The sequence below is a fragment of the Paenibacillus sp. N22P23 genome (assembly GCF_059383735.1).
The window spans coordinates 1-54401 of record NZ_JBXENT010000018.1; the positions used below are offsets into that span (position 1 = coordinate 1).

A 54401-nucleotide genomic window follows, 5' to 3' on the forward strand; every position below is an offset into this window, starting at 1 on the left:
AGCGTTCGTCCTGAGCCAGGATCAAACTCTCCATAAAAGTGGTAAGCCCGAAGGCTTGGCCATTTTAAGAAATCGCTTGTTAGCTCATTCAAAAAACTAGCTTTGCAGAATGTTACTTCTGCGATTTATGACCATTTGACTGGTCGCTCATTGTTCAGTTTTCAAAGAACAAATTCCGTCGTTCATCGCCCGTGTCTCAGCGGCGACTTGATTAATATATCACACGCTTTATAAACAATGCAAGGGTTTTTTTGATTTTTTTATCCACATGTTCATAACCCCTTGTAAAACCCTTGATATCAGCGGTATGTACGCATATTCAGTGCATAACGGGAGAGCTCTTTCGGGGAGGCAATCCGAGCATACATGCGGAAAATAACTTTGTAACGTCTGGCAATCGCGGTTTTGATATCGCCATCTAGCCGGGAATCGTTCAAATCGAGCAGCATTTCGTCAAGTTCTTTGCGTAGGACGTAGTCGAGTTCTTTACATTCTTTGTCGTTGAACAGAATTCCGAGCATACCCGCTGGTGGCCCCCTTTAGTTAATCAGCCAAAAAAACATCGGCCAACAAGAAGAAACTGCTATTACCGCCAGAAAGCGGCACAATTTACTTCATATTATCCAAATTTCAGTAAAACGAAACGGTACCTACATGTTCTGAAATTTAGAAAAAGCGGCGCTTATCGCATGACACGATAAACGCCGCTTTATTGTTATGCTCAAATAATTGGAAATTTATTACTAACCAAGCAACCAAACTGTTACTGTACTTTCTATTACAGCCGCAACAATCAACATAAACACAATTAAAACCATCACTGGCAGTGTCCGTAGGACATATTGTTCAAGCTCCTGCCCCCAGCCTTTACGCTTCGTAAAGATGGTACCGAGCCCCTGAAGCATCATTCTGCCGAACCGTAATCCATACGCGCATGCAATTATAATAGCCGCGATCTCGATAATGCCATGCGGGAGCAGCCCCTTAAACACAATCGTAAATACAGCCTCATTGCCCTGTTCCGCTGTCTTGTGAACCAAGTAACCGAGCAGCATGCCATTAATGGCTAAGAACGCAATGGGGACGATCCCGAACAGCGAACCTACATACATGACCAGAATGGCTTTAATGGCATTATTGAAGAAAATAAACAACATTAAGAACAAGGTCGGGTGCGAGCTCGAGTTAATATTTTCAGCGACACCCTTCAGTCCACTGAGCTGGCTGTTGATAAAGGAGTCTAATGCCGGATTAGTTGCACCTACCACGATGCCGGCTAACAGAAAAATAGTGCTGAACGCGATGTAATGGCGCATCGTCTGCAAATGTCGAAGGATTTCTCTTGGCGAAAACATATGTGGGCGTCACCTCTTTGGGCTGTTTTTGGGATAACAAGAATAAGTTGTTGGTACGAGCATAGATTGTACTAGAACAAGCCCTTATTGGAGAGGAGTGCAATTGTAATGAATATGTTTTATGTAATGAACGGACGGAAACTGAAGCGTTACTTTCTAGTCACCGTAGGTATTTTGTTTGCTGCGGGCGTTATTTACGCGGAGAAAGACAATATTACTGTGTTTGCTCCCAATCAGCCTGCGGCCATCTACAGCGTTCCAACAGATAAGAAGGTGATTGCCCTAACGTTTGACATCAGCTGGGGAGAGAAACGAACGGAGCCGATCCTAGAGGTTTTGAAAGAGAAAGGCGTGAAGAACGTCACCTTCTTCCTCTCTTCGCCTTGGAGTCAGACCCATCCCGATATCGTGAAGAAGATCGTCGATGGCGGTTATGAAATTGGCAGTCACGGTCACAAGCATGATAACTACAGTACGTTCAGTGATGAAGAAATTCGCAGCCAGATCGAAACTGCTCAAACGATTTTGACCCAAGTTACCGGTAAAACACCAAGCTTGATCCGTATGCCTAATGGGGATTTTGACAAACGCGTTCTTCGTATTGCCGAGCAAATGAACTACAAAGTCATTCAATGGGACACCGATTCACTCGACTGGATGAATATTGGCACGGATAAAATCATCAATCGCGTAGTCGGTAAAGCCCATCCCGGTGATATCATTCTGATGCATGCCAGCGATTCCGTGAAGCAAACCCATGAAGCACTGCCGGCCATTATCGATCAGCTGCGCTCCAAGGGCTATGAATTTGTGACGGTATCGGAATTAATCGCCCAAACCGAGCTTCAAGGTAAAACGGTTCAGGATAAAACAGCGATGTTCGAGCAGCTGGATGCTTCAGCCGAACAATAATAGCAGCTACGGCTTATATGACCGGTTTCGCATCTGATGCGGAGCCGGTTCTTTGTTCTTTGCGCACAAGTTTGTGCAGCCACAAAATTTGGTAGGCATTACACACGAACATTGGGATGATCATAAATATCATTGCTGTTACGTTGCTTTCCTCGCCTCTAAGGCTTGGCCATGCTTCGAGCAGTGTAACTACAACTTGTAGGAACAACGTCGGAATGAATGCATTATTGTTCGTTAACTTGGCTTTGTAGTAGGCAACTGCCCATGATGCAAGTCCGAGACCCAGCGGCAACACCCAGAAAATCCAATTGTTATCCAACTTCATGCGATCCTGGTACAGCAAGTAGCCGATACCGCCTAGTGCAAACAACGTCGTATACGCTTGTAGTGCATTCCACATGTAGTTTCTGCGGATGACGCTAAGAGCGATGTAATTTAAGGTCATGTAAGCGAAGAAGCCCATTTGACTGAATGCGCCGAAAAGAAGTCCGACAAGCGCCATCATGGCGGCATTAAAGCCAGCTGCCTCCAATCCCATAAAGCCAAACGAAGCATCTGTCCATTGCATGATACTTCCGACGACGATTGTTACAACGCCGCCAACGGCCATCGTACTCCAAAATAAGAAAAACAATTTACGCAAGTTCACTATTTTCCACTCCTACAGGTTTGTTGAGATTGATGAATCCCGTATGTTTCAAGCGATTATCGCCAGCGTTTCCGAATATCCTGAAACTACCCTTCATTTTACCATGTCCCATACAAAAAGCCATGCTGCTTCCATGATAATACGATGAACATTGTCGCATACTACACACAGCAATAGTCGCTTTTCAGAAGGGAGACACTGACAGCATGGTTAAACGAATTACATGGCTTGGTGCCCTCATTGTCCTGACATTCAGCCTGACAAGCTGTGGTACGCAGCAATCCAGCGCATCGAGCGAGCCCATCAGCTATAAAGACATGAAGACAATGGTTATTGACATACTCAAAACCGAGGACGCGCAAAAAGCGCTTCAGGAATCGGCATCTGCCACAAGCGGTAACAACGGCTCCAGCATCCGGTCGCTATCCGTGCAGGATCAAGAGCAAGTTCGGCTAGCAGTCAAAGAAACGCTGGTGGCGCCGGAGTACAGCAAGGTTATTGAGAAGTTGATGACTGATCCTCGCTTTGCAGGAGAGTTTGCGAAAGCCGTAAATAAGCAAAATAAACAGATCCATAAGGATTTGCTGAAGGATCCTAGTTACCAAAAGGATCTCATTCAAGCGATGAAGACTCCGGAAATGGACAAAATGATCCTTGAAGTGCTGCAGAGCACCCAATACCGGAAACAAACCATGACGCTCATGCAGGAATCCATGCAAAATCCTCTATTCCGTCTTGAAATTCTGGATCTTCTCAAGAAAGCCGTTCAAGAAGAGCTTAAACCTAAGCCGGACGAGAAGGTTACGAAGGAAAAAGAAGGCGGCGATAAAGGCGGCGGCGAAGGAGAAGGAGAAGGCGGCGGTGAAGGTGGTGGCGAAGGAGAAGGCGGTGGCGAAGGTGACAGCGGCATGAGTGATCAAGGAGGTTGAAGAATAAAAAGCCAGTATTCTCACACGATTGTTGTGTGGAATACTGGCTTTTTAGCGTTCTATGCGATGCGTACGGAGCTGATTATTATGCTTCGCATTTCGCGATGACTCGATCGGCGATATCCAGGTAAATGCGGCCATTGTCGGTATCGGCTTTATACACCGAAGGTGCAAAATCGGGCTCTGACGGATGGTTGTCCGGTGCGCCCAGCGGAATTTGAGCAAGCAGCTCTGCATTCAGCGATTCAGCCAGCCTTGCACCGCCTCCGCGTCCGAATACATATTCAAGCTCACCGCTCTTGCTTACAAAGTAGGACATGTTCTCGACGATACCGATGATTTCATGTTCGGTCTTAATCGCCATCGCCCCTGCACGAGCAGCCACGAATGCTGCCGTTGCATGCGGCGTTGTGACGATGATTTCTTTGCTTTGCGGGAGCATCTGATGCACATCAAGCGCTACATCGCCTGTTCCCGGCGGCAGATCGAGCAACAAATAATCCAGCTCGCCCCACTCGATTTCAGCAAAGAAATTGCGGAGCATCTTCCCTAGCATTGGGCCGCGCCAGACGATTGGCGCATTGTCCTCTACGAAGAAGCCCATCGACATGACGCGTACGCCGAACTTCTCGATCGGAATGACGCGCTCATTCACGATCTGAGGACGTTCTTCGATGCCCATCATATCGGGCACGCTAAAGCCGTAAATGTCCGCGTCGATGATACCGACGCGTTTGCCCTTGCGGGCTAAGGCGACCGCGAGATTGACGGTCACCGTGGATTTGCCGACGCCGCCTTTGCCGCTGGCGACGGCGATGAACTGCACCCCGCTGCTGCTATTCAGCAGCGGATGTGCCTCTAGCCCGGCCCCGTGGCCACGTACGGGGCCATTGGCCGCGGCCTGCGGCTGCGCTGCCGCGGGCTGCTGCGCCGCAGGCGCGCCTTCGCCGGCACGAAACCGGAAGTGCGCGGTTTCGGCCCCGGCGGCGGCAAGCGCTGCTCGCAGCGCAGCCTCGAGCGCGGGCTCAGCGCTCGCGCTTGCCCCAAGGACCGTCATGGAAACGTGACGGTCTTCCTTAACCATCACATCGCGGAAGGTTATCGCACCTTCCGCCATATATGGGGCCGCCGCAGACTCGGCGACCGCTAAAGCTTCTATGCGGGTCAACATGTTCAACCGTCTCCTCTTGTCCTTGAATGAATGCTTATAACAACGTGTGTGTATGTACTTGTTCCATTATAACAAGACCAAGACCCTGTTCCAAGCCGTGGTTATTTAGGATCGGTCGGTTCCGTGCCGGAAGCTGATCCCCATTTCTCACCGGCAGTAAAGCGTAGAACACCTTGATAGATCGAAGCCGCAACCTTTTTCTGATACTCTGCATCAGCCAGCTTCGCCGCCTCACCTGGATTGGATAAGAATCCAACTTCCACAAGGGCACTCGGAACTTCATCCATTGCTTTGAGCAGATATACTGTATTCACAGTTGCAGCTACCCGCTCGGTATTTGCCAGATTGCGCCGAATTTCATCTTGAATCAAAGAGGCAAGAACCGCATTCTCCGGTAAGTTCGGATAGAAGAACGTCTGTGCACCTGACCAACGCGGGGAAGGGATGCTGTTCATATGAATGCTGAGTAACAAAGAGGCGTTTTTATCCTTTACAAACTTAGCACGATTAACTAAATCCTGCGTCTTACGTTTGCTAATCTTCGATGTACCTTCCTCGGCCAGGTCGTAATCCCCTTCTCGTGTCATAACAACAATCGCTCCGGACTGCTGCAAATAATCTCTAAGCTGCAAGGCGATGGCTAAATTCAAATCCTTCTCCACCATTCCTTGCTTGCTGACCGCACCGCCATCAACTCCGCCGTGTCCGGCATCAATAGCGATCACTTTACCGGATAATGGCAGCGTCCAATACGTCCAGGTGCGTGTAGCGGGCACTTCCTGCGTGAGCAGGATCACAGTCAGTATAACCGCCACCACGCCAAGGGAAATGCGTACAGCACCGCGATACGTAATCCAGATGACGAAACGTTTCCGAACTCCGCGCATACAAAAAGCCACCCCAATCTCCATCCGATGATCGTTCACAGGAGTCTGTCCTGTGCTCTTTATCATCTTATGGGACGAGGTGGCCTGTTATGCGCAACCTGTCCTTAATTCACAGGTTGTTCAGACATGCCTTCAATAAGAATTTTTGCTACTTCCGGACGTGAGAATTCCGGTGGCGGGCAAACACCATCGCGAAGCAGCGCGCGAACTTTTGTACCTGACAACGTGAGATGACTCTCTTTGTCATGCGGGCAAGTTTTGCTCGATGCCATATTTCCGCATTTCGTGCAGAAGAAGCTGTGTTCGAAATAAAGTGGAATAATGCCAAGTTCATCCGCTGTAAACGAACGAAGCAGATCTTGTGCTTCATATGTGCCGTAGTAGTCGCCTACACCGGCGTGGTCACGACCTACGATGAAGTGTGTACAGCCGTAGTTTTTGCGAACCATCGCATGGAAGATCGCTTCACGAGGGCCAGCATAACGCATAGCCGCCGGGAACACGCCTAGGAAAGTCCGATCAGCAGGGTAATAGTTCTCTAACAGCGCGATGTAACTCTTCATCCGTACGTTTGCAGGCACATCATCCGATTTGGTTTCGCCTACCAGCGGATTCAAGAACAACGCATCTACGATTTCCATAGCACACTTCTGAATATATTCATGTGCACGGTGAACCGGGTTACGCGTTTGGAAGCCAACGATCGTGCGCCAGCCTTTATCCGCGAAAATCTGTCTTGTTTGAGAAGGATCAAAGTAGAACTCATTGAACTTCTCAGGAACCGGACGGTTAAGAACCGTAATCGGTCCTCCAACATACGTATTAGGGCGGCTGAAGGTTTTCGCTACACCTGGGTGCTCCATATCATCTGTCTTATAGACATTAACTGCTTCATGCTTCAGATCAACGCTGTAGATGCTTTCAATATCGATAAGGCCATAAACAATACCATCTTCGCCTACAAGCGCAGCACGCTGCCCTGTGGACAGTTCAGAAGCCTTCACTTCTTCTACAGCGAGCGTAATTGGAATACTCCATACTGTGCCGTCAGCAAGACGCATACGTTCAACGACAGAACGATAGTCGGCTTCATTCAAGAAACCGGTAAGCGGCGAAAAAGCACCTACTCCGATGAGGTCTAAGTCTGAAACTGCCCATGTGTTTACGATGATAACCGGTAATGCTGCCGCTTCTGCCAGCAGCGCATCGCGCTCAGCTCCGCTTGCGATTCGGTTGATGAGTACGCCGCCATGTGGCTTAATGCTGCTCATGATCTGAAATCCCCCTCTTATTTATGCAATCCGCATTCTGTTTTCTCTTGACCTGACCAACGACCAGCACGCGGATCTTCTCCAGGCATAACCTGACGTGTGCAATGTTCACAGCCGATGCTCGGATAATGGTTGTCGTGGAGCGGATTGTAGTACACATTGTTCGTGCGAATGTAATCCCATACATCCTCACTAGTCCAGTTCGCTATTGGATTGAATTTCACCAATCCGAACTTTGTATCGTATTCAATCTTTTTCGCGTTCGCACGTGTAGGAGCTTGGTCACGGCGAATGCCTGTAATCCAAGCCTCATATTTGGAAAGAATTTGCGTCAAAGGCTGTACTTTACGGATATCACAGCATTGATTCGCAGCGCTCTTCCAAAGCTCCTCACCGTATTGAGCAGCTTGCTCTTCAGGCGTAATCAAAGGCTTCACTTCTACAAAGTTAAGGCTGTAGATATCCGCCATTTTGTCGCGTGTCTCATACGTTTCTTTAAAGTGGAAATCTGTATCCAGATAGAAGATATCTGTTTTAGGGCTAATTTTTTGCAGCATATCGACAAGTACGACATCTTCCGCACCAAAGCTGCATGCAAAGGTAATGTTCGGGAATGTTTCCACAGCGAATTTAATAATCTCCTGGGGAGTAGCGGTTTCCAATTCTTCCGCTTTTTGCTTGATGAGTGCCTCTTTTTCAAACAAGTTCATGTTGATGCCCCTCCATATCCAAATTCCTAGTAAACTAATCTACATTAAATTATACGTCGATTGCTTCATTTGTTCAATATTTTTAAATAATTGAAAACATGAAAAAAATGCCTTTCCTGTAAACAGGAAAGGCATTTTCGTAAGTCGATATTAACGTTTCGAGAATTGTGGCGCGCGACGTGCTGCTTTAAGACCGTATTTTTTACGCTCTTTCATACGTGGGTCACGAGTCAAGAATCCTGCGCGTTTCAAAGCTGGACGGAATTCCGGATCTGCTTTAAGCAGAGCACGGGAGATACCGTGACGGATAGCGCCGGCTTGACCGGAGATACCGCCGCCGTGTGCGATAACCAAGATATCGTATTTGCTTCCAGTCTCAGTAAGAGCAAGCGGTTGTTTAACGATTAGCTTCAGTGTTTCCAGACCGAAGTAATCATTCAAGTCACGCTTGTTAATAATGATTCGTCCTTCACCCGGCACGAGACGTACACGTGCTACAGAGTGTTTACGACGACCGGTTCCATAGTATTGAACTTGTGCCATGAAACTGTCCTCCCTCTATTTACCCGCGAAGTTCGTAAACTTCTGGATTTTGTGCTTGATGTGGATGTTCTGGTCCGGCATAAACTTTGAGCTTCATCTTCATTTTATCGCCAAGACGATTCTTTGGAAGCATGCCGTAGATAGCTTGCTCCAATACTAGCTCTGGTTTGTTCTTGATCATGTCCTGAGCCGGAGTTACTTTAAGTCCGCCTTGGTACATGGAGTGACGGTAGTACATTTTGTTTTGAAGTTTCTTACCAGTAAGGTGAATTTTCTCCGCGTTGATGACAACTACAAAGTCACCAGTATCAACGTGTGGAGTAAATGTTGGTTTGTGCTTGCCGCGGATCAGGCTAGCAGCTTCGCTCGCTAAGCGACCAAGCGTTTTGCCTTCTGCGTCAATGACAAACCATTTGCGATCAACTTCACTGGACTTTGCCATATAGGTAATGCGCATGGATGTTCCTCCTTGTTCATTCAAACATTGGTTCTAATTTATAATGTTACGGTACCGTTATAGTGAATGGCGAATCGACTATAAGTCTCCTCAAGCCTTCAGCTTTAACCGGCTCGATTCCATTCAAAAGTGTTACTGTTGGTTGGCAATCTCAGTCGGGGCTGTGGGAGAGCCACTAAGAAAGCACAAGTTATATTCTACAACATAGGATTAACAAGTGCAAGCTATTTGTTTAGGCTTTATGCCTTTTGAGCACTGGTAATACTCGTCAATCGTCGTAGGAAACTTCCCAAAGCATCAGACCGTGAGCCATCGCTGTCGGTCCGGCCACAGTACGGTCCTTGGCCTCCAGAATATGCTCAAAATCAGACACGGTTAGCTTCCCTTCCCCTACCCATAGTAAGGTGCCCACAATGATTCTCACCATGTTATAGAGAAAGCCATCACCAGTCACAAATAGATCCAATTTCCCTTCGCCTTGTTCGATTCTCGCCTCTAGGATCGTTCGCACATGTGTACGCTTCGTAGAACGCTGCGAAGCAAAGGAAGTGAAATCATGCTTGCCTACCACTTTGGACAACGCTTCCCTCATCTCAGGCAAGCGAAGAGGCATGGGATAATGGAACCGGTAATCCCGTTCGAAGACATCTGCAAACTTATTGGTATCGATGGAGTAGCGATACGTCTTCCGTTTCGCACTGTAGCTTGAATGAAAATCAAGCGGCACTTCATCGGCCTTTAAGATGGCGATGTCACCCGGCAATCGAGAGTTCAAGGCGAGCGCCCAGCGTCCAATCGGTATTGGCGAGGAGGTGACGAAATTAAACACCTGCCCCCTCGCGTGAACACCTGCATCCGTTCTTCCGGATGCCACGATATGCACTTTCTCACCGGTCAACACATGAATCGCTTGCACAAGCACATCCTGCACCGTATTTCCGATGGGCTGCGTTTGAAAGCCATGATAATGCGTTCCTACATAGCTGACAACCATCCGTATGTTCTTCATCCCATATGGTCCCCCTTATGCATGGTATCAAGGGCAACAAAAAAAGGTGGCCGCAAGGTCCACCCTTTCCGAAAGAAACTTTCGCGGGCGCCAGTTATGTCGCCAGCCGTTTCTTCTTGCTACGCGCGATCCACCAGTTCCAAGTAAACCATAGGTGCCGCGTCACCGCGACGTGGTCCTAGTTTCAAAATACGCGTATATCCGCCCGGACGTTCCGAGTAACGGGTAGCCAGTTCGGAGAACAATTTTTGAATTGCATCTTGCTCACCAGCAACCAGTGACTCACGGCGAACGAAAGCTGCAACTTGACGACGAGCGTGCAGATCACCACGTTTTGCAAGTGTGATCAGCTTCTCAGCGATTGGACGAAGCTCTTTCGCTTTTGCCTCAGTCGTTTGAATGCGCTCATACAAGAACAAGTCAGTAACGAGGTCACGGAACAATGCTTTCCGGGAGCTAGCGTCACGGCTCAATTTTGAATATGCCATCGATTTTCCCCTCCTTAAAACAGTCTATCGACCTTTAGTCTACGCTGCTTTTTATTCTTCCATGCGGAGGCCAAGACCCAATTCTTCGAGCTTTTCTTGAACTTCTTCCAAAGACTTGCGTCCGAGGTTACGGACTTTCATCATGTCTTCTTCTGTTTTCGTGATCAGCTCTTGGACGGTGTTGATACCTGCACGTTTCAGACAGTTATAAGAACGAACCGAGAGATCGAGTTCTTCGATCGTCATCTCAAGTACTTTCTCTTTCTTGTCTTCTTCTTTTTCAACCATGATCTCAGCATCTTTCGCTTCGTCAGTCAAACCAACGAACAGATCCAGATGCTCAGTCAAAATTTTGGCACCGAGGCTTACAGCCTCTTCCGGACGAATGCTTCCGTCGGTCCAAACTTCAAGTGTGAGTTTATCGTAGTTAGTCACTTGACCAACACGAGTGTTCTCAACCGAGTAGTTTACACGAGTAATCGGTGTGTAGATCGAATCTACAGGAATGACGCCAATTGGTTGGTCTTCCCGTTTATTACGATCTGCTTGCACATAACCGCGTCCGCGATTAGCAAATACCCGCATGTGGAGCCGTGCACCGGAGGCCAGCGTCGCGATATGAAGATCAGGGCTTAAAATCTCGACATCGCTGTCTGCGCGAATATCGCCAGCCGTAACGTTGCCATCGCCTTCTGCGTCAATTTCCAATACCTTCTCTTCGTCGGAATGGATTTTCAGCGAGAGGCCTTTGAGATTCAGGATGATTTCGGTAACGTCCTCCATCACACCTGGAACCGTAGAGAACTCGTGAAGTACACCATCGATTTGAACAGAGGTTACCGCTGCACCAGGCAGCGATGACAACAGGATCCGGCGCAGGGAATTCCCGAGCGTTGCTCCGTATCCACGTTCAAGCGGTTCAACTACGAACCTTCCGTACGTGCCATCCTCGTTTAGTTCTACGGTTTCGATTTTCGGCTTTTCGATCTCAATCACAAATAGTACCCTCCCTCAAAACGTCGCTCCGTTACCATTATCGCATAAGTAGTCTAATCATGTAGTATGGCAAACCTTCACAACCATTATTCACAAGTTGTAGTCATTTGATACCACAAATATTGACTATACGCGACGACGTTTTGGCGGGCGGCATCCGTTGTGCGGAACTGGAGTAACGTCTTTAATAAGGTTAACTTCCAGACCTGCTGCTTGAAGCGAACGGATTGCTGCTTCACGGCCTGCGCCAGGACCTTTAACCATTACTTCGACAGTTTTCATGCCGTGTTCCATTGCCGCTTTTGCTGCGGATTCAGCAGCCATTTGAGCTGCGAACGGCGTGCTCTTACGGGAACCTTTAAAGCCGAGGTTACCCGAGCTTGCCCAAGAAATCGCGTTTCCGTGCGGATCAGTAATCGTAACGATCGTATTATTGAATGTCGAGCGGATATGCGCTACGCCAGTATCAATATTTTTACGGTCACGACGTTTCGTACGAACCACTTTTTTTGGTTTAGCCATTTCGGTTATCCCTCCTTCTTATTTCTTCTTGTTCGCTACAGTCCGGCGAGGACCTTTACGCGTACGAGCATTTGTTTTCGTCCGTTGACCACGAACCGGAAGACCACGACGGTGACGAACACCGCGATAGCAGCCGATCTCGATCAGACGTTTGATGTTAAGCGAAATTTCGCGGCGAAGGTCGCCTTCTACTTTAACCGTTTTGTCGATAGTTTCGCGAAGTTGGCTGACTTCATCTTCTGTCAGATCACGAACGCGAGTATTTTCGCTAATACCGGTTGTGCTAAGAATTTTATTAGCAGTCGTTCTGCCAATACCGAAGATGTATGTCAGAGCGATGACAACGCGCTTATCACGCGGTAAGTCTACACCAGCAATACGTGCCATGTATCGTTATCCCTCCTTATCCTTGTTTTTGTTTGTGTTTCGGATTTTCACAAATCACCATAACATTGCCTTTGCGGCGAATGACTTTACATTTCTCGCAAATCGGCTTGACCGATGGTCTAACCTTCATTGTGATTACCTCCCGAATTCTTTCGTCGGCAGACCTTTAAGGCCTACTTCCGATAGGTAATGCGTCCTCTAGATAAATCATAAGGCGACAATTGAATGACTACTTTATCTCCCGTCAGAATGCGGATAAAATGCATTCTGAGCTTGCCCGATACATGGGCGAGAATCTGGTGTCCATTCTCAAGTTCAACCTTGAACATGGCGTTAGGTAGTGGTTCGATGACCGTACCTTCGACTTCAATGACGTCTTCTTTGGCCATAGTCATTCTCCTTTCCCTTGCACAGCCTTCTGAATAACATAACGCAGTTTAGCGTTAGTAACACGGCCGGTTTCCCGCATGCTGTCAGCCACTTCATGACTGACGACCGGTTGCATCAGAAGATGCAGTACGTTCTTCTTCTTCGATTGATCGAAGCGCCGCTTGTCTCCGTCAGCTACAAGGACGAAACGTTCATCCAGAACCTGAATGATGACGGCGTATGAGCCTCCGTCTTTTCCTTTAAGGACCTTAACTATACGGCCGATCTCCGGCATGTGTTCCAATGCACTCAACCTGCCTGCTCCCTGGATAGGGTTAAGATTTCGCAGCCATCCTCTGTGACGGCAACCGTGTGCTCGAAATGAGCGCACCAGCTGTTATCCTGTGTAACGACTGTCCAATTGTCCTCCAGCGTACGCACATATCGCTCACCGATGTTGACCATCGGTTCTATCGCCAGCACCATTCCTGGTTTTAGACGAGGTCCGCGATCGGGTAATCCGAAATTCGGGATTTGCGGTTCTTCGTGCAGATCTGCACCAATGCCATGCCCCACAAAGTCTCGAACAACAGAAAAACCAGCAGCTTCAATCACTTGTTGAATCGCATGCGAGATGGTAAACAAACGAACATCCGGTTTCACGAGCGTGAGCCCTGCATATAGCGATTGTTCTGTAATGTCGAGCAGTCGCTGGGACTCTTCACTAATATTGCCTACAGCGTAGGTCCAAGCGGAATCGCCATGAAACCCTTTATACTGTGCGCCAATATCTATGCTGATGATGTCACCATCATTCAGCTTGCGTGATCCTGGAATACCGTGTACCAGCTCATTGTTTACAGAAGCGCAGATACTGGCAGGAAATTGATTGTACCCTTTAAAAGAAGGTATTGCGTCCTGACTGCGAATGTACGATTCAGCAATATCGTCCAATTCTTTGGTCGTAATGCCGGGATGAATAGCTTGTTTGAGCAAGCGATGCGTCTCCGATACAATTCGGCCAGCTATTCTCATTACTTGCAATTCCGATTCGGATTTGCAAATGATCATTCTGCTGTTCCCCGCAGGCAGCCTACGATGTCAGCTGTCACTTCGTCGATTTCTTTCTCGCCGTCTACTTCGCACAAAACGGCTTTACTTGTGTAGTACTCAAGTAATGGAGCTGTTTTGGAGATATATTCGTCGAGACGCGTGCCTACTTTTGCTTCCGTATCGTCTGACCGCTGATATAGCTCACCGCCGCATTTATCACAAACGCCTTCTTGCTTCGGCGGGTTGAACATAACATGGTAAGTGGAGCCGCATGCTTTACAAATGCGACGACCGGTCAGACGCGCAAGCAGTAGACCGCGGTCAACCTTCAAGTTAACAACATGATCGATACTGCGTCCCATTTCAGCCAACATCCCGTCCAGCGCCTCAGCTTGTTGCAGTGTGCGAGGAAATCCATCCAGCAGGAAGCCGCTATTACAATCCTCAACTTGGAGACGTTCACGAACGATGCCGTTCGTAATTTCATCCGGGACAAGAAGTCCTTGATCCACGAATTCTTTAGCCTTCAGACCAAGAGGTGTGCCTTGCTTCATTGCTAAACGGAAAGCATCGCCAGTAGAAATGTGCGGGACACTGAAAGTGTCCACGATACGTTCCGCCTGTGTGCCTTTGCCGGCGCCCGGAGGGCCCATGAATAAGATGTTCATTAGCGTGTTCCTCGCTTTAAACATAATAGGCTCGGCCGGGTCCCGCCACACAAGTTAGATGCGCGGAAGCCCGCTTGCGAACCTATTGTTATTTATTGATAAACCCTTTGTAGTGGCGCTTGATCAATTGCGTCTCGATTTGCTTCATCGTATCCAGTGCAACACCGATTACGATTAGCAGCGAGGTTCCGCCGAGCTTCACATCACGAGGCAAATCAGCGAGCGTGCCGAAGAGTACCGGCAAGATCGAGATGAGCGATAGGAAAATCGCTCCGCTGAGTGTGATCCGCGACATGACGCGCGTAATGTAGGAAGATGTCGGTTTACCAGGACGAATCCCAGGAATGTAACCACCATTTTTCTTCATTTGATCGGCCATCTGCACCGGATTGATTTGCACAAACGTGTAGAAGAACGTGAAAGCGATAATCAGAATTACGTACAACACCATGCCAAGCGGCTTGTCGTAGTACATATGAGTTTGAACCCAAGATGCCCATGCATGTGTCGACCAGAAGTTCGCGATCGTAACCGGGAACATAAGGAGCGATACCGCAAAGATAACTGGGATAACACCTGCACCGTTAACTTTCAGCGGAATGTGAGTGGATTGCCCACCATACATTTTCCGTCCAACGACGCGTTTAGCGTATTGAACCGGAATCTTACGAATACCTTGTTGTACAAAGATAACGCCGACGATAATTGCGACGATCGCAATTAGAATCACCACTACCTTAATAATGCTAAGGAAGATGTTGCTTGCATCAACAAACTCCGCTGTGTAGATCGAACGCGCATGTGAAGGTATTGCTGCTACGATACCGGCAAAGATGAGGACCGAGATCCCATTGCCGATGCCTCTCTCTGTAATCTGCTCACCGAGCCACATGAGGAAGGCTGTTCCTGCCGTTAGAATTATCGCAATCATAATATAATCCGTAACCGTTGCACCAGGAATCATATCGTACTGATATTGTCTGTTAAAACCAATTGCAGTACCAAAACCTTGGACTAGACCAAGGACGATCGTACCGTAACGAGTAATCTGAGCAAGTTTACGTTTACCGTTCTCGCCTTCCTTCGCCCATTCGGCGAATTTAGGGATAACGTCCATCGACAGAAGCTGTACGATGATCGATGAGGTAATGTAAGGCATGATCCCGATCGCAAAGATCGAGAACTGGAACAGTGCCCCACCGGAAAACGTATTAAGCAAACCAAACAATTCAGAACCGGCCTGATCCGTTTGTGTAAATACATCTTTGTTGACACCAGGAACCGGAATAAAGGAACCGATACGGTAAATCAACAGGATGAACAGCGTGAACAGGATCCGCTTGCGAAGGTCTTCCACTTTCCAAATGTTGGACACGGTCTTGAACAATTAGATCACCTCGGTTTTACCGCCGGCAGCCTGGATTTTCTCTACCGCAGATTGAGAGAACTTGCTTGCTTTTACCGTAAGTTGAACAGTGATTTCGCCGTTACCCAAGATCTTGATTCCGCTCTGTGGGTTTTTAACGATACCTTGCTCAAGCAGAAGCTCAGGTGTTACCTCTGTGCCAGCTGCAAAGCTGTTCAACTCATCGATGTTCACAATCGCATACTCTTTACGGAATGGGTTGTTGAAGCCGCGTTTAGGCAAGCGACGGTACAATGGGTTTTGTCCGCCCTCGAACCCTGGGCGAACGCCACCACCGGAACGAGCATTTTGACCTTTGTGACCACGACCGGCTGTTTTACCGTTGCCGCTACCAATACCACGGCCTTTACGGAAACCTTCTTTACGAGAACCCGGTGCTGGTGAAAGTTCATGCAATTTCATCGTACGTTGCACCTCCTTAATGTTTTACGCTGCTTTCTGTACGAGTTTGCTTCATCAGCAAAACTCGTCTTTGAAAGCATACAGTTGAAGCGGTATATCATTTACGCCATTAATGACGATTTATGCTTGTACTTCTTCCACTTTGATCAAGTGGCTGACATGAGTGATCATGCCACGAATAGCCGGGCTGTCACTGTGGACAACCGATTGACGAATTTTGCGAAGACCAAGCGTTGCAACAGTCGCACGCTGCTTCTCGTTACGACCGATCAGGCTGCGTACGAGAGTGATTTGCAATTTTGCCATCGTATTCTCCTCCTTAGCCCAAAAGCTCTTTCACGGTTTTGCCACGAAGTTTAGCAACGTCCTCGGCACGTTTCAGACGGGAAAGTCCTTCTAGTGTCGCGTTAACCATATTCATGGAGTTTGAAGAACCAAGCGATTTGGTTAGAATATCGCCAACACCTGCAAGCTCAAGAACGGCACGAACCGGTCCGCCTGCAATTACTCCAGTACCTTCTGATGCTGGTTTAAGCAATACACGGCCAGCGCCGAAGTGTCCGAGCACTTGATGTGGGATTGTTGTTCTCACAAGTGGTACATGGATCAGGTTTTTCTTAGCATCTTCGATACCTTTGCGGATTGCATCCGGTACCTCGCCAGCTTTACCGATCCCTGCGCCAACATATCCTTTACCGTCACCTACAACTACCAGCGCGCTGAAGCTGAAACGGCGTCCGCCTTTTACTACTTTCGCTACACGGTTGATTTGAACTACTTTTTCAGTTAGTTCCAACGTATTTGGATCGATACGCAAGTCGACTTACCTCCTTCATAAGTATTATCGATTAAAACTCAAGTCCTGCTTCGCGAGCTGCATCAGCCAGTGCTTGAATTCTTCCATGGTACAAGTAACCGCCGCGGTCGAAAACCACTTTGTCTACGCCTTTCGCTTTAGCGCGAGAAGCGATAACTTCGCCGATTTTACGAGCAGCCTCGATGTTACCACCATTGGTGAATTGTTCTGCAATTTCTTTATCTAGCGTGGACGCTGAAGCGACCGTTACGCCTAGAACATCATCAATCAGTTGTGCATAGATGTGTTTGGAGGAACGGAATACAGAGAGACGCGGACGCTGCGTAGTTCCGTTGATTTTCTTACGCACACGCAGGTGACGTTTGAGACGTGCTTTGTTTTTATCGCCTTTTGTAATCATTCGTTGTACACTCCTTTCCTTGTGCTTATGAAGCTATCCGATTAAGCAGCGCTAGGCAGCTGCTTACTTCTTCTTACCAGCTTTACCTTCTTTACGAAGGATACGCTCGCCTTCATACTTGATACCTTTACCTTTATACGGCTCAGGCTCACGTACGGAGCGAATTTTCGCAGCAGTTGCACCAACGAGTTCTTTATCGATGCCTCTAACAGTGATTTTCGTGTTCGATGGAACATCGAACTCGATTCCGCTCTCAGGAGTAATTTCTACTGGATGCGAGTAACCAACGTTAAGAACGATTTTCTCGCCAGTTTTGTTTGCACGGTAACCAACGCCTACTAGCTCAAGGTTTTTTGCAAAACCTTCAGTTACACCACTAACCATGTTAGCGATGACGCTGCGAGTTGTACCGTGCAGGGAACGATGCAATTTATTGTCAGAAGGACGCTCTACTGTAATTACACTGTCAGCAACAACCACTTTCATATCCTTGTGGAGTTCGCGGCTCAGTGTACCTTTAGGTCCTTTAACAGTGATCAAGCTGTTGTCCAAGTCGATGTTTACGCCACCTGGAACTTGGATCGGTTTACGGCCAATACGAGACATTGTTACACCTCCAATCGTTGTGACAGTTAATTACCAAACGTAGCAGACGACTTCGCCGCCGGATTTAACTTGGCGTGCTTCTTTATCAGTCATAATTCCTTGGGACGTGGAAATGATAGCCATTCCCAGGCCGCCCAATACGCGAGGCACTTCAGTGCTTTTCGTGTAAACGCGTAGACCCGGCTTGCTGATACGTTTCAGCCCCGTAATTACACGCTCTTGGTTCGGGCCGTATTTAAGGAAAATACGGATCATCCCTTGTTTGTTATCTTCAATATACTCGGCATCGCGGATAAAGCCCTCGCGTTTCAAAATTTCAGCGATTTGCTTCTTTACTTTCGAAGCAGGCATTTCTACGGTCTCATGACGCACAACGTTTGCGTTGCGAATGCGTGTAAGCATATCTGCGATCGGATCAGACATAACCATTGTGTAAACCTCCTTCCCGAACTAGGCTGATTACCAGCTTGCTTTTTTAACGCCAGGAATCTGGCCTTTGTATGCTAATTCACGGAAACAAATCCGGCAAATTTTAAACTTTTGCAAAACGGAATGCGGACGGCCGCAACGTTCGCAGCGTGTGTAAGCCTGCACTTTGAATTTAGGAGCACGTTGCTGCTTAACCTTCATCGAAGTTTTTGCCACTTGGTATTACACCTCCTGTGGATTACTTCGTAAACGGCATGCCCATTTGGGTCAGCAGTTCACGAGCTTCTTCGTCCGATTTTGCCGTCGTGACGATGACGACGTCCATACCGCGTACTTTGTCAACTTTATCATACTCGATCTCTGGGAAGATCAATTGCTCTTTCAGACCCAGAGTATAGTTACCACGGCCATCAAACGCTTTGTTTGATACGCCGCGGAAATCGCGTACGCGTGGAAGTGTGACATTGAACAGTTTATCGAGGAAGTAGTACATGCGCTCACCGCGCAATGTTACTTTAACCCCGATCGGCATGTTCTCGCGAAGTTTGAAACCAGCGATCGATTTCTTGGAGCGAGTTACTACAGGCTTTTGACCAGAGATCAAACGCATGTCTTCAACAGCAACATCGAGAACTTTGGAGTTGGAAACAGCTTCACCAACACCCATGTTGATTACAACTTTCTCGATCTTAGGCACTTGCATTACTGTTGTATAGTTGAACTTCTGCATAAGAGCAGGAGTGATTTCATTCAGGAAACGATCTTTCATTCTTGCTGCCATGTAACGTGGACCTCCTTTCCGTATAGGTCAATTAATCAATTACCTCGCCGGATTTCTTAGCGATCCGGACTTTTTTGCCGTTATCAAGCACTTTATATCCGATCCGAGTTACTTTACCGCTCTTAGGATCGATGTGCATAACATTGGAAACGTGAATCGCCGCTTCTTGCTCGATAATGCCGCCTTGCGGATTAGCTTGCGAAGGGCGAGCATGTTTCTTCACCATATTGACGCCTTCGACGAGTACGCGGTTTTGGCGCGGATACGCTGCAATAACGCGGCCTTTTTTGCCTTTGTCTTTGCCCGTAATGACCATTACCGTATCGTCTTTCTTCACGTGCAATTTATTGTTATGAGATTCCAACACTTTCTTCAACCGTGGCATGAGTTACACCTCCTGCGTGCTTGCGCGGATGCGCAAAGTACTTTTTAGATAACTTCCGGAGCAAGCGATACGATTTTCATGAAGTCGCGGTCGCGAAGTTCGCGAGCAACTGGTCCAAAAATACGTGTGCCGCGCGGGCTTTTGTCTTCTTTTACGATAACCGCTGCGTTCTCATCAAATGCGATGTATGAACCGTCTTTACGGCGAACTGCGCGTTTCGTACGCACGATAACCGCTTTAACTACATCACCCTTTTTGACAACGCCACCGGGTGTTGCTTGTTTGACGGAGCAGACGATCAAATCGCCGATATGGCCAACACGACGTCCAGTACCACCGAGCACACGGATGCACATCAGTTCTTTCGCGCCAGAGTTGTCAGCGACAGCCAAACGTGTAAATGGTTGAATCATTTCAACGTCCTCCTTTCGGGAAAATGCTTACTAGGAAGCATTTCTTACAAAATAACAGCAGCTTCAACGATTTCGACTAAACGGAACCGTTTGTCTTTGGATAGCGGGCGAGTTTCCATGACTTTAACGATATCACCAATCTTAGCTTGGTTGTTCTCGTCGTGCGCCTTGAATTTTCTCGTGTACTTAATACGTTTGTGGTACAGATCGTGTTTTTTGTAAGTTTCAATGGCAACAACGATTGTTTTGTCCATTTTATCACTCACGACTTTACCTACTTGAACTTTGCGGGCATTACGTTCGCTCATGTTCATCCTCCTTCCATACATTCGTTATCGCTCACGGACAATCGCAGTTTAGCTGCTGATTCCGAGTTCTCTTTCACGAAGAACGGTTTTGGCACGAGCTATATCCTTACGTACGTCGCGGATGCGAGTTGGGTTTTCCAGTTGGCCGGTAGCCAATTGAAAACGAAGGTTGAATAGCTCTTCTTTGAATCCAGCGACTTTTTGTTCGAGTTCAACAGAGGTTAGGTTGCGGAAATCATTAGCTTTCATTTGCTTCACCACCCACTTCTTCGCGTTTCACGAACTTCGTTTTGACTGGGAGTTTATGTGCTGCAAGACGCATTGCTTCACGTGCGATCTCTTCAGATACGCCAGCAAGCTCGAACATTATTTTGCCCGGTTTTACGACAGCAACCCATTTTTCTACGTTACCTTTACCGCTACCCATCCGGACTTCAAGAGGCTTTTGCGTAATTGGTTTCGCAGGGAAAATCTTGATCCATACTTTACCGCCACGTTTGATGTAACGAGTCATCGCAATACGCGCTGCTTCGATTTGACGGTTAGTGATCCATGAAGGCTCAAGTGCTTGCAGACCGTATTCGCCGAAGGCTACTTCAGTACCGCCTTTTGCGCGACCTTTCATATGACCACGTTGTTGTTTACGATGTTTGACACGTTTTGGGACCAACATGATTAGTTGCCTCCTTCCTGTGGAGCTTTCTTCTTAGTTGGAAGGATTTCACCGCGATAGATCCATACTTTAACGCCGATACGGCCGTATGTTGTCGCAGCTTCTGCTGTTCCATAATCAATGTCTGCACGCAGCGTATGAAGTGGAACTGTACCTTCGCTATAACCTTCTTGACGAGCAATCTCAGCGCCGCCCAAACGACCGCTAACGGAAGTTTTGATACCTTTCGCGCCCGAACGGATTGTACGTTGGATGGATTGTTTCATTGCACGGCGGAACGAGATCCGACGCTCAAGTTGTTGTGCAATGCTCTCAGCTACGAGAATCGCATCAAGTTCTGGATGTTTGATCTCAGAGATGTTGATGTGCACTTTTTTGCCTTTAGCGATTCTCGACAGTTCGGAACGAAGGTTTTCAACTTCAGATCCGCCTTTACCGATAACCATACCAGGCTTAGCTGTATGAATTGTAACGTTAACGCGGTTAGCTGCACGCTCGATTTCGAACTTGGAGACAGCCGCATCTTTCAATTTGTTTTTGAGGTACTCACGGATTTTAACATCTTCCATGAGCAATTCGCCGAAGTCTTTGCCTGCGTACCATTTGGATTCCCAATCACGGATAATACCAACACGTAGACCGACCGGGTTTACTTTTTGTCCCACACGTTTTCCCTCCTTATTTTTCGGATACCACCAAAGTAATGTGGCTGGTTCTTTTGTTAATCCGGCTAGCACGACCCATTGCGCGCGGGCGGAAACGTTTCATTGTTGGCCCTTGGTTTACAAAGACTTGTGTAATCACAAGTTTGTTCACGTCCAACTGGTAGTTGTGCTCCGCATTAGCAATTGCGGAATTCAGCAGCTTCTCAACGATTGGGGAAGCCGATTTTGGTGTGTGGCGCAGAATCGCGATTGCTTCGCCGACTTGCTTTCCACGGATCAAATCAACAACCAGCTGAGCTTTACGAGGTGCAATGCGGACGTGGTTAGCGAACGCTTTAGCTTGTTGCATGGATGAACCTCCTCTCGACCTTTATTACCTAACTATTCAACCGATTAACGGCGACCTGTTTTCTTGTCGTCGTTACCGTGTCCTTTGTACGTACGAGTTGGTGCGAACTCACCGAGTTTGTGGCCAACCATATCTTCCGTCACATATACCGGCACGTGCTTCTTACCGTCATAAACAGCAAAAGTGTGACCGATGAATTGCGGGAAAATTGTAGAACGACGCGACCAAGTTTTGACAACTGTCTTCTTCTCAGTCTCGTTCAGCACTTCAACCTTTTTCAGCAAGTAACCGTCAATAAACGGTCCTTTCTTCAAACTGCGACCCATGGATGATCCTCCCTTCACGCTAGCGTTACGCGACGCAGCGCGTCACGCTCATGACGCCGAGGCGCCTATTACTTCGTACGACGACGAATAATGTATTGGCTCGATGCTTTTTTCTTCTTGCGTGTTTTGAAACCGAGTGTCGGTTTGCCCCATGGAGACATTGGAGATTTACGTCCGATTGGCGCACGGCCTTCACCACCACCGTGTGGGTGATCGTTCGGGTTCATTACAACACCACGTACTTCAGGGCGCTTGCCCATCCAACGGGAACGGCCGGCTTTACCGATTTTCACGAGTTCGTGATCTTCGTTACCAACAGAACCGATTGTAGCACGGCATTTTTTCAGAATACGACGTACTTCGCCAGACGTCAAGCGAATTGTGACGTATTGCTCTTCTTTACCAAGAAGTTGAGCAGTTGTTCCAGCAGCACGAACCAATTGTCCGCCTTTACCTGGTTTTAGCTCGATGTTGTGGATAACTGTACCTACCGGGATGTTCTCAAGTGGCAACGCATTACCGATCTTGATGTCTGCATCCGGTCCGGAAACGATTTTATCCCCAACTTTAAGGCCTTTAGGTGCGATGATGTAGGCTTTCGCGCCATCCACATAGTGGATAAGTGCGATGTTGGACGTACGGTTCGGATCGTATTCGATCGTCGCTACGTTACCTACGATACCGTCCTTGTTACGTTTGAAGTCGATGATCCGGTATTTACGTTTATGGCCGCCACCGTGATGACGAACCGTAATTTTACCTTGGTTGTTACGACCAGCTTTTTTGAAAAGCGGCGCAAGAAGCGATTTCTCCGGTGTGCTTGTGGTGATCTCTTCGAATGTCGAGACGGACATACCACGTCGCGCTGGAGATGTCGGTTTATACTTCTTAACTGGCACTTCGATTCCCTCCTTAACCGATATCTAACGTTCTTTCACGAGAAGCCGGGGGCTTCTTCGCTACTTAAACTGTTTCGAAAAATTCTAGCTCGTTGCTATCTGCGCTCAATTGAACGATCGCTTTTTTCCACTCGGATGTATATCCGCTGTGTTTACCGTAGCGTTTAGGCTTAGCCGGCATGCGAAGCGTGTTCACGCTCGATACTTTTACTTTGAAGATCGATTGAATCGCAAGTTTGATCTCAGTTTTGTTTGCACGAAGATCAACTTCGAATACATACTTTTTATTCGCCATGAAATCACTTGTTTGTTCAGTAATGATTGGGCGCTTGATAATATCGCGAGGATTTTTCATTACGCAAGCACCTCCTGTACTTTTTCAACCGCTTCTTTAGTGATAATCAGCTTGTCGTATTTCATAACGTCTAGAACATTGATGCCATCGGCTGCAACGAACTTCACGTTAGGAATGTTACGAGCTGCAAGTGCTACATTATCTTCGTAACTAGCTGTTACAACCAGTGCTTTACGAGCCACTTTCAGGTTGTTCAGAATCGCTACGAATTCTTTAGTCTTCGGTTGCGCGAACGCCAGTTGATCCAGAACGATAATTTCGTTGTCGATCACTTTGGAAGACAAAGCAGATTTGATTGCTAAGCGACGAACTTTCTTAGGAAGTTTGAAGCTGTAGCTGCGTGGAGTTGGTCCGAATACTGTACCACCGCCAACCCATTGTGGGGAGCGAATGCTACCTTGACGTGCACGGCCTGTACCTTTTTGTTTCCAAGGTTTACGACCGCCACCGCGTACTTCGGAGCGACCTTTTGTTTTGTGCGTACCTCTACGTTCAGAAGCTTGCTGCAAAAGAACTGCGCTATGCAATACGTGAACGTTTGGTTCAATTCCGAATACCGCTTCGGACAATTCAACCTCGCCAACTTGCGAGCCATTCACGCTATAAAGTGCTACTTTCGGCATTTCATGTTCCTCCTTTCTTAGGTGATTATTTCTTCACCGTAGATTTAACTTTTACAAAGCTATTTTTAGGACCCGGAATGGAACCCTTAACGAGCAATACATTACGTTCTGCATCGACGCGCACGATTTCAAGGTTTTGGATTGTAACGGTTTCGTTACCCATGTGACCTGGAAGGTGTTTGCCTTTTGGAACGCGGTTCGCTTGGATAGAACCCATCGAACCTGGACCACGGTGGTAACGCGAGCCGTGCGCCATAGGGCCGCGGCTTTGGTTCCAACGTTTGATGTTACCTTGGAAACCTTTACCTTTGGAAGTAGCTGTAACGTCAACGAACTCTCCAGCTGTGAATAGGTCAGCCTTCAATTCCTGGCCAACTTCATATTCAGCGATGTTAATGCTGCGGAATTCACGAACGTAGCGCTTAGGAGCCGTATCCGCTTTTTTAGCGTGGCCGATTTCTGGCTTAGTAGCTCGCGATTCTTTCTTGTCGGAGAAACCAAGTTGTACGGAAACATAACCGTCGTTGTCTTGGTCCTTCTTCTGCAAAACAACACAAGGGCCTGCTTCGATAACCGTAACCGGAATTACGTTACCTTCAGGAGTAAACACTTGCGTCATTCCAAGTTTTTTACCTAAGATACCTTTCATGTTGACACCTCATTTCCTTTCCATTTTCAAATATGCATAACTTACAGTTTGATTTCGATATCTACACCGGATGGCAGATCTAAGCGCATCAATGCATCAACCGTTTGCGGCGTTGGGTTAACAATGTCGATCAAACGCTTATGAGTGCGCATTTCGAATTGCTCCCTAGAATCCTTGTACTTGTGTACCGCACGCAGAATGGTGATGATTTGCTTCTCAGTAGGAAGCGGAATCGGCCCAGACACGCCTGCACCGGAACGTTTCGCAGTTTCAACAATCTTCTCTGCGGATTGATCCAGAATTCTATGATCGTATGCTTTCAAGCGAATACGAATCTTTTGCTTAGCCATATAAGTCCCTCCTTCTATCGCCCAATTTAGTATCGGACATACTCCGCAAGAAAACCCGACACGCCCCTCATGGCAAAGGAGCCGTGTGTGTCGGCAACCTCTCGCATCATCGCAACGTCACAGACCAACGCTCACTATTATATCTGAAACGGTGGGCGAATGCAACAAAAATGTTGGCTTTGTAAAAATGAATCTTTTAGGAGGCAAATTCCGTTGCACTGCATGAAATATGGCCTTCGGCTGCTGTTGAAATTAAGTTTCTTCATTAATAATTAATTCAGCTGTGGAAACTTAATTTCAAAGGCAGCACGTAAACTCTCCGGCTCATATTTCACTCCGTTACACTTCCTGCTTCCCCGAGATGCATTTCTAAAACCCATGGTAAAGGCATAATAAAAATGGCTTGAATACTCCGAGCCATTTACGATTAACTGCATTCACTTTGTTATCTTTGTTTCTGCGCGTCTTTGTCTCCACTTATATTAATGAAATTGCGACATTTACGCAAACATCAAAATTTAGTAATAAAAAAGCCCCCACCGAAGTGAGGGCTTTCTTGAGCTGCAGCTTACGCTGCAGGTTCATTATTTTTGGATGGAAGCTACAGCGCCGGCGCCTACAGTACGGCCACCTTCACGGATTGCGAAGCGAGTACCATCTTCCAGAGCGATTGGAGCGATAAGCTCAACCGTTACTGTGATGTTGTCGCCTGGCATAACCATCTCAGTACCTTCAGGCAAGCTGATGATACCAGTTACGTCAGTTGTACGGAAGTAGAACTGTGGACGGTAACCTGTGAAAAAAGGTTTGTGACGTCCGCCCTCTTCTTTAGTCAGAACGTAGATTTGAGCTGTAAAGTTCGTGTGTGGTTTAACGGAACCTGGCTTAGCAAGTACTTGACCACGCTCGATGTCTTTACGGTCTACACCACGAAGCAATGCGCCGATGTTGTCACCAGCTTGTGCGGAATCAAGCAATTTGCGGAACATCTCTACGCCTGTTACAACGCATTTGCGAGTTTCTTCAGCAATACCGATGATTTCAACTTCGTCAGATACTTTAACTACGCCACGCTCAACGCGTCCTGTAGCAACTGTACCACGACCTGTGATTGTGAACACGTCCTCAACTGGCATAAGGAACGGCTTCTCAGTATCACGTTGTGGAGTTGGGATGTAAGTGTCAACTTGCTCGAACAACTCGATGATTTTGTCAGCCCATGGGCCGTCTGGGTTTTGAAGAGCTTCACGAGCAGCGCCGCGGATGATTGGAGTATCATCGCCTGGGAACTCGTATTCGCTAAGAAGGTCGCGAACTTCCATCTCAACTAGTTCAAGCAACTCTTCGTCTTCAACCATGTCGCATTTGTTCAGGAATACGACGATGTAAGGTACGCCTACTTGGCGGGAAAGAAGGATGTGCTCACGCGTTTGCGGCATTGGGCCGTCAGCTGCGGATACAACCAGGATTGCTCCGTCCATTTGTGCAGCACCAGTGATCATGTTTTTAACATAGTCGGCGTGACCTGGGCAGTCAACGTGTGCATAGTGACGGTTAGGAGTTTCATACTCAACGTGAGCTGTGGAGATTGTGATACCGCGCTCGCGCTCTTCTGGAGCTTTGTCGATTTGGTCGAATGCTACAGCAGCACCACCGTATCTTTTCGAAAGAACTGTAGTGATTGCAGCCGTCAAAGTTGTTTTACCATGATCGACGTGACCGATTGTACCAATGTTAACATGCGGTTTATTACGTTCAAATTTAGCCTTAGCCATTGAACTATTCCTCCTTAATAGATAGAAGATTATGTGATCGGCTGTGCGGGAGCTTATAGCCCCCGGCATTCAGCCAAAGTACAACTTATGAGATGCAAGTTGTTAAAGGGTAAGGGCTACTATTGAGCAGCGCCTTTGGATTTGGAGATAATCTCTTCCGAGATCGAACGTGGTACTTCTTCATAGTGCGAAAGCTCCATGGAGAACACGCCGCGTCCTTGTGTACCGGAACGAAGTGTAGTGGAATAACCGAACATCTCAGCCAGAGGCACCTTAGCACGAACGATCAACGCACCATGGCGTGTGTCCGAACCTTCGATACGACCGCGGCGGGAGCTCAACATCCCCATTACGTCGCCCATGTACTCTTCAGGAACGCTAACCTCTACTTTCATGATAGGCTCAAGCAGAATTGGAGAACATTTCTCTTTCGCTGCTTTAAGCGCCATCGATCCAGCAATTTTGAACGCCATCTCCGAGGAGTCAACGTCATGGTAGGAACCGTCGACAACGACTGCTTTGATATCAACAACCGGGAAGCCGGCAATGACACCATTTTTCATCGATTCTTCGATACCTGCTTGAATTGGAGCAATGAACTCACGCGGAATGGATCCGCCCACAGTTTTGTTTTCAAACACAAAACCTGTTCCTGGCTCTTGTGGGGAGAATTCAACCCAACAATGTCCGAATTGACCGCGTCCGCCGGACTGACGAACGAATTTACCTTCGACCTTCGCAGCCGTTTTGAACGTCTCACGGTAAGCTACTTGAGGCTTACCAACGTTTGTTTCGACTTTGAATTCACGAAGCATACGGTCAACTAGAATTTCAAGGTGAAGCTCACCCATACCAGCGATAATCGTTTGGCCGGTCTCTTCGTCCGTGTGAGCACGGAACGTAGGATCTTCCTCAGACAGCTTTTGAAGAGCGATACCCATTTTGTCTTGGTCAGCTTTAGTCTTAGGCTCAACCGCAAGCTGGATAACCGGCTCTGGGAAGTTCATCGACTCAAGGATAACCGGGTGCTTCTCATCACAAAGCGTATCACCAGTAGTTGTATCTTTCAGACCTACAGCAGCTGCGATATCACCGGAGTAAACTTCGCTGATTTCTTGACGGCTGTTAGCGTGCATCTGAAGGATACGACCGATCCGCTCACGTTTGCCTTTCGTTGCATTCACAACGTATGAACCGGAGCTAAGTACGCCGGAGTATACGCGGAAGAACGTCAGTTTACCTACGTAAGGGTCAGTCATGATTTTGAACGCCAACGCTGCGAAAGGCTGGTCATCAGCAGACTTACGAATCGTCTCAGTACCATCTTCAAGGGTACCCTTGATATCCGGAACATCGATTGGCGATGGCAAGTAGTCAACAACAGCATCAAGCATCAATTGAACGCCTTTGTTACGGTACGAAGAACCTACGATTACTGGGAAGATCTTAACATCACAAACACCTTTGCGAAGTACAGATTTGATCTCAGCAACTGTGATTTCTTCGCCTTCGAGATATTTCATTGTGAGCTCTTCATCAAGCTCAGCAACTTTCTCGATCAGCTCCAAGCGAAGTTCTTCAACTTGGTCCTTGTATTCTGCAGGGATTTCAATTTTTTCCGGATCTTTACCAAGATCGTCTTTGTATTTGTAAGCAACTCGTTCAACCAAGTCAATTACACCTACGAAGTCGTTCTCTGCACCGATCGGCAATTGAATAGCCACAGCATTTGCGTTAAGACGCAAGCGCATATCTCTAACTACGTTAAGGAAGTCTGCGCCGATAATATCCATTTTGTTGACGTAAGCGATCCGCGGTACGCCGTAACGGTCAGCTTGACGCCAAACTGTTTCGGATTGCGGCTCTACGCCTTCTTTCGCACTGAAAACACCAACGGCCCCGTCCAATACACGCAGGGAACGTTCAACTTCAACAGTGAAGTCAACGTGCCCCGGGGTGTCGATAATATTAATGCGGTGACCATGCCATTGAGCAGTAGTAGCAGCGGAAGTAATCGTGATTCCGCGCTCTTGTTCCTGCTCCATCCAGTCCATCGTTGCTGCACCTTCGTGCACCTCGCCGATTTTGTGGGTACGGCCTGTGTAGAACAGGATCCGCTCTGTCGTGGTAGTTTTACCTGCATCAATATGCGCCATAATCCCGATATTACGCGTATTATTCAAGGAGAACTCTCTTGCCATAATTCAGTCTCCTTTCGATTAAGCGAATTCTACCAACGATAGTGAGCGAACGCTTTATTCGCTTCAGCCATTTTGTGTGTATCTTCGCGTTTTTTCACGGATGAACCAGTGTTGTTGGAAGCATCGATGATCTCAGCTGCCAAACGCTCTTCCATCGTTTTCTCACCGCGGTTACGTGAATAGTTCACGAGCCAACGGAGACCAAGCGATGTACGGCGCTCCGGTTTAACTTCAATTGGTACCTGGTAGTTCGAACCGCCTACACGGCGTGCCTTAACTTCAAGTACTGGCATGATGTTCTTAATTGCTGCTTCAAAAACTTCCATCGGTTCTTTACCCGTACGCTCGTTGATAAGTGTGAACGCATCATACAAAATTGTTTGAGCGACACCGCGCTTACCATCGATCATGATACGGTTGATCAAGCGAGTTACAAGCTTGCTGCTGTACAACGGATCTGGCAATACATCACGTTTTGCTACTGGACCTTTGCGTGGCATGTGGAAGTCCCCCTTTCTTCTAGTTTTTCATTTTAGGATGAGGCTAACCGTCACCGGCTATGCCTTATTTTTTAACTTTAGGACGTTTAGTTCCGTATTTGGAACGAGCTTGTTTACGGTTGTTTACACCCGCTGTATCAAGCGCACCGCGAACGATATGGTAACGAACACCCGGAAGATCTTTTACCCGGCCGCCGCGTACCAATACTACGCTATGCTCTTGTAGGTTGTGTCCAATACCGCCGATGTAAGCTGTAACCTCAACGCGGTTTGTCAAACGTACACGCGCATATTTCCGCAAAGCGGAGTTCGGTTTTTTCGGAGTCATCGTACCTACACGTGTACAAACCCCACGTTTTTGTGGTGAACTAAGGTTTGTCTCTTCACGTTTCAATGCGTTGAAACCTCTTTGCAGGGCTGGCGATTTCGATTTAACGACTTTCGCTTCACGGCCTTTGCGAACGAGTTGGTTAATTGTTGGCATGTTGCATCCCCCTTCCTCACTTAGTAAAGCTTTTCAAGACATATTGGCTATTTAAGCCCACAGATCCAGGCGGTTCATAAAGAAACAAACGAAAGTTTCTACCTTGTTCTTCAACTCGGTAAAAACGATACTTCTTTATTCGATTTCCGGTATAACCGCTGCCATCGCTGCGCCAACTTCAATCCCGCAGGTTTCCCCAAGGCTCTTCATTGATTCAGACCAGATGATTGGCACTCCCGATGTTTCGCAAAGCCGAACAATACTGTTCTTCAGCCGCGGATCTGTATCTTGTGCTACATAGACTTGGGTGGCTAAGCCTTGCTCAACCATCTTCGTCGTTTGCTTGCTACCTATTACAAATCGCATCTCAACCGTCCTTCCAAGTCAGCCAAAACTAGAACATTCAAGTTTCGTTAATGACATGCGTAGAGGTTGTGCGATTTGGCACACTACGACATATTAGCATCTAGGCTTAGTGAATGTCAAGCATGACTCTTCAAGAATTACAGGAGAAAATGGATTTTCATGACAAGGCATGACGGCGCAAAGAGCGGCTGGCTTACTTCCGTTTGCAACGGCTGCAGCCCGCTCGCTCTTTGTCCTCATGCTGCCTTATATCACTTACCGATTAAGATTCAACCGGTACGCTCTCTGCTTCAACTTGCAGTTCTTCCATGCCTGGTTCATCATCCATACCAGCTACATGTACGCTGCGATAACGCTGCATACCTGTACCCGCCGGGATGAGCTTACCAATAATAACATTCTCTTTCAAACCAAGCAACTGGTCGACTTTACCTTTGATAGCGGCATCGGTCAAGACACGAGTTGTCTCTTGGAACGAAGCGGCAGACAAGAAGGAGTCTGTTTCCAGTGATGCTTTTGTAATACCCAGCAATACTGGTTTTGCAACCGCCGGCTCTTTACCGGAGAGAATTGCATCACGGTTTGCTGCTTCGTACTCATGAATATCAACAAAAGCGCCCGGCAACAATGTTGTGTCGCCTGCTTCTACGATACGGATTTTGCGAAGCATTTGCTTCACCATAACCTCGATATGCTTATCGTTGATTTCTACCCCTTGGTTCCGGTATACGCGTTGAACTTCCTGAAGGATATAGTTCTGAACGCCACGGATACCTTTGATGCGGAGCATATCCTTCGGATCGATCGAACCATCTGTGAGTTCATCGCCAGCTTCAATCTGTTTGCCTTTAGCTACGCGGATACGCGAGCCGTAGGTAACAGCATACACTTTCGATTCTGCTTCACCTTGGACTTCGATTTCACGGCGATCTTTCGTCTCGCGGATGTCTTTAATAACACCATCGATTTCGGAAATAATCGCTTGACCTTTCGGGTTACGTGCTTCGAAAAGCTCTTGGATACGCGGCAAACCTTGCGTAATATCGTCTCCGGCAACACCGCCGGTATGGAAGGTACGCATTGTGAGCTGTGTTCCTGGTTCCCCGATGGATTGTGCAGCGATAATACCGACCGCTTCACCGATCTCAACGAACTTGCCTGTTGCCAAGTTACGTCCGTAGCAAATTTTACATACGCCATGACGAGCACGGCAGCTAAGAACGGAACGGATTTGCAGGCTTTCTACTCCAGCTGCGATGAGTTCCTCAGCTTTATTGGAATCGATTAGTTGGCTGCGGTGTAAAATGATTTCGCCGTTTTGTGGATTACGGACAGTTTCAAAGGAGTAACGACCTTCAATACGGTCATAGAGATCTTCAATAACCTCTTTACCGTCTTGAATTTTGCTTACTCTAAAGCCTTTGTCTGTTCCGCAATCGTCCTCACGAACGATTACATCTTGCGCAACGTCAACTAGACGACGAGTCAGGTAACCTGAGTCAGCTGTACGCAAAGCGGTATCGGCAAGACCTTTACGCGCACCATGCGTCGAGATGAAGTACTCGAGTACGGTTAGGCCTTCACGGAAGTTGGACTTGATTGGCAACTCGATAATCCGACCGGATGGATTCGCCATCAAACCACGCATACCGCCAAGCTGTGTAATTTGCGATTTGTTACCCCGTGCTTTGGAATCCACCATGAGCATGATGGAGTTGTAACGATCCATCGATTTCATGAGAATTTCAGTAATTTGATCTTTGGTTTTGCTCCAAATTTCAATAACACGGTCATAACGCTCTTCGTTTGTAATCAAACCACGACGGTATTGATTCGAAACGACTTTAACTTTCTCTTCGGACTCTCTCAAGATCTCTACCTTCTCAGGTGGGACAATAACGTCAGAAACCGCAACTGTAATACCCGCACGAGTCGAGTACGTAAAGCCCAGCTCCTTGATCTTATCGAGCATGATCGAAGTTCTAGTTGTATGGTATTGACGGAAGCACTCCGCAATAATCAAGCCGAGATACTCTTTACCTACACCACCAATTTGAGCCAATCCATCCATAAACTTCAGCAAGTCTGCGCCCTTATCATGGACAAAATATTTATCCGGAGTACCTTGCAGCAAGTTCACCTTGGTCGGTTCATTGATGTAAGGGAAATCCGGCGGGTAAATTTCGTTGAAGATTACTTTACCAACCGTGGTGCAAATCAGCGTTTTCTGCTGTGCATCCGTGAAGGAAGTTTTCTTCAGAACTTTAACCGGGATAAATATACGTGCATGCAGCGATACGATACCGCGTTGGTACGCCGAGATCGCTTCGTTAACAGTTGCAAATACGGAACCGCTGCCTTTACCTTCTTTGTTATCCATTGTCAGGTAGAAGCTTCCGAGAACCATATCCTGTGAAGGCGTTACGACCGGTTTGCCGTCTTTCGGGTTCAAGATGTTACCCGAAGCAAGCATCAGCAAACGTGCTTCAGCTTGCGCCTCAGCGGAGAGCGGTACGTGAACAGCCATTTGGTCACCGTCAAAGTCCGCATTATAAGCGGTACAAACGAGCGGGTGAAGTTTAATCGCACGGCCTTCAACCAAAATCGGTTCGAACGCTTGGATACCCAAACGGTGAAGGGTCGGGGCACGGTTTAGAAGAACCGGGTGCTCCTTGATTACTTCTTCAAGCACATCCCAAACTTCTGGGCTAACACGTTCAACTTTACGTTTTGCACTCTTAATGTTATGTGCAAGACCTTTGTTAACGAGTTCCTTCATAACGAACGGCTTGAAGAGCTCAAGCGCCATTTCTTTTGGCAATCCGCATTGGAACATTTTCAAGCTAGGACCTACGACGATAACGGAACGACCGGAATAGTCAACCCGTTTACCGAGCAAGTTCTGACGGAAACGCCCTTGCTTACCTTTAAGCATATGGCTGAGCGATTTAAGCGGACGGTTACCTGGACCCGTTACCGGGCGACCACGGCGGCCGTTATCGATCAAAGCATCAACCGCTTCTTGAAGCATACGCTTCTCATTCTGCACGATAATATCCGGCGCACCGAGATCGAGCAGACGTTTCAGACGGTTGTTGCGGTTAATTACACGACGGTACAAGTCGTTAAGGTCAGACGTTGCAAAACGTCCACCATCAAGCTGTACCATTGGACGAAGTTCCGGTGGAATTACCGGCAGCACATCAAGAATCATCCACTCCGGCATATTGCCAGAGTTACGGAATGCTTCGATAACTTCAAGACGTTTGATCGCACGGTTACGACGTTGGCCTTGAGCGGTACGAAGATCTTCTTTCAATGTTTCAAGCTCACGCTCAACATCGATGTCTTGAAGCAGCTTCTTCACTGCTTCTGCACCCATGCCGGCATGGAAGCCATAGCCGTATTTCTCACGGTAGCTGCGGTATTCTTTCTCGGACAACAGCTGCTTTTTCTCAAGCGGCGTATCGCCTGGATCCGTTACCACATATGATGCAAAATAGATGATCTCTTCAAGCGAACGAGGCGACATATCAAGTGCCAGCCCCATACGGCTTGGAATGCCTTTGAAGTACCAGATATGGGATACAGGAGCTGCAAGCTCGATATGCCCCATACGCTCACGACGTACTTTCGCACGCGTTACTTCAACACCACAGCGGTCACAAACGACGCCTTTATAACGAACGCGCTTGTATTTACCGCAATGACATTCCCAGTCTTTCGTCGGTCCGAAAATCTTTTCGCAGAAAAGACCTTCTTTCTCCGGTTTTAAAGTCCTGTAGTTGATCGTTTCCGGTTTCTTTACTTCTCCGCGGGACCACGATCGGATTTTATCCGGAGATGCCAATCCAATCTTCATATACTCGAAGTTGTTCACGTCCAACAAGGAGCAACCCTCCTTCGTCATGGTTCACTAATATGCTGTATTTAACGCCGTTAACGGCTAAAGGAGCACAGCGCAAGCGGCTCCTTCAACCTTACATCCGCCCGTGAAGTTGGACTTCGGCATGCTTATGACTTCCGGCAGGAAAGCAACGATTACTCGACGCCTACTTCTGCACCTTCCAAATTGAGGTTGAGCTTGTCATTCGCTGCATCATCCTCATCATCCATCTCTTTCATTTCGATCTCTTCTTCATTCTCAGAGAGGATTTTAACGTCCATACCTAAGCTCTGAAGCTCTTTGATCAAAACTTTGAAGGATTCAGGTACGCCCGGTTCCGGTACGTTCTCACCCTTCACGATGGATTCGTACGTTTTGACACGGCCGACGACATCATCGGATTTCACGGTCAAAATCTCTTGCAATGTATAGGCGGCGCCATAGGCTTCAAGCGCCCAAACTTCCATCTCCCCGAAACGCTGACCACCGAACTGTGCTTTACCACCCAACGGCTGCTGAGTAACAAGCGAGTAAGGACCAGTTGAACGGGCATGGATTTTATCATCAACCATGTGCGCCAGTTTAATCATGTACATGACGCCGACTGTTACTTCACGCTCGAACGGCTCACCGGAGCGTCCGTCATAAAGAACGGTTTTACCATTACGCTGCATACCTGCTTCTTCCATGGAGTCAAACACGTCATACTCACGCGCTCCATCGAATACCGGTGTTGCAGCATGGATGCCAAGATGCTTACAAGCCATACCAAGATGGACTTCCAGTACTTGACCGATGTTCATACGCGAAGGTACACCCAGCGGGTTAAGAACAACCTCTACTGGCGTACCGTCCGGCAGGAACGGCATATCTTCTTCTGGGAGGATACGGGCGATAACCCCTTTGTTACCATGGCGTCCTGCCATCTTATCCCCTTCAGAGATCTTACGTTTCTGTGCGATGTAGGCACGAACCAATTGGTTAACGCCTGGCGGCAATTCGTCACCGTTCTCACGCGTAAACACTTTAACGTCGACAACAATACCGTCCGTTCCGTGAGGCACACGCAAGCTAGTGTCGCGAACTTCACGCGCTTTCTCACCGAAAATCGCATGCAGCAAACGTTCTTCAGCCGTCAGCTCTGTAACCCCTTTAGGCGTTACTTTACCAACGAGAATGTCTCCTGCGCTAATTTCAGCACCGACACGGATAATTCCACGCTCATCCAAGTTGCGGAGCGCTTCTTCACCGACGTTCGGAATGTCGCGTGTAATTTCTTCTGGTCCGAGTTTCGTGTCACGAGCTTCCGACTCATATTCTTCGATATGAATGGACGTGTACACATCCTCTTTAACCAGTTTCTCGCTTAGTAGGATCGCATCCTCATAGTTGTAGCCTTCCCACGTCATAAACGCAACGACAACGTTACGTCCGAGCGCCAATTCGCCCATTTCAGTGGAAGGACCATCTGCAAGGATATCACCTTTCTTCACGATGTCGCCTTTACGGCAGATCGGACGCTGGTTGATACAAGTACCTTGGTTAGAGCGCATAAATTTATGCAGCTTCATCTTCACCAAATCGCCTGTTACCGGCTTTCCTTCAATCATCTCAACGCGGCGAAGCCAAATTTCATTGGCTGACACGCGTTCGATAACGCCATCGTATCTTGCAACGATACATACACCTGAGTCTTTAGCAGACTTATGCTCCATACCTGTTCCGACAAGTGGAGACTTCGGAATTAGAAGTGGAACAGCCTGCCGCTGCATGTTGGATCCCATGAGCGCACGGTTGGAGTCATCGTTCTCAAGGAACGGAATGAGCGCCGTAGCGACGGATACAACCTGTTTAGGCGATACATCCATATAGTCAACACGTTCAGTAGGCATAGTCAAAATATTGTCAGCCTGCTTGTTGTAACGAACGATAACCGCATCTTCGAGGAACTTACCTTCGCCGGTAAGCTTCGCATTCGCTTGCGCGATAACGTAGTTATCTTCTTCATCAGCAGTCAGGTAGGCAATTTGCTCCGTAACAATAGCCGTCTTAGGATCTACCCAACGGTAAGGAGCTTCGATAAAGCCATATTCATTAATACGCGCGAATGTCGACAAGGAGTTGATCAGACCGATGTTCGGTCCCTCCGGTGTCTCAATCGGACACATACGGCCATAGTGAGAGTTATGAACGTCACGAACCTCAAAGCCCGCGCGCTCACGCGTCAAACCGCCGGGTCCAAGTGCAGACAGACGACGTTTGTGCGTCAGCTCAGCAAGCGGATTGGTTTGGTCCATAAACTGCGAGAGTTGGGATGAACCAAAGAACTCTTTAATCGACGCAATAACAGGACGGATATTGATAAGCGCTTGCGGTGTAATCGCATTTGCGTCCTGGATGGACATACGTTCACGAACAACACGCTCCATACGGGACAAACCGATACGGAACTGGTTCTGAAGCAGTTCACCAACCGAACGAAGACGACGGTTACCTAAGTGGTCAATATCATCCGTGCTTCCTACGCCGTGCAGCAAATCTATGAAATAATTGATGGAAGCGATTATATCAGCAGGTGTAATATGCTTAACAGCTTTGTCGATAATGCCGTTGGCAATGACCTTAATCACTTTAGTCTCATCAAGCGGGGAGAATACACTCACCGTTTGAAGCGGAATACTATCCGCATCAAGAACGCCATTTGCCACATTGTACGTTTTGAAGCCTACATTGTTCTCCAGATGAGGGATAAGCTCATCCAGCAAACGACGGTCGATCATTTGACCAGCTTCCGCCAGAATTTCTCCTGTAGAAGGATCAAACAATGTTTCCGCAAGCCGTGTGTTGAACAGACGGTTCTTAATGTGCAGCTTCTTATTGATTTTGTAACGACCTACGTTAGCCAAGTCATAACGCTTTGGATCAAAGAAGCGCGCAACTAGCAAGCTCTTTGCATTATCAAGCGTAGGCGGCTCACCCGGACGGAGTCTTTCGTAAATCTCGATAAGAGCTTTTTCCGTGGAATCGGTGTTATCCTTATCCAACGTGTTGCGAATATATTCGTCATGGCCCAGCAATTCTAAAATTTCAGCATCCGTGCCGAATCCAAGGGAGCGAAGAAGCACTGTAACCGGGATCTTCCGAGTGCGGTCAATACGAACATAAATAATGTCCTTCGCATCGGTTTCAAGCTCCAGCCATGCACCGCGGTTTGGAATCACCGTAGCCGTATAATTTTTCTTGCCGTTTTTGTCCACTTTCGTGCTAAAGTAAACGCTAGGTGAACGAACCAATTGGCTGACGATAACACGTTCCGCGCCATTAATAATAAATGTGCCCGTCTCGGTCATCAGCGGGAAATCGCCCATGAACACTTCTTGCTCTTTCACTTCACCGGTTTCCTTGTTAATGAGTCGAACCTTAACACGCAGCGGTGCTGCATAGGTCACGTCGCGTTCTTTCGACTCATCGACAGAGTACTTAGGCTCGCCAAGTGAATAGTCGATGAACTCAAGCATCAAATTACCTGTAAAATCCTGAATCGGCGAAATGTCTTGGAAAAGCTCAAGCAAGTCCTTCTCCAAAAACTTCTCGTACGATTTTTGTTGGATTTCAATCAGGTTCGGAACTTCGAGCACCTCGCGGATGCGGGCATAGCTTCTACGCGTGCGACGCCCATACTGAACAAGTTGTCCTGCCAACTTAACCTCACCCCTCATGTCTGCTTCACAGAAAGTGAACAATGACCTTGTATAAACAAGCTTAAACAGTTCGCTAATCTTACCCGTAAATGTGCGAGCATGACCGCGAACGTTTATCACATTGTTAAAACCAGAATGTGCAGCAGGCAAATTCTGATTCAAATAAAGAAAAGCCCTTATCGAGAAATCGAAAAAAGAGCATGCTTCTGTCAGCCACAACTCTGTGGTACAATAAACCACAAAAGTCTCATATCAAGTAATTTTGACCCAAAATGTAAACATTATACGTCAAATCCGCTGTTTCTATTCATTTAAAATAGCGCTTGACATTTTAGTGGACTAAAGAGAATGTGCCCATTTTAATGCTGACATTTCATAATGATATCACATTAGCAAAGTCAAGTCAACAAAATGTTGCCTTGTTTTCCTAGACTTCCTTCTGCGCCCTTAATATGCGATAACCCTTTTCTTTCGCAACCTCTTCCACATTCCCAAAAACAGCTTCGAGTTTTGCCGCCGCTGACGGCGCCCCTTGCTTCTTCTGGATGACCACCCACATCGCCCCGCCTGGCACTAACAGCTTCGCACCTTCTTCTAATATCCGATGGACAACCTCTTTGCCCGCCCGGATCGGCGGATTCGTTATGATCGTGTCGAAGGTCTGTCCCAACACCTGTTCATAAATATCGCTTTGCAGCACGTTTGCGTTCAAGACGCCATTCAACTTCAAATTCTCTGTTGCCAGCGCAACTGCGCGTTCATTAATGTCGATCATCGTCACATGACCGTGTTCAGCCAGCTTCGCCGCCGTAATGCCCATCGGTCCATATCCACAGCCGACATCAAGTACCTTCGCCTGCTTATCCAATTGAAGCGCTTCGACAAGAACTCTGCTGCCAAAGTCTATTCCTGTTTTCGAGAAAACGCCTGCATCCGTCATAAAACGCAGCTTATATCCACGAAGCTCGGTTTCGAGAAGATGCCGATCATGCGCGGTACCCGGTGTACGTGTGTAATAATGGTCTGACATCATGTCCCTCCCGTCCGGAACAACCTTAAAATTAAGGAAACCCCTTGAAGCCGAAGCTTCAAGGGGTTTCCGCTATAAGCGGGTATTACTTCACTTCTACGGAAGCGCCTGCTTCTTCAAGCTTAGCTTTGATAGCGTCAGCGTCTTCTTTGGAGATTCTTTCTTTAACTGCTTTAGGAGCGCCGTCAACAAGGTCTTTCGCTTCTTTCAGGCCAAGACCTGTGATTTCGCGAACTGCTTTGATAACGTTGATTTTGGAAGCGCCAGCGTTGTTCAAGATTACGTCGAACTCAGTTTGCTCTTCAACTACAACAGCTGCTGCGCCTGCTGCTGCAACTGGTGCTGCAGCTGTTACGCCGAATTCTTCTTCGATTGCTTTAACTAGGTCGTTCAGTTCTAGAACGTTCATGCCTTTAATGGCTTCCAAGATTTGTTCTTTACTCATGAGAGAAACCTCCAATAGTTTGTTTTGTTTTTGTATTATTTCCGAAAGCCGAGTCAGCCATAGGCTGCCTCAAGCCAATCATTATCAGATAAATGCTGTGCCAAGCTGAGCTTGACACAAACCAATTATCTTTAAGCTTCTTGTTTCTCAGCAACAGCTTTAACTGCAAGAGCAAAGTTGCGCATTGGTGCTTGAAGCACGCTAAGAAGCATGGATAGCAAACCTTCTTTGGAAGGTAGATCCGCCAGTGCTTTGATTTCTTCCGCGTTGAAGACTTGACCTTCAACTACGCCGCCCTTAAGTTTAAGTGCGTCGTTTTTCTTAGCGAAATCAGCCAAAATCTTAGCTGGAGCAACTGCATCCTCTTTGCTGAAAGCGATAGCCGTAGGGCCAGCCAGAACAGCATCCAATTCAGATAGTTCCGCTTGTGCAGTCGCACGACGAACGAGGGAGTTCTTCAATACTTGGAACTCGATGTTCGCTTCGCGCAATTGTTTGCGGAGCTCAGTTACTTGCTTCACGTTTAGACCACGGTAATCAGCAACAACTGTGCAGGAACTCTCGCGAAGTTTAGTCGTGATGTCTGCAACAGCCAGCTCTTTACCTTGAATGATTTTTGCGTTTGCCATAATGTACACCTCCCGTTATGTTGTCAACATCCCGATTAATGCAGCGGAATCCTTCCACGCGATGCATGAGAAAGGCCCCCGCAGACGTAGCGAAGGCCATGATGGTCCGTAAATCACTTCCTGCCAATCGGCGAAAAGCGCACAAACACGTTTATCATAACACCTCGGTAGGAAATTAAGCCGAGCGGGCACCTACTGTCTTCGGTATGCATATTCGTTTATCAAATTTCTGTTTCTCTTAGCGGAACGAAGCAGCGTTCAAACGAGCGCCGGGACCCATTGTCGAGGAAACAGAAATACCTTTCAGGTAAACCCCTTTAGCTGCAGCCGGTTTTGCACGGTTCAGCGCATCAATCAGTGTTTTCAAGTTTTCGTTCAGCTTCTCGGAGTCGAACGATACTTTACCGATTGGTGCATGGATTTGACCTGCTCTGTCAAGACGGTATTCAATCTTACCAGCCTTGATTTCTTGAACGGCTTTGGTAACGTCAAACGTTACTGTACCCGCTTTAGGGTTAGGCATAAGGCCTTTACCACCGAGGATACGGCCGAGTTTACCAACTTCAGCCATCATGTCCGGAGTTGCAACGCAAACGTCGAACTCGAACCAGCCTTGTTGGATTTTTGCGATTACGTCAGCATCGCCAACATAATCTGCGCCTGCTGCTTCTGCTTCTTTGGCTTTATCGCCCTTAGCAAAAACGAGTACGCGTTTTGTTTTACCAGTACCGTGAGGAAGTACAACTACGCCACGAACTGCTTGGTCTTGTTTCTTAGGGTCTACACCCAAACGTACAGCAACTTCAACCGTTTCGTCGAATTTAGCTGTAGCGGCTTTCTTAACGAGTTCAATCGCTTCAGCAGCCTCGTATGTTGCTTCAACATCGATCAGCTTAACAGCTTCAAGATATTTTTTACCATGTTTAGCCATTAGAATTCTCCTCCTTATGTGGTAGTAACGGAAAATCCTCCCTATGAAAGGGAGATCCTCCCACCTAACGAAGCAGCGCTTCGTCAGTCAGACAACGCCATCTGGTGTGTCTTCTGTCAGCCGTTAACGACTAGTCTTCAACTACAACGCCCATGCTGCGCGCTGTACCTTCAACCATGCGCATAGCTGCTTCTACAGAAGCTGCGTTGAGGTCAGGCATTTTTTGTTCAGCGATCTCACGAACGACAGAACGTTTAACCGTCGCAACTTTCTTCTTGTTCGGCTCACCGGAACCTTTAGCAATCTTAGCAGCAACGCGAAGAAGTACTGCAGCCGGCGGCGTTTTCGTTTCGAAAGTAAACGAGCGATCTTCAAAAACAGTGATTACAACTGGGATAATCAAACCAGCTTGATCTGCAGTACGAGCGTTAAACTCTTTACAGAAAGCCATGATGTTAACCCCTGCTTGACCTAGCGCTGGACCGATCGGCGGAGCCGGATTCGCTTTACCCGCTGGAACTTGCAGTTTAACCAACTTGATGACCTTTTTTGCCATGATGAACACCTCCTTGCCGTAATAATCACACGCAAGTCCAAGAAACCGCGATTAGACTTTCTCTACTTGATTGTAGTCCAGTTCAACCGGCGTTTCTCTTCCGAACATGTTGACATGCACCTTCAGCTTACTCTTGTCGAGCAGAATCTCTTCCACTGTTCCGACAAAATTAGCGAATGGCCCGACTTTAACACGCACCGTTTCCTTCAGATCGAATTCGATCTTAGGCTTCGGTTCTTCCATGCCCATATGGCGCAAAATTTGTTCCACTTCATCAGGCAGAAGCGGTGTAGGTTTTGATCCTGAGCCAGTCGAACCGACAAATCCGGTTACGCCGGGTGTGTTGCGAACGACATACCAGGAGTCATCCGTTTGAACCATTTCCACAAGAACATAGCCGGGGTAAACTTTACGCATGACGGTTTTTTTCTTGCCGTCCTTGTCTACCACTTCTTCTTCCATAGGAACAAGCACACGGAAGATCTTGTCTTCCATGCCCATAGATTCAACACGTTTCTCCAAGTTCGCTTTTACTTTGTTCTCATACCCTGAATAGGTGTGAACAACATACCATCTTTTCTCCATCGTTTCCATAACAAGCCACCCTTGGCCCCTTCTTAAACAATCAGTTCGACCAATGCGGAAATTCCGATGTCTAGAACCCAGAAGTAAATTGTCACAGCTATAATCGTAAAGAATACTACGAGTGTATAGCTTGTCAATTCCTTACGGCTTGGCCAGCGGACTTTCTTTAATTCCGCGAAGCTGTCGGTGAAGAAGGAAAAAGTCGACCCGAAGCTTTGCTTCAGCTTAGCTAAAAATGCCACGTCCACCAACCTCCATAATGACCTTATCGAGTTTCGCGATGAGGAGTATGCTCGTTACAATACTTGCAAAACTTCTTCATCTCAATACGGTCGGGGTGATTCCGTTTGTTCTTGCTGGAAGCATAGTTTCTTTGTTTGCAGTTTGTGCAAGCCAACGTAATAATTACCCGCATTGCTGACACCTCCCGAACTTACCATAAATAAATAAAGTGTGAAACGTTGTATGTGAACCCAGCCTGATTTTGATCCCATAATAAAAAAAGACCTATTTAGGGCTACCAAAACACTTTATCACAAGCAATAGGTAGTGTCAACGGGAATCTATTCCTGCACACTTGCTATTCTTGTGCTGCTTGCTCACATATCAGACAGGGCGACAACAACACAAAAAGAGCCGACAACTTCATTCCGCAGTAAACAGTATGATCCGGACAAGGACGATTCAAACCTCGAAAAGCCCTCCCATTAAAAAAGAGCCGCAATCGGCTCCCTGGTTTCATCCATTTAGCTACCAATATCACGCAATTCCAAATACCGTTCGAGCTTTCGTTTCACCCGTTGAAGCGCATTATCAATGGATTTCACATGCCGATCCAAATCAACAGCGATCTCTTGATAGGATCTTCCGTCTAAGTAGAGCATAAGCACTTTACGTTCAAGATCACTTAAGATCTCGGACATCTTATCCTCAAGACCGACAAACTCTTCTTGATTGATAATGAGTTCTTCTGGATCCGAAACTCTCGTACCGCAAATGACGTCAAGCAGCGTGCGATCCGAATCTTCGTCATAGATTGGCTTGTCCAACGAAACATAAGAATTAAGCGGGATATGCTTCTGACGGGTTGCCGTCTTAATCGCCGTTATGATCTGCCTTGTTATACACAGTTCAGCAAAGGCTTTGAAAGAAGCTAGCTTATCACCCTTAAAATCTCGAATCGCCTTATAAAGGCCAATCATGCCTTCTTGGACGATATCTTCGCGGTCGGCCCCAATCAAGAAGTAGGAACGCGCTTTGGCACGGACAAAGTTCTTATATTTATTGATTAAATATTCCAGCGCTTCGCTGTCACCCTCGCGAACCGTCTCGACAATGTCTTCGTCCGTTTTGCAGTCATAATCCAGCGTTTTCCATTCTCTGAGGTCGATGCTCACGAACAATCCCTCCGGCTCGAAAGGCGTACAATGCCCAAAACTATCAGTAGCTTAATCTATATACCGGCGCGCAATGTCTTCAAAAACTAGAGCATATTACATGACTGGAACGACATTCTAGCACGTACGCTACGTGTAGAAACTTAGACTCAGTATACATTATGTAACCTTCAACCGTCAATGATGATCCCGCCGAAAACATGCTAATTATCTAGCAAAAATGGGAATTCCAACCGATTTTAATGAGAATTATGTCCTATCAAATCGTATTCTATCAACAAATAGTCTAGCGCTTACATTTGACCTCTTCGCCATTTTTCCAATTTCATCCGAACATCCATGCTAATATTCCCGTCCAGCTCATTGCGAACCGTTGTTTTCTGTTCGACCTTTCGCTCAATCGCTTTGCGGTTTTGCTGAATTTCGATAAGCAGCTCTCGTGCGGATTTTCGGAGGGCGCCTTTGCCGAAAGTGACCGCTTGCTCGGCCATATCAGATGTCGCGACATGAATGTTGCGGCTTCGAAGTGCAAGCTCCGAAGCAAGCCGTTCAATACAAGCATCGGCTGTTTCTTTCTCCTTCGTAAACACGACGGTCAGCCTATGCTGTTTGAACGTGGATCCAACTCCGGGAACTTGATGCGCATCGAACACCACGATGACCTTCATACCGGTGAAGCCTTGATAGTCCGCCAGCATTTCCAGCAGTCGATCTCGCGCATCCTCTAAATCCTTATCACCCAAAGCTGACAGGACAGGCCAAGCCCCAATCATATTGTAGCCGTCAACCAGCAGAACGTCATCCCGCCGCTGCATCGCCTACTTGGCGAGGCGCTGCCGCACGACTTCGTACATCAGCACACCTGCTGCAACGGACGCATTTAGTGAATTCAATTGGCCGTTCATCGGAAGCTTGATTAGGAAATCGCATTTCTCACGAATAAGTCTTCCGATCCCTTTCGCTTCATTGCCAATGACAATCGCAAGCGGCATATCGAACTTCGTAGAAGACGAATAGACATCCTGCTTCGCGCCAACGTCAGCACCCGCTACCCAAATGCCTTCTTCTTTCAGCTTATCGATGGTTTGAGCCATATTGGTAATCCGAGCAACCGGCATGTACTCTACTGCACCAGCGGATGTTTTGGAAACCGTTGCGGTCAGTGAAGCAGAGCGCCGCTTCGGAATAATCACACCATGAACGCCGGTACATTCCGCAGTCCGTAGAATAGAGCCCAAGTTATGCGGATCTTCGATTTCATCGAGCAGCAGGAAGAATGGCATTTCACCGCTTTCTTTGGCCCGCGCAAGAAGCTCTTCAATTTCATAGTATCGGTAAGCTGCCGCTTGAGCAACAACGCCTTGATGTGGAACCCCGTCCACCATTTGGTCCAGCTTCCGTTTGTCAACGATCTGTACGACAAGCCCTGCTTTCTTCGCTTCCAGCATAATGGGCTGGGCCGCTTTCTGCGCTTGCTCAGCTACCCAAATTTTGTTGATTTCGCGTCCGGAGCGCAGTGCCTCCATGACGGGATGCTTGCCTGCGATCCATTCCTGTGTATCTTCTTCAACCTCGCGCATCATTAACCTCCTTAAATATGTCTCTTCTATTCGTCAAAAGCGATTGCCATCAGCTCACGCAGCCGGCTCGCTTTCTTGCCATAATACAAATACCCCATTAAACATTCCAGCGCCGTCGCCTGTTGGTAGTCGGCCGGATCTGCATTCTTCGGCGACGTGCCTGACTTGGCATTCCGTCCTCGCCTTACAACATCCGCTTCCTCTTCAGTCAGAATAGGCTGCCATTTCTCCAACAACATGCGCTGCGCTTTAGCCGAGACGAACTGCGTCGCCTGACGGTGAAGATGGTGCAGCTTATGATTGGGCTGCGAAATGAGATATTGCCGTACCATCATCTCGAACACCGCATCGCCAATATAAGCGAGCACGATGGGATTCATTAAATGGACCGGTTTGTTCGGAGCGTGAAACCACAACCCCTCTTCTATACCCAAACCGATCCCGCCGCTTCCTCCGATATCCATACTTCCGTTGTCCATCATTTCCGCCGCCACCGGATACCTTGCGGAGTATCCTCAAGCACAATCCCGAGCGCAGACAGCTGGTCACGAATTTCATCGGCCCGCTTCCAATCCTTATTGGTCCGAGCTTCTGTGCGCTGCACGATAAGCGCATCAATGTCGGCATCGAGCAGTTGTTCCTCTGCTTCCAACAGTCCGAGTACACGGTCAAAATCTTGGAATGCTGCGAGCAGCAGCTCAAGCTCCTCTGCCGACACAACCGGGCGCTGCAGGAGCAGATTCGCTTCGCTTACCAGCTCGAACATCGCGGTAATCGCATCCGGCGTGTTGAAGTCATCGTCCATCTTCGCGCTAAATTGCTCGCGAATTTCACCGATTCGTTCTTTGAGCTGATCGAACGCCGCTCCGTCAGGCTCGCTCACCGCAACAGTAAGGCGGTGCTTCACATTCGAAACGGAGTTCAAGATCCGCTCTACGCTGTTCTCCGCTTGCGCAATCGTCTCATCGCTGAAGTTAAGCGGGCTTCTATAATGTGCCGACAACATAAAGTAGCGGATTACGGCTGGTTTAATGCGAGTAAGCATCTCCTGCACGGTGATCCCGTTACCGAGCGACTTGGACATTTTCTCATTGTTGATGTTGATATAGCCATTGTGCATCCAATAGTTCGCGAGCGGCTTGCCTGTCACGGACTCCGACTGTGCAATTTCACATTCATGATGCGGGAACTGCAGGTCATGGCCGCCGCCATGAATATCCAGCGTATCGCCTAGATATTTGCGCGCCATCGCGGAGCACTCAATATGCCAGCCCGGGCGTCCCGCTCCCCATGGGCTATCCCATTTAATTTCTCCAGGCTTCGCAGCTTTCCATAGTACAAAGTCTTGACCGCTTTCTTTGCGCTCATCCACGCCGATCCGAATTCCCAGCTGCAGCTCATCCAAATTCTGATGTGACAGCTTGCCGTAATCAGGGAAGGTGCTCGTACGGAAAAATACATCTCCGCCGTTCTCATATGCATGGCCGCCATCAACGAGCGACTCGATGAAAGCAATGATCTCATCCATATGATCTGTAACACGCGGATTAAGTGTGGCTTTGTGAATGCCGAGTCCTTCGATATTCTCATTAAACGCTTGAATAAATCGCTCTGCTACTTCAGGAACCGTTGTGCTCAGCTGCTCGGCTTTGCGAATCAGCTTATCGTCCACATCTGTAAAGTTCACAACGTAATTCACTTCATATGCAACCGACTCCAGGTAACGGCGCACAACATCGAAGAAGATCGCCGGACGAGCATTCCCGATATGGATGTAATCATAAACCGTCGGTCCGCACACGTACATGTTGACTTTGCCGGGCTCAAGCGATTTAAAAATTTCCTTCTCACGTGTCAGTGTATTATATATACGCAGGGTCATTATCTCGTTTCTCCTCCAGCAACTGGCTCTTTGCGTCTTTCTTTCTCCAGTTCTACTCTTAAATCAGACACTTCCTTCTGCATCGCCCGCAGCATCTCAATGACAGGGTCCGGGAGCTGGGTATGATCAAGGCGGTCCCCTACCCGCGTGCCATTGCGCTTAATTACTCTGCCGGGGATCCCGACCACCGTGCTGTTCGACGGAACTTCCCGCAGCACAACGGAATTTGCGCCTATATTCACATTGTCTCCAACCTTGAAGGAGCCTAGAACCTTTGCCCCTGATGCGATTACCACATTGTTGCCAATGGTCGGATGACGTTTCCCTCTTTCCTTCCCGGTCCCTCCGAGCGTAACCCCTTGATAAATGACCACATTATCGCCGATTTCACAGGTTTCCCCAATAACAACACCCATGCCGTGATCAATAAACAGCTTTTCCCCGATTGTCGCACCCGGATGGATTTCAATGCCTGTAAAAAAACGGCTGGTCTGCGAGATGACGCGGGCAAGTGTATACCACTTGCGTTTGAAGAGCGCATGTGCGATTCGGTGCGACCATATCGCATGAAGACCTGAATAAGTGAACACGACTTCCAGCTTATTGCGGGCAGCAGGATCATTCTCTAGTATGGTCTCAATATCAGACGCCAAGCTTCGAAACATCGAAATTCCCCCTCTCCGGTATCGACAATAATACAAAAAAGCCCCCGCAGCCCAAGGGCTGCAGAGGCGTGTTCACGCGGTCCCACTCTGCATCGGAACGATCATACTTCTTGATATCGCCCGTCTTATATAGTCCGTAACGAGGACCAATCGTCATCACCCACCCTGCCGATATCGGCAGCTCGGAGATGCGGCTCCCAGGCGCAACGTTTATTCCCAAGAATAAGCGACTCACACCCAGTCATTCGAACACCGCCATACGAACTGTATCTGCGGCTCCGTTTGAAGGTCGCCCTCTCTGGTATTCCTGTACTGAAATAAACAATCCTGTTCCAAGCCTTATCGTTCCTAAATTAACTCAAGTATAGCTGAGGACTCCCCAACTGGCAAGTAGTCAAACGCCCATCACGCGTAGGCAATGGAGGATTTCAATAGGTCACATGACACTATTTAGCCAAGTCGACCCTGCAAACGCTGTTCAACCTTTGCTTGACCCAGCAAGGCAATGGTCTGATTCAAGTCCGGCCCATGAGTCTGACCCGTGAGGGCAGCACGAATCGGCATGAATAGCTGTTTGCCCTTAAAGCCCGTTGCTTGCTGTACCGCTTTGATCGCTGCTTTGATTCCTTCTACATGGAAGGCTTCCATCGCTTTAACCTGCTCCAAGAAAGCTTGCAAGACAGCCGGTACTTGTTCCTCCGCCAGAACTGTCTTAGCTTCATCCTCATCCGCCGCTTCAGGCAAGAAGAAGAGCTCAGTAAGCGGCACAATATCCGCTGCAAAACGCAATTTATCTTGATAAAGAGCAACTAAATCGCGTGCCCAATCATGCTCGCTTTCGCTAAGCGCCTCAGGCAGACGACCCGCTCCTTGAAGATGCGGAATACACAGCTCCACGATGCGCGGTAGGTCTGATTTCTTCATGTACTCATTGTTCATCCAGCTCAACTTGTTCGTATCGAACACGGCAGGGCTTTTGCTCAAGCGATTCGCTGTAAAGACCGTTACCAGCTCATCACGGGTGAACATTTCCTGCTCGCCTTCCGGTGACCAGCCAAGCAATGTAATGAAGTTAAACATCGCTTCCGGCAAGTAACCAAGCTTATCGTATTGCTCGATAAACTGGATAATGGACTCGTCGCGCTTGCTCAGCTTCTTACGATTCTCATTGACGATCAGCGTCATATGTCCGAATACCGGCGGCTCCCAGCCAAACGCTTCATAAATCATCAGTTGGCGCGGTGTGTTGGAAATGTGATCTTCTCCACGCAGTACATGGCTGATGGCCATCAGATGATCATCCAGCGCAACAGCGAAGTTGTACGTTGGAATACCGTCCTTCTTCACGATTACGTAGTCGCCGATGCCATCGGACTCGAAGCTGATTTGACCTTTCACAAGATCGTTAAACGTATAGGTCCGGTTCTCCGGTACACGGAAACGAATGCTTGGAATGCGGCCTTCCGCTTCAAAAGCAGTACGCTGCTCATCCGTCAAGCTGCGGTGCTTACCGGAATAACGAGGCATTTCACCGCGTGCTGTCTGCTCTTCCCGCTCCTGCTCCAGCTCTTCCTCCGTGCAATAGCACTTGTAAGCGAGCCCCTTGTCGAGCAGCTCTTGCCAATACTCGCGATATAGATCAAGCCGTTCGGTTTGACGGTAAGGGCCATAGCCCCCGCCGATGTCGATACTTTCATCCCAATCGATACCAAGCCACTTCAAATACGTGAGCTGATTCTCTTCGCCGCCCGCCACATTGCGTTTCACGTCGGTATCTTCGATCCGTATAATGAATTTGCCGCCTAAATTACGCGCAAACAGATAGTTGAATAAGGCCGTTCTGGCGTTGCCGATATGTAAATGACCTGTAGGTGACGGTGCATACCGTACCCTGATTTGTTCTGACATGTTGTTTAACTCCTCCCGGGCAAACTATTGTATTGCAGAATCATAGCACAACTTTTACAAGGCAGACAACCGATTGCGCGGCAATCCCTTCGCCGCGTCCGGCAAATCCAAGCTGCTCGGTCGTTGTTGCTTTTACATTCACCTGCGAGAGATCTTCCGCCTCAAGTGCTCCTGCAATAATGTCGACCATCTGCGGAATGTACGGCAGCATTTTCGGCCGTTGTGCAATGATCGTCGAATCGATATTGCCAAGCTTATACCCGCGCTCTTTCACCAATCCCCAAATATGTTGGAGCAGCTTCAGACTATCTGCATCCTTAAAAGCCGGGTCCGTATCCGGGAAATGCTTCCCGATGTCGCCAAGGCCCAGCGCCCCCAATACCGCATCACTGATCGCATGCAGCAGTACATCGGCATCGGAATGCCCCAGAAGTCCGCGCTCGTACGGAATTGTAACGCCCCCAATAATACAAGGCCGTCCCTCCACCAATTGATGCACATCAAACCCTTGTCCTACTCGAATCATGATTCCGATCCCCTCTCCCGCTCTCGGGTTGCCAACAGAAACTCTGCGTATGGCAAATCCTCCGGTGTTGTAATCTTTATATTCGTATAATCGCCTTCGGCAACAGATACCGTTACACCTAATCGTTCAACGGCCATCGCGTCATCCGTCCCGAGGAACTGATCCGCGGCCGCTTGATCAAGCGCCTGCTGGAGCAAGGAACGACGAAAAGCCTGCGGCGTTTGAATCGCCCACAAGCTTCGCCGATCCGGAGTCGCCGTAATGGCGCCGGTTTCATTCACTTGCTTAATTGTATCTTTAACAGGTACGGCAAGCACAGCTGCTTCCGTCTGAAGAGCTTTATGCATACATGACCGGACAGCCTGTTCCGTAACAAACGGACGGACACCGTCATGGACCATCACCCAATCGAGCGATTGGCTTAAAACCGCAAGTCCAAGATGAACCGAATGCTGACGCTCGCTTCCCCCTGCTGCCACCTGCTTCACTTTATGAAGGCCAAACTCCGTCACGAATTCCCGGCACCGGTCCACATCCTGCTGACCGACGATAAGTGCCACTTCCGCTATATCATCCATGGCTTGAAATCGTTCAAGGGTATGAACCAGAATAGGCTTGTCCCGCAAAAGCAAATATTGTTTGCTCTCCGCCGTGCCCATTCTGGTTCCGCGGCCCGCCGCCACAACGACGACGCCCCATTTTGCACCTGCTGTTTCCATGCCTTCAACCGCCCCGCGTGTATACTTCGTAGTTTGGCCGCTTCATGCTGCAGCCCCCACTATCATACCGCGTTACAGCGCTTTTTCCAACAATTTAGGCTTCGCAAAAATCATTCTGCCCGCGGACGTTTGCAGCACGCTTGTCACGAGTACCTCCATCGTCGTTCCGATGTAGTCTCTGCCGCCTTCTACTACAATCATCGTACCATCGTCCAAATACGCGACCCCTTGGCCATGCTCTTTGCCATCCTTGATAACTTGAACGACAATCTCTTCGCCTGGGAGTACGACCGGCTTCACTGCATTGGCAAGGTCATTAATATTTAACACCGATACACCTTGCAGCTCACACACTTTGTTCAAATTGAAATCATTGGTGACGACTTTACCATGCAGCACTTTCGCAAGCTTCACGAGCTTGCTGTCCACTTCGCCCTCTTCGGCTTCCCCTTCGTAGATCAGCACCTTCACATCGAGCTCTTTTTGAATCTTGTTCAAAATATCGAGCCCTCTGCGCCCTCTGTTACGTTTGAGCAAATCCGACGAATCGGCGATATGCTGCAGCTCTTCAAGCACAAACTCCGGAATAACCAGTGTGCCTTCGATAAATCCGGTTTTGCATATATCGGCAATTCGGCCATCGATAATGACACTTGTATCCAGAATCTTATGCTCCTCATAGCTGCTTTCCTCTTCCACCCGAGAAGCATTGCTGCGACGCTCGAACAGTCCTCTCAGACTTTCAGCAAATTCCTCACGTTTGTTTAACCCGATCCGCAGTCCTGCATACCCTAAGAACAACGTCAGTAGTAGAGGAATGAATAGGCCTGCTCCCGATAAACCAGATAAAACCGGATACAATAACGCAGACAGTGCAAGCCCGCCAATTAATCCGCTGCCGCCGGCTACCAGTTCTCCTGTTGGGATTGCTGATGCCCGCTCCGCTCCTTGCCGCATCCATTTCAGGATGGAGCCTGCCAATACCGTTGCTGCTGCAAGGCCGCATAACGCGCCAATGCCGACGTTGATGTAATAGCTTCCTGAATGCTGCATAAGACCGGTTGACGATTCCGCCCAGCTCACACTGCCGTTTAGGGAGCTGTTCATTTGAGCGCCCAGAAATCCGCCGAACAAAAGACCAATCAGTTGAATCATTCGTTTCATCATATAAATCCACCTCCATTACAATTATGTTCCAATTATGGTTACGTTAATCGCCTGCTAGGGCGAAAGCATTAGAATTTATTAACCTGACGCTAAAAGGGGACAAAAAGGTGAAATCCATTTTGAAATGCGACGCAGGGAGGCTTATAATAAAAGAAAGCAATCCATTCCTGAAATGAGGTGGAATCGATGAACGCACCAACACTGGAGCAATTTCAGCAGCAGGTGTCTGAACTGCTGCTGCGGCATCGCAGTCTGCTAGACGTTATGTCGAAGTACGGCCAGTCCGGCGCTTCCGTTAATCGGGCAGTTGCCAAATCCGTTACGGAATGTGGATGTATCGAGTTAAATGCCCGGAAGCAGCAGTTTGCGGATGACTTTAACCTTGAGCAAGCCAAAACAAAGCTTCATCATCACATTTCAGGCGAGCTCTGCGAACATTGCAAAGAGGCTATTCAGAACGAGCTCGGTCGTAACTTGTTCTATATGTCCGCAATGGCCAATCTGCTCGACATTCAACTCGAAGACGTCATTGAACACGAATCCGATAAATGCAGTACGCTCGGCTTATTTAATCTTACTTAGTCTTTACCCAGCCATTAGCTTAATTAGCAGTAAACGCAAGAAAGACCGCCTTGTACATCCCCTAAGGGGACAGACAAGGCGGTCTTTCTTATTAGCAGCTTATGCGCTATGTTCGCTGTGAACAGCTTCCTCTTGGCGCTGGCTTTCCATTAAACGCTTGCGTTTCCTGCTTGGGAGACGGCGATCAACGTTTTTTTTTAGGCCATACAGCGCGTAGAGAACTAGCGGAACGAATAGGATCTTCGATAGATGATGTGGGAACAAGATGCCGAGCACTACGGAGATCGCGACAATAATCGGTACGACCCAAATCGCGTTCTTTGGAATGCCGAGCTTCTTAAAGTTCGGGTAACGAACGGTGCTTACCATTAGGAAGGACAAGACAAGTGTGCTTGCCATCAAGACGGATACGGCAATATCTTTGTGGAACAAAGCCAATGTAGCAAGTACGCCGCCAGCGGCTGGAATCGGCAAGCCGATGAAATAGCCCGGCATACCGGAGATAACGTTGAATCTTGCGAGTCTTAGTGCTCCGCAAATCGGGAACAAAGCTGTAATAATCCAAGCCGGAGCCGGAGTGAGTTCTTGGAAAGCAACACTATACATAATAAAAGCAGGTGCAACTCCAAAAGAAATTACATCCGACAGTGAATCTAACTCTTTACCAAATTCGCTTTGAGCGTTAAGTGCGCGGGCGACTCGGCCGTCTACACCATCCATCAGCATCGCGATAATAACCATCATCGCAGCTACCTCAGGCTTCGCATTCTCAGGGAAAATGAGAATAATGGCGACAATACCTAGAAATAAGTTCGCCACTGTAAAAAGACTCGGTATTGACTTCGTAATCATTTGCTCCACCTCATCTTTACTATGCCCTAAAACCGCAATTTGCAGTATTGCAGGCAAACTGAGAAAATAACTTCCACCAGAAGGTTAAGGGGTGCAATACGGCTAATTGACAGTTGTAACCAGCGTCCGTCTGCATTCCCTCATTGTATGGGATTTAAATTTGTCTGTCAATGAACATCTGCTCTTGGATCCGCTTCAAGCCTTCCTTAATCGCACGCGCTCTGACCTCGCCAATGCCATCTACCGAGTCCAATTCCTCAATTGTCGCCATCAAGATATGAGGCAGATATCCAAATCGTTCCACAAGATTATTCATGATCACTTGCGGCAGTCTTGGAATGCGGCTCAGCAGCCGGTAACCGCGTGGAGCAACCATTTCCTCCGAAGCTGCGCTTAATCCACTATAGCCAAGCAATTTAATAATTTGACCTAGCTCTAGCAGCTCTTCGGAATTCAACTTGCGGATGCTTGAACGAATTTCACGGATACGGTCTTCATTGGGGTCCTTCACATAATCCTTAAGCAAGAACCATGCTTCCTCTTCTACGCCGCCGACAAGTTCTTCCATTTGCATGCTGATGAGGCGGCCTTCCGTACCGAGCTCATTCACATACCGTTTGATTTCCATTTTGACCCGGATGACCATTTCTACTCGCTTGATAACATGGGCAACCTCTTGCAGGGTTACCATTTCTTCAAACTCCAGTGCGGAAAGGTTTGTAAAGGACTGGTTCAGTACCACTTTGTATTTTTCAAGCGTCTGAATCGCCTGGTTGGCCTTCGTTAGGATAACGCCCATTTC

At 47.9% G+C, this 54401-nt stretch carries 72 protein-coding genes and 1 other annotated feature (1 of these 73 running past the window's edge); of the genes, 3 read left to right on the forward strand and 69 right to left on the reverse strand.

Annotated elements, in window-relative coordinates; translation table 11 throughout:
• Nucleotides 1–299: 299 nt before the first annotated feature.
• Both AC506A_RS30295 and AC506A_RS30300 read right to left on the reverse strand, forming a co-directional pair.
• The gene (locus AC506A_RS30295; RefSeq protein ID WP_495464726.1) at nt 300–521 is read right to left on the reverse strand and encodes a hypothetical protein; all 222 of its coding nucleotides are present in this window, start codon (nt 519–521) and stop codon (nt 300–302) included.
• 222 nt (nt 522–743) lie between these two features.
• A complete protein-coding gene (locus AC506A_RS30300) occupies nt 744–1355 on the reverse strand; it encodes a stage II sporulation protein M (protein ID WP_495464727.1) in 612 nt (203 codons plus the stop codon).
• 108 nt (nt 1356–1463) lie between these two features.
• On the opposite strand from AC506A_RS30300, the gene pdaB reads away from it, so the two are divergent.
• Nucleotides 1464–2267: a polysaccharide deacetylase family sporulation protein PdaB gene (pdaB, locus tag AC506A_RS30305; RefSeq protein ID WP_495464728.1), complete on the forward strand. Its 804-nt coding sequence runs from the start codon at nt 1464–1466 to the stop codon at nt 2265–2267.
• A 13-nt stretch (nt 2268–2280) separates the two neighbouring features.
• On the opposite strand, the gene AC506A_RS30310 is transcribed toward pdaB, so the two are convergent.
• Nucleotides 2281–2916 (reverse strand): KinB-signaling pathway activation protein, encoded by a 636-nt coding sequence (locus AC506A_RS30310; protein WP_495464729.1) that lies wholly within the window; start codon nt 2914–2916, stop codon nt 2281–2283.
• Nucleotides 2917–3122: 206 nt separating this feature from the next.
• Between AC506A_RS30310 and gerD the strand changes: the two genes are divergently transcribed.
• The gene (gene gerD, locus AC506A_RS30315; protein ID WP_495464730.1) at nt 3123–3845 is read left to right on the forward strand and encodes a spore germination lipoprotein GerD; all 723 of its coding nucleotides are present in this window, start codon (nt 3123–3125) and stop codon (nt 3843–3845) included.
• 85 nt (nt 3846–3930) lie between these two features.
• Here gerD and AC506A_RS30320 read toward each other — a convergent pair whose 3' ends face one another.
• From AC506A_RS30320 to AC506A_RS30635, 64 genes are all read right to left on the reverse strand, one after another.
• Nucleotides 3931–5016 (reverse strand): P-loop NTPase, encoded by a 1086-nt coding sequence (locus tag AC506A_RS30320; RefSeq protein WP_495464731.1) that lies wholly within the window; start codon nt 5014–5016, stop codon nt 3931–3933.
• A gap of 101 nt (nt 5017–5117) precedes the next feature.
• Nucleotides 5118–5903 (reverse strand): N-acetylmuramoyl-L-alanine amidase CwlD, encoded by a 786-nt coding sequence (cwlD, locus tag AC506A_RS30325; RefSeq protein WP_495464732.1) that lies wholly within the window; start codon nt 5901–5903, stop codon nt 5118–5120.
• A 104-nt stretch (nt 5904–6007) separates the two neighbouring features.
• A complete protein-coding gene (sat, locus tag AC506A_RS30330; protein WP_495464733.1) occupies nt 6008–7174 on the reverse strand; it encodes a sulfate adenylyltransferase in 1167 nt (388 codons plus the stop codon).
• Between the two features lie 17 nt (nt 7175–7191).
• Nucleotides 7192–7884, reverse strand: a complete 693-nt coding sequence (locus AC506A_RS30335; protein ID WP_495464734.1) for a phosphoadenylyl-sulfate reductase — start codon at nt 7882–7884, stop codon at nt 7192–7194.
• A 150-nt stretch (nt 7885–8034) separates the two neighbouring features.
• A complete protein-coding gene (rpsI, locus tag AC506A_RS30340) occupies nt 8035–8427 on the reverse strand; it encodes a 30S ribosomal protein S9 (protein WP_258385872.1) in 393 nt (130 codons plus the stop codon).
• A gap of 19 nt (nt 8428–8446) precedes the next feature.
• Nucleotides 8447–8884: a 50S ribosomal protein L13 gene (rplM, locus tag AC506A_RS30345; protein WP_090986290.1), complete on the reverse strand. Its 438-nt coding sequence runs from the start codon at nt 8882–8884 to the stop codon at nt 8447–8449.
• Nucleotides 8885–9152: 268 nt separating this feature from the next.
• Entirely contained in the window at nt 9153–9893 is a 741-nt protein-coding gene (truA, locus tag AC506A_RS30350; protein ID WP_495464735.1) for a tRNA pseudouridine(38-40) synthase TruA, read from the reverse strand.
• A gap of 119 nt (nt 9894–10012) precedes the next feature.
• Nucleotides 10013–10381: a 50S ribosomal protein L17 gene (rplQ, locus tag AC506A_RS30355; protein WP_090583277.1), complete on the reverse strand. Its 369-nt coding sequence runs from the start codon at nt 10379–10381 to the stop codon at nt 10013–10015.
• Between the two features lie 51 nt (nt 10382–10432).
• Nucleotides 10433–11377, reverse strand: a complete 945-nt coding sequence (locus AC506A_RS30360) for a DNA-directed RNA polymerase subunit alpha (RefSeq protein WP_090986294.1) — start codon at nt 11375–11377, stop codon at nt 10433–10435.
• Nucleotides 11378–11503: 126 nt separating this feature from the next.
• Nucleotides 11504–11899, reverse strand: a complete 396-nt coding sequence (gene rpsK, locus AC506A_RS30365; RefSeq protein ID WP_090986296.1) for a 30S ribosomal protein S11 — start codon at nt 11897–11899, stop codon at nt 11504–11506.
• An 18-nt stretch (nt 11900–11917) separates the two neighbouring features.
• Nucleotides 11918–12286, reverse strand: a complete 369-nt coding sequence (gene rpsM, locus AC506A_RS30370) for a 30S ribosomal protein S13 (protein WP_091225571.1) — start codon at nt 12284–12286, stop codon at nt 11918–11920.
• Nucleotides 12287–12302: 16 nt separating this feature from the next.
• A complete protein-coding gene (gene rpmJ / locus AC506A_RS30375; protein WP_003333770.1) occupies nt 12303–12416 on the reverse strand; it encodes a 50S ribosomal protein L36 in 114 nt (37 codons plus the stop codon).
• A 43-nt stretch (nt 12417–12459) separates the two neighbouring features.
• Complete coding sequence (gene infA / locus AC506A_RS30380) at nt 12460–12675, reverse strand: translation initiation factor IF-1 (protein ID WP_015847200.1); 216 nt, start codon at nt 12673–12675, stop codon at nt 12460–12462.
• A gap of 2 nt (nt 12676–12677) precedes the next feature.
• Nucleotides 12678–12950, reverse strand: a complete 273-nt coding sequence (locus AC506A_RS30385) for a hypothetical protein (protein ID WP_495464763.1) — start codon at nt 12948–12950, stop codon at nt 12678–12680.
• A 14-nt stretch (nt 12951–12964) separates the two neighbouring features.
• Nucleotides 12965–13726, reverse strand: a complete 762-nt coding sequence (map, locus tag AC506A_RS30390) for a type I methionyl aminopeptidase (protein ID WP_495464736.1) — start codon at nt 13724–13726, stop codon at nt 12965–12967.
• Nucleotides 13723–14376, reverse strand: a complete 654-nt coding sequence (locus AC506A_RS30395; protein WP_495464737.1) for an adenylate kinase — start codon at nt 14374–14376, stop codon at nt 13723–13725. Before AC506A_RS30395 ends, map begins: the two co-directional genes overlap by 4 nt.
• An 88-nt stretch (nt 14377–14464) precedes the next feature.
• Entirely contained in the window at nt 14465–15763 is a 1299-nt protein-coding gene (secY, locus tag AC506A_RS30400) for a preprotein translocase subunit SecY (protein ID WP_495464738.1), read from the reverse strand.
• The gene (gene rplO / locus AC506A_RS30405; RefSeq protein WP_090986306.1) at nt 15764–16204 is read right to left on the reverse strand and encodes a 50S ribosomal protein L15; all 441 of its coding nucleotides are present in this window, start codon (nt 16202–16204) and stop codon (nt 15764–15766) included.
• A 120-nt stretch (nt 16205–16324) separates the two neighbouring features.
• Nucleotides 16325–16510, reverse strand: a complete 186-nt coding sequence (gene rpmD / locus AC506A_RS30410; protein WP_090583259.1) for a 50S ribosomal protein L30 — start codon at nt 16508–16510, stop codon at nt 16325–16327.
• Between the two features lie 13 nt (nt 16511–16523).
• Nucleotides 16524–17021: a 30S ribosomal protein S5 gene (gene rpsE, locus AC506A_RS30415; protein WP_495464739.1), complete on the reverse strand. Its 498-nt coding sequence runs from the start codon at nt 17019–17021 to the stop codon at nt 16524–16526.
• A gap of 31 nt (nt 17022–17052) precedes the next feature.
• Nucleotides 17053–17421, reverse strand: a complete 369-nt coding sequence (gene rplR, locus AC506A_RS30420) for a 50S ribosomal protein L18 (protein ID WP_495464740.1) — start codon at nt 17419–17421, stop codon at nt 17053–17055.
• Between the two features lie 63 nt (nt 17422–17484).
• Nucleotides 17485–18027, reverse strand: coding sequence for a 50S ribosomal protein L6 (rplF, locus tag AC506A_RS30425; RefSeq protein ID WP_495464741.1), 543 nt, complete (start codon nt 18025–18027; stop codon nt 17485–17487).
• A 30-nt stretch (nt 18028–18057) separates the two neighbouring features.
• Nucleotides 18058–18456, reverse strand: coding sequence for a 30S ribosomal protein S8 (gene rpsH / locus AC506A_RS30430; protein WP_090986314.1), 399 nt, complete (start codon nt 18454–18456; stop codon nt 18058–18060).
• A gap of 30 nt (nt 18457–18486) precedes the next feature.
• Nucleotides 18487–18672 (reverse strand): type Z 30S ribosomal protein S14, encoded by a 186-nt coding sequence (locus tag AC506A_RS30435; protein ID WP_090583249.1) that lies wholly within the window; start codon nt 18670–18672, stop codon nt 18487–18489.
• Between the two features lie 22 nt (nt 18673–18694).
• Entirely contained in the window at nt 18695–19237 is a 543-nt protein-coding gene (gene rplE / locus AC506A_RS30440) for a 50S ribosomal protein L5 (RefSeq protein ID WP_090986316.1), read from the reverse strand.
• Between the two features lie 31 nt (nt 19238–19268).
• Nucleotides 19269–19622, reverse strand: coding sequence for a 50S ribosomal protein L24 (gene rplX / locus AC506A_RS30445; RefSeq protein WP_091225566.1), 354 nt, complete (start codon nt 19620–19622; stop codon nt 19269–19271).
• Between the two features lie 44 nt (nt 19623–19666).
• Nucleotides 19667–20035 carry a 50S ribosomal protein L14 gene (gene rplN / locus AC506A_RS30450; RefSeq protein ID WP_090583243.1) on the reverse strand — a complete coding sequence of 123 codons (369 nt, stop codon included), beginning with the start codon at nt 20033–20035 and terminating at the stop codon, nt 19667–19669.
• Between the two features lie 44 nt (nt 20036–20079).
• Nucleotides 20080–20343, reverse strand: a complete 264-nt coding sequence (gene rpsQ, locus AC506A_RS30455; protein WP_090986321.1) for a 30S ribosomal protein S17 — start codon at nt 20341–20343, stop codon at nt 20080–20082.
• A gap of 48 nt (nt 20344–20391) precedes the next feature.
• Nucleotides 20392–20592, reverse strand: coding sequence for a 50S ribosomal protein L29 (rpmC, locus tag AC506A_RS30460; RefSeq protein WP_090583239.1), 201 nt, complete (start codon nt 20590–20592; stop codon nt 20392–20394).
• The gene (gene rplP / locus AC506A_RS30465; protein WP_090986323.1) at nt 20582–21016 is read right to left on the reverse strand and encodes a 50S ribosomal protein L16; all 435 of its coding nucleotides are present in this window, start codon (nt 21014–21016) and stop codon (nt 20582–20584) included. Before rplP ends, rpmC begins: the two co-directional genes overlap by 11 nt.
• Before the next feature lie 2 nt (nt 21017–21018).
• Nucleotides 21019–21681 carry a 30S ribosomal protein S3 gene (gene rpsC / locus AC506A_RS30470; RefSeq protein ID WP_495464742.1) on the reverse strand — a complete coding sequence of 221 codons (663 nt, stop codon included), beginning with the start codon at nt 21679–21681 and terminating at the stop codon, nt 21019–21021.
• Between the two features lie 13 nt (nt 21682–21694).
• Nucleotides 21695–22030, reverse strand: coding sequence for a 50S ribosomal protein L22 (gene rplV / locus AC506A_RS30475; protein ID WP_090986326.1), 336 nt, complete (start codon nt 22028–22030; stop codon nt 21695–21697).
• 44 nt (nt 22031–22074) lie between these two features.
• Nucleotides 22075–22356 (reverse strand): 30S ribosomal protein S19, encoded by a 282-nt coding sequence (rpsS, locus tag AC506A_RS30480; protein WP_495464743.1) that lies wholly within the window; start codon nt 22354–22356, stop codon nt 22075–22077.
• Nucleotides 22357–22424: 68 nt separating this feature from the next.
• Complete coding sequence (rplB, locus tag AC506A_RS30485) at nt 22425–23255, reverse strand: 50S ribosomal protein L2 (RefSeq protein WP_495464744.1); 831 nt, start codon at nt 23253–23255, stop codon at nt 22425–22427.
• A gap of 64 nt (nt 23256–23319) precedes the next feature.
• Entirely contained in the window at nt 23320–23610 is a 291-nt protein-coding gene (gene rplW / locus AC506A_RS30490; RefSeq protein WP_210663952.1) for a 50S ribosomal protein L23, read from the reverse strand.
• Entirely contained in the window at nt 23610–24233 is a 624-nt protein-coding gene (gene rplD, locus AC506A_RS30495; RefSeq protein WP_495464745.1) for a 50S ribosomal protein L4, read from the reverse strand. Before rplD ends, rplW begins: the two co-directional genes overlap by 1 nt.
• A 25-nt stretch (nt 24234–24258) precedes the next feature.
• Nucleotides 24259–24882, reverse strand: a complete 624-nt coding sequence (gene rplC / locus AC506A_RS30500; RefSeq protein ID WP_090986336.1) for a 50S ribosomal protein L3 — start codon at nt 24880–24882, stop codon at nt 24259–24261.
• Nucleotides 24883–24923: 41 nt separating this feature from the next.
• Entirely contained in the window at nt 24924–25232 is a 309-nt protein-coding gene (rpsJ, locus tag AC506A_RS30505) for a 30S ribosomal protein S10 (protein ID WP_005544556.1), read from the reverse strand.
• Between the two features lie 584 nt (nt 25233–25816).
• Entirely contained in the window at nt 25817–27007 is a 1191-nt protein-coding gene (gene tuf / locus AC506A_RS30510; protein WP_495464746.1) for an elongation factor Tu, read from the reverse strand.
• Nucleotides 27008–27126: 119 nt separating this feature from the next.
• The gene (gene fusA, locus AC506A_RS30515; protein ID WP_495464747.1) at nt 27127–29208 is read right to left on the reverse strand and encodes an elongation factor G; all 2082 of its coding nucleotides are present in this window, start codon (nt 29206–29208) and stop codon (nt 27127–27129) included.
• 29 nt (nt 29209–29237) lie between these two features.
• Nucleotides 29238–29708, reverse strand: a complete 471-nt coding sequence (gene rpsG / locus AC506A_RS30520) for a 30S ribosomal protein S7 (RefSeq protein ID WP_091225558.1) — start codon at nt 29706–29708, stop codon at nt 29238–29240.
• A 64-nt stretch (nt 29709–29772) separates the two neighbouring features.
• Nucleotides 29773–30192: a 30S ribosomal protein S12 gene (gene rpsL / locus AC506A_RS30525; protein WP_090583216.1), complete on the reverse strand. Its 420-nt coding sequence runs from the start codon at nt 30190–30192 to the stop codon at nt 29773–29775.
• Nucleotides 30193–30327: 135 nt separating this feature from the next.
• Nucleotides 30328–30558 (reverse strand): ribosomal L7Ae/L30e/S12e/Gadd45 family protein, encoded by a 231-nt coding sequence (locus AC506A_RS30530; protein ID WP_091225556.1) that lies wholly within the window; start codon nt 30556–30558, stop codon nt 30328–30330.
• A gap of 262 nt (nt 30559–30820) precedes the next feature.
• On the reverse strand, nt 30821–34447 hold the full coding sequence (rpoC, locus tag AC506A_RS30535) for a DNA-directed RNA polymerase subunit beta' (protein WP_475784667.1): 3627 nt from the start codon (nt 34445–34447) through the stop codon (nt 30821–30823).
• Nucleotides 34448–34599: 152 nt separating this feature from the next.
• Nucleotides 34600–38163, reverse strand: a complete 3564-nt coding sequence (gene rpoB, locus AC506A_RS30540; protein WP_495464764.1) for a DNA-directed RNA polymerase subunit beta — start codon at nt 38161–38163, stop codon at nt 34600–34602.
• A gap of 409 nt (nt 38164–38572) precedes the next feature.
• On the reverse strand, nt 38573–39175 hold the full coding sequence (locus tag AC506A_RS30545) for a class I SAM-dependent methyltransferase (RefSeq protein WP_495464765.1): 603 nt from the start codon (nt 39173–39175) through the stop codon (nt 38573–38575).
• A gap of 85 nt (nt 39176–39260) precedes the next feature.
• On the reverse strand, nt 39261–39620 hold the full coding sequence (gene rplL, locus AC506A_RS30550) for a 50S ribosomal protein L7/L12 (RefSeq protein ID WP_494822174.1): 360 nt from the start codon (nt 39618–39620) through the stop codon (nt 39261–39263).
• 131 nt (nt 39621–39751) lie between these two features.
• Entirely contained in the window at nt 39752–40249 is a 498-nt protein-coding gene (gene rplJ, locus AC506A_RS30555) for a 50S ribosomal protein L10 (protein WP_090986353.1), read from the reverse strand.
• A gap of 59 nt (nt 40250–40308) precedes the next feature.
• Nucleotides 40309–40472, reverse strand: a sequence feature (ribosomal protein L10 leader region).
• Between the two features lie 15 nt (nt 40473–40487).
• Nucleotides 40488–41180 carry a 50S ribosomal protein L1 gene (gene rplA / locus AC506A_RS30560; RefSeq protein WP_090986355.1) on the reverse strand — a complete coding sequence of 231 codons (693 nt, stop codon included), beginning with the start codon at nt 41178–41180 and terminating at the stop codon, nt 40488–40490.
• A 130-nt stretch (nt 41181–41310) separates the two neighbouring features.
• Nucleotides 41311–41736 carry a 50S ribosomal protein L11 gene (gene rplK / locus AC506A_RS30565; protein WP_090986357.1) on the reverse strand — a complete coding sequence of 142 codons (426 nt, stop codon included), beginning with the start codon at nt 41734–41736 and terminating at the stop codon, nt 41311–41313.
• A 51-nt stretch (nt 41737–41787) separates the two neighbouring features.
• Nucleotides 41788–42321 (reverse strand): transcription termination/antitermination protein NusG, encoded by a 534-nt coding sequence (gene nusG / locus AC506A_RS30570; RefSeq protein ID WP_090986393.1) that lies wholly within the window; start codon nt 42319–42321, stop codon nt 41788–41790.
• Nucleotides 42322–42353: 32 nt separating this feature from the next.
• Complete coding sequence (gene secE / locus AC506A_RS30575; protein ID WP_091225550.1) at nt 42354–42563, reverse strand: preprotein translocase subunit SecE; 210 nt, start codon at nt 42561–42563, stop codon at nt 42354–42356.
• Between the two features lie 23 nt (nt 42564–42586).
• The gene (rpmG, locus tag AC506A_RS30580; RefSeq protein ID WP_090583192.1) at nt 42587–42736 is read right to left on the reverse strand and encodes a 50S ribosomal protein L33; all 150 of its coding nucleotides are present in this window, start codon (nt 42734–42736) and stop codon (nt 42587–42589) included.
• A 331-nt stretch (nt 42737–43067) separates the two neighbouring features.
• A complete protein-coding gene (gene sigH, locus AC506A_RS30585) occupies nt 43068–43718 on the reverse strand; it encodes an RNA polymerase sporulation sigma factor SigH (protein WP_090986361.1) in 651 nt (216 codons plus the stop codon).
• Between the two features lie 293 nt (nt 43719–44011).
• Nucleotides 44012–44533 carry an NYN domain-containing protein gene (locus AC506A_RS30590; protein WP_495464748.1) on the reverse strand — a complete coding sequence of 174 codons (522 nt, stop codon included), beginning with the start codon at nt 44531–44533 and terminating at the stop codon, nt 44012–44014.
• 3 nt (nt 44534–44536) lie between these two features.
• On the reverse strand, nt 44537–45301 hold the full coding sequence (rlmB, locus tag AC506A_RS30595; protein ID WP_495464749.1) for a 23S rRNA (guanosine(2251)-2'-O)-methyltransferase RlmB: 765 nt from the start codon (nt 45299–45301) through the stop codon (nt 44537–44539).
• A gap of 23 nt (nt 45302–45324) precedes the next feature.
• Nucleotides 45325–45777, reverse strand: coding sequence for a Mini-ribonuclease 3 (locus AC506A_RS30600; RefSeq protein WP_495464766.1), 453 nt, complete (start codon nt 45775–45777; stop codon nt 45325–45327).
• Complete coding sequence (gene cysS / locus AC506A_RS30605; protein ID WP_495464750.1) at nt 45777–47180, reverse strand: cysteine--tRNA ligase; 1404 nt, start codon at nt 47178–47180, stop codon at nt 45777–45779. Before cysS ends, AC506A_RS30600 begins: the two co-directional genes overlap by 1 nt.
• Complete coding sequence (gene epsC, locus AC506A_RS30610; protein WP_495464751.1) at nt 47180–47845, reverse strand: serine O-acetyltransferase EpsC; 666 nt, start codon at nt 47843–47845, stop codon at nt 47180–47182. Before epsC ends, cysS begins: the two co-directional genes overlap by 1 nt.
• Nucleotides 47823–48065, reverse strand: coding sequence for a hypothetical protein (locus AC506A_RS30615; protein ID WP_495464752.1), 243 nt, complete (start codon nt 48063–48065; stop codon nt 47823–47825). The genes epsC and AC506A_RS30615 overlap by 23 nt, the downstream gene beginning before the upstream one ends.
• A 230-nt stretch (nt 48066–48295) precedes the next feature.
• Nucleotides 48296–49753 (reverse strand): glutamate--tRNA ligase, encoded by a 1458-nt coding sequence (gene gltX / locus AC506A_RS30620; RefSeq protein ID WP_495464753.1) that lies wholly within the window; start codon nt 49751–49753, stop codon nt 48296–48298.
• Nucleotides 49754–49793: 40 nt separating this feature from the next.
• A complete protein-coding gene (gene ispF / locus AC506A_RS30625; RefSeq protein WP_495464754.1) occupies nt 49794–50279 on the reverse strand; it encodes a 2-C-methyl-D-erythritol 2,4-cyclodiphosphate synthase in 486 nt (161 codons plus the stop codon).
• Entirely contained in the window at nt 50276–50998 is a 723-nt protein-coding gene (gene ispD, locus AC506A_RS30630; RefSeq protein ID WP_495464755.1) for a 2-C-methyl-D-erythritol 4-phosphate cytidylyltransferase, read from the reverse strand. The genes ispF and ispD overlap by 4 nt, the downstream gene beginning before the upstream one ends.
• 72 nt (nt 50999–51070) lie before the next feature.
• A complete protein-coding gene (locus AC506A_RS30635) occupies nt 51071–52165 on the reverse strand; it encodes a PIN/TRAM domain-containing protein (RefSeq protein WP_495464756.1) in 1095 nt (364 codons plus the stop codon).
• A gap of 186 nt (nt 52166–52351) precedes the next feature.
• Between AC506A_RS30635 and AC506A_RS30640 the strand changes: the two genes are divergently transcribed.
• Nucleotides 52352–52747 carry a nucleoside triphosphate pyrophosphohydrolase family protein gene (locus AC506A_RS30640; protein ID WP_090986375.1) on the forward strand — a complete coding sequence of 132 codons (396 nt, stop codon included), beginning with the start codon at nt 52352–52354 and terminating at the stop codon, nt 52745–52747.
• Between the two features lie 99 nt (nt 52748–52846).
• On the opposite strand, the gene pssA is transcribed toward AC506A_RS30640, so the two are convergent.
• The gene (gene pssA / locus AC506A_RS30645) at nt 52847–53599 is read right to left on the reverse strand and encodes a CDP-diacylglycerol--serine O-phosphatidyltransferase (RefSeq protein ID WP_495464757.1); all 753 of its coding nucleotides are present in this window, start codon (nt 53597–53599) and stop codon (nt 52847–52849) included.
• A gap of 154 nt (nt 53600–53753) precedes the next feature.
• A protein-coding gene (gene disA, locus AC506A_RS30650) for a DNA integrity scanning diadenylate cyclase DisA (RefSeq protein WP_495464758.1) crosses the window boundary here: on the reverse strand, nt 53754–54401 show its 3' portion. Its footprint extends 429 nt past the window's final position; 648 of the gene's 1077 nt are visible here — the last part of the coding sequence; its start codon lies beyond the right edge, outside the window; it ends in the stop codon at nt 53754–53756.

What these genes read in the sequence shown, in the direction of transcription:
- rplA (WP_090986355.1), bottom strand. Translation starts at nt 41,180, where the DNA reads ATGGCTAAACATGGTAAAAAATATCTTGAAGCTGTTAAGCTGATCGAT.
- rplN (WP_090583243.1), bottom strand. Translation starts at nt 20,035, where the DNA reads ATGATTCAACCATTTACACGTTTGGCTGTCGCTGACAACTCTGGCGCG.
- rpmC (WP_090583239.1), bottom strand. Translation starts at nt 20,592, where the DNA reads ATGAAAGCTAATGATTTCCGCAACCTAACCTCTGTTGAACTCGAACAA.
- rplP (WP_090986323.1), bottom strand. Translation starts at nt 21,016, where the DNA reads ATGTTGGTCCCAAAACGTGTCAAACATCGTAAACAACAACGTGGTCAT.
- rplW (WP_210663952.1), bottom strand. Translation starts at nt 23,610, where the DNA reads ATGAAAAATCCTCGCGATATTATCAAGCGCCCAATCATTACTGAACAA.
- rplF (WP_495464741.1), bottom strand. Translation starts at nt 18,027, where the DNA reads ATGTCTCGTATTGGCCGTAAACCGATCCAAGTTCCAGGTGGCGTAAAC.
- rpsM (WP_091225571.1), bottom strand. Translation starts at nt 12,286, where the DNA reads ATGGCACGTATTGCTGGTGTAGACTTACCGCGTGATAAGCGCGTTGTC.
- rplL (WP_494822174.1), bottom strand. Translation starts at nt 39,620, where the DNA reads ATGAGTAAAGAACAAATCTTGGAAGCCATTAAAGGCATGAACGTTCTA.
- rpmG (WP_090583192.1), bottom strand. Translation starts at nt 42,736, where the DNA reads ATGCGGGTAATTATTACGTTGGCTTGCACAAACTGCAAACAAAGAAAC.
- rpsL (WP_090583216.1), bottom strand. Translation starts at nt 30,192, where the DNA reads ATGCCAACAATTAACCAACTCGTTCGCAAAGGCCGTGAAGCGAAAGTC.
- gltX (WP_495464753.1), bottom strand. Translation starts at nt 49,753, where the DNA reads ATGTCAGAACAAATCAGGGTACGGTATGCACCGTCACCTACAGGTCAT.
- rplX (WP_091225566.1), bottom strand. Translation starts at nt 19,622, where the DNA reads ATGCCACGGTTGAAGAAAGTGTTGGAATCTCATAACAATAAATTGCAC.
- AC506A_RS30300 (WP_495464727.1), bottom strand. Translation starts at nt 1,355, where the DNA reads ATGTTTTCGCCAAGAGAAATCCTTCGACATTTGCAGACGATGCGCCAT.
- rplC (WP_090986336.1), bottom strand. Translation starts at nt 24,882, where the DNA reads ATGAAAGGTATCTTAGGTAAAAAACTTGGAATGACGCAAGTGTTTACT.
- cwlD (WP_495464732.1), bottom strand. Translation starts at nt 5,903, where the DNA reads ATGCGCGGAGTTCGGAAACGTTTCGTCATCTGGATTACGTATCGCGGT.
- AC506A_RS30320 (WP_495464731.1), bottom strand. Translation starts at nt 5,016, where the DNA reads ATGTTGACCCGCATAGAAGCTTTAGCGGTCGCCGAGTCTGCGGCGGCC.
- rpsJ (WP_005544556.1), bottom strand. Translation starts at nt 25,232, where the DNA reads ATGGCTAAGCAAAAGATTCGTATTCGCTTGAAAGCATACGATCATAGA.
- rplQ (WP_090583277.1), bottom strand. Translation starts at nt 10,381, where the DNA reads ATGGCATATTCAAAATTGAGCCGTGACGCTAGCTCCCGGAAAGCATTG.
- rplD (WP_495464745.1), bottom strand. Translation starts at nt 24,233, where the DNA reads ATGCCGAAAGTAGCACTTTATAGCGTGAATGGCTCGCAAGTTGGCGAG.
- rpsK (WP_090986296.1), bottom strand. Translation starts at nt 11,899, where the DNA reads ATGGCTAAACCAAAAAAAGTGGTTCGTACGAAACGTCGTGACCGTAAA.
- rpmJ (WP_003333770.1), bottom strand. Translation starts at nt 12,416, where the DNA reads ATGAAGGTTAGACCATCGGTCAAGCCGATTTGCGAGAAATGTAAAGTC.
- AC506A_RS30335 (WP_495464734.1), bottom strand. Translation starts at nt 7,884, where the DNA reads ATGAACTTGTTTGAAAAAGAGGCACTCATCAAGCAAAAAGCGGAAGAA.
- rplO (WP_090986306.1), bottom strand. Translation starts at nt 16,204, where the DNA reads ATGAAATTGCATGAACTTTCACCAGCACCGGGTTCTCGTAAAGAAGGT.
- pssA (WP_495464757.1), bottom strand. Translation starts at nt 53,599, where the DNA reads ATGATTACGAAGTCAATACCGAGTCTTTTTACAGTGGCGAACTTATTT.
- sat (WP_495464733.1), bottom strand. Translation starts at nt 7,174, where the DNA reads ATGAGCAGCATTAAGCCACATGGCGGCGTACTCATCAACCGAATCGCA.
- AC506A_RS30385 (WP_495464763.1), bottom strand. Translation starts at nt 12,950, where the DNA reads ATGCCGGAGATCGGCCGTATAGTTAAGGTCCTTAAAGGAAAAGACGGA.
- ispD (WP_495464755.1), bottom strand. Translation starts at nt 50,998, where the DNA reads ATGGAAACAGCAGGTGCAAAATGGGGCGTCGTCGTTGTGGCGGCGGGC.
- truA (WP_495464735.1), bottom strand. Translation starts at nt 9,893, where the DNA reads ATGAAGAACATACGGATGGTTGTCAGCTATGTAGGAACGCATTATCAT.
- rpmD (WP_090583259.1), bottom strand. Translation starts at nt 16,510, where the DNA reads ATGGCAAAATTGCAAATCACTCTCGTACGCAGCCTGATCGGTCGTAAC.
- rplE (WP_090986316.1), bottom strand. Translation starts at nt 19,237, where the DNA reads ATGGCAGCAAGAATGAAAGATCGTTTCCTGAATGAAATCACTCCTGCT.
- AC506A_RS30530 (WP_091225556.1), bottom strand. Translation starts at nt 30,558, where the DNA reads ATGCGATTTGTAATAGGTAGCAAGCAAACGACGAAGATGGTTGAGCAA.
- rplK (WP_090986357.1), bottom strand. Translation starts at nt 41,736, where the DNA reads ATGGCAAAAAAGGTCATCAAGTTGGTTAAACTGCAAGTTCCAGCGGGT.
- gerD (WP_495464730.1), top strand. Translation starts at nt 3,123, where the DNA reads ATGGTTAAACGAATTACATGGCTTGGTGCCCTCATTGTCCTGACATTC.
- rpsG (WP_091225558.1), bottom strand. Translation starts at nt 29,708, where the DNA reads ATGCCACGCAAAGGTCCAGTAGCAAAACGTGATGTATTGCCAGATCCG.
- tuf (WP_495464746.1), bottom strand. Translation starts at nt 27,007, where the DNA reads ATGGCTAAGGCTAAATTTGAACGTAATAAACCGCATGTTAACATTGGT.
- AC506A_RS30295 (WP_495464726.1), bottom strand. Translation starts at nt 521, where the DNA reads ATGCTCGGAATTCTGTTCAACGACAAAGAATGTAAAGAACTCGACTAC.
- AC506A_RS30635 (WP_495464756.1), bottom strand. Translation starts at nt 52,165, where the DNA reads ATGATGAAACGAATGATTCAACTGATTGGTCTTTTGTTCGGCGGATTT.
- rpsQ (WP_090986321.1), bottom strand. Translation starts at nt 20,343, where the DNA reads ATGAGCGAACGTAATGCCCGCAAAGTTCAAGTAGGTAAAGTCGTGAGT.
- cysS (WP_495464750.1), bottom strand. Translation starts at nt 47,180, where the DNA reads ATGACCCTGCGTATATATAATACACTGACACGTGAGAAGGAAATTTTT.
- pdaB (WP_495464728.1), top strand. Translation starts at nt 1,464, where the DNA reads ATGAATATGTTTTATGTAATGAACGGACGGAAACTGAAGCGTTACTTT.
- rplR (WP_495464740.1), bottom strand. Translation starts at nt 17,421, where the DNA reads ATGATTACAAAAGGCGATAAAAACAAAGCACGTCTCAAACGTCACCTG.
- rplJ (WP_090986353.1), bottom strand. Translation starts at nt 40,249, where the DNA reads ATGGCAAACGCAAAAATCATTCAAGGTAAAGAGCTGGCTGTTGCAGAC.
- AC506A_RS30395 (WP_495464737.1), bottom strand. Translation starts at nt 14,376, where the DNA reads ATGAACATCTTATTCATGGGCCCTCCGGGCGCCGGCAAAGGCACACAG.
- rpoB (WP_495464764.1), bottom strand. Translation starts at nt 38,163, where the DNA reads ATGAGGGGTGAGGTTAAGTTGGCAGGACAACTTGTTCAGTATGGGCGT.
- AC506A_RS30545 (WP_495464765.1), bottom strand. Translation starts at nt 39,175, where the DNA reads ATGTCAGACCATTATTACACACGTACACCGGGTACCGCGCATGATCGG.
- rlmB (WP_495464749.1), bottom strand. Translation starts at nt 45,301, where the DNA reads ATGATGCGCGAGGTTGAAGAAGATACACAGGAATGGATCGCAGGCAAG.
- nusG (WP_090986393.1), bottom strand. Translation starts at nt 42,321, where the DNA reads ATGGAGAAAAGATGGTATGTTGTTCACACCTATTCAGGGTATGAGAAC.
- rplM (WP_090986290.1), bottom strand. Translation starts at nt 8,884, where the DNA reads ATGCGCATTACCTATATGGCAAAGTCCAGTGAAGTTGATCGCAAATGG.
- AC506A_RS30590 (WP_495464748.1), bottom strand. Translation starts at nt 44,533, where the DNA reads ATGCAGCGGCGGGATGACGTTCTGCTGGTTGACGGCTACAATATGATT.
- rplV (WP_090986326.1), bottom strand. Translation starts at nt 22,030, where the DNA reads ATGCAACAAGCTAAAGCGTTCGCTAACCACGTCCGCATTGCACCTCGT.
- map (WP_495464736.1), bottom strand. Translation starts at nt 13,726, where the DNA reads ATGATCATTTGCAAATCCGAATCGGAATTGCAAGTAATGAGAATAGCT.
- ispF (WP_495464754.1), bottom strand. Translation starts at nt 50,279, where the DNA reads ATGATTCGAGTAGGACAAGGGTTTGATGTGCATCAATTGGTGGAGGGA.
- rpsI (WP_258385872.1), bottom strand. Translation starts at nt 8,427, where the DNA reads ATGGCACAAGTTCAATACTATGGAACCGGTCGTCGTAAACACTCTGTA.
- AC506A_RS30600 (WP_495464766.1), bottom strand. Translation starts at nt 45,777, where the DNA reads ATGGACAACGGAAGTATGGATATCGGAGGAAGCGGCGGGATCGGTTTG.
- epsC (WP_495464751.1), bottom strand. Translation starts at nt 47,845, where the DNA reads ATGTTTCGAAGCTTGGCGTCTGATATTGAGACCATACTAGAGAATGAT.
- fusA (WP_495464747.1), bottom strand. Translation starts at nt 29,208, where the DNA reads ATGGCAAGAGAGTTCTCCTTGAATAATACGCGTAATATCGGGATTATG.
- infA (WP_015847200.1), bottom strand. Translation starts at nt 12,675, where the DNA reads ATGGCCAAAGAAGACGTCATTGAAGTCGAAGGTACGGTCATCGAACCA.
- rpsH (WP_090986314.1), bottom strand. Translation starts at nt 18,456, where the DNA reads ATGGTTATGTCTGATCCGATCGCAGATATGCTTACACGCATTCGCAAC.
- rpsS (WP_495464743.1), bottom strand. Translation starts at nt 22,356, where the DNA reads ATGGGTCGCAGTTTGAAGAAAGGACCGTTTATTGACGGTTACTTGCTG.
- AC506A_RS30640 (WP_090986375.1), top strand. Translation starts at nt 52,352, where the DNA reads ATGAACGCACCAACACTGGAGCAATTTCAGCAGCAGGTGTCTGAACTG.